Annotated in this window: 42 protein-coding genes and 1 tRNA gene (1 of these 43 running past the window's edge); 33 read left to right on the top strand and 10 right to left on the bottom strand. The window is 65.2% G+C overall.

Features of this window, described 5'->3' with window-relative positions; all coding sequences use genetic code 11:
* The 4 genes from Q7O19_RS01580 to Q7O19_RS01565 all read left to right on the top strand — a co-directional run.
* Positions 1 to 313, top strand: partial view of a S8 family peptidase gene (locus Q7O19_RS01580; RefSeq protein ID WP_303808251.1) — the 3' end only. It extends 1913 nt beyond the left edge of the window; 313 of the gene's 2226 nt are visible here — the last part of the coding sequence; its start codon lies beyond the left edge, outside the window; its stop codon occupies positions 311 to 313.
* Positions 314 to 393: 80 nt separating this feature from the next.
* Positions 394 to 2022 carry a CTP synthase gene (locus Q7O19_RS01575; protein WP_303808249.1) on the top strand — a complete coding sequence of 543 codons (1629 nt, stop codon included), beginning with the start codon at positions 394 to 396 and terminating at the stop codon, positions 2020 to 2022.
* Positions 2019 to 2714 (top strand): hypothetical protein, encoded by a 696-nt coding sequence (locus Q7O19_RS01570; RefSeq protein WP_303808247.1) that lies wholly within the window; start codon positions 2019 to 2021, stop codon positions 2712 to 2714. The genes Q7O19_RS01575 and Q7O19_RS01570 overlap by 4 nt, the downstream gene beginning before the upstream one ends.
* Before the next feature lie 113 nt (positions 2715 to 2827).
* Positions 2828 to 5644, top strand: a complete 2817-nt coding sequence (locus Q7O19_RS01565) for a TonB-dependent receptor domain-containing protein (protein ID WP_303808246.1) — start codon at positions 2828 to 2830, stop codon at positions 5642 to 5644.
* Here Q7O19_RS01565 and Q7O19_RS01560 read toward each other — a convergent pair.
* Both Q7O19_RS01560 and Q7O19_RS01555 read right to left on the bottom strand, forming a co-directional pair.
* Positions 5641 to 6243, bottom strand: a complete 603-nt coding sequence (locus tag Q7O19_RS01560) for a glutathione S-transferase family protein (protein WP_303794484.1) — start codon at positions 6241 to 6243, stop codon at positions 5641 to 5643. The two genes, Q7O19_RS01565 and Q7O19_RS01560, sit on opposite strands and share 4 nt — an antisense overlap.
* 216 nt (positions 6244 to 6459) lie before the next feature.
* Entirely contained in the window at positions 6460 to 7236 is a 777-nt protein-coding gene (locus Q7O19_RS01555; RefSeq protein ID WP_303808244.1) for an IclR family transcriptional regulator C-terminal domain-containing protein, read from the bottom strand.
* A gap of 244 nt (positions 7237 to 7480) precedes the next feature.
* On the opposite strand from Q7O19_RS01555, the gene Q7O19_RS01550 reads away from it, so the two are divergent.
* Complete coding sequence (locus tag Q7O19_RS01550; RefSeq protein ID WP_303808242.1) at positions 7481 to 8872, top strand: aminotransferase; 1392 nt, start codon at positions 7481 to 7483, stop codon at positions 8870 to 8872.
* Here the strand turns inward: Q7O19_RS01550 and gcvPB are convergent.
* A complete protein-coding gene (gene gcvPB / locus Q7O19_RS01545; RefSeq protein ID WP_303808240.1) occupies positions 8869 to 10368 on the bottom strand; it encodes an aminomethyl-transferring glycine dehydrogenase subunit GcvPB in 1500 nt (499 codons plus the stop codon). The two genes, Q7O19_RS01550 and gcvPB, sit on opposite strands and share 4 nt — an antisense overlap.
* Positions 10365 to 11747, bottom strand: coding sequence for a hypothetical protein (locus Q7O19_RS01540; protein ID WP_303808238.1), 1383 nt, complete (start codon positions 11745 to 11747; stop codon positions 10365 to 10367). Before Q7O19_RS01540 ends, gcvPB begins: the two co-directional genes overlap by 4 nt.
* A 100-nt stretch (positions 11748 to 11847) precedes the next feature.
* On the opposite strand from Q7O19_RS01540, the gene Q7O19_RS01535 reads away from it, so the two are divergent.
* From Q7O19_RS01535 to ald, 16 genes are all read left to right on the top strand, one after another.
* Positions 11848 to 12900, top strand: coding sequence for an ATP-NAD kinase family protein (locus Q7O19_RS01535; protein ID WP_303808237.1), 1053 nt, complete (start codon positions 11848 to 11850; stop codon positions 12898 to 12900).
* A 90-nt stretch (positions 12901 to 12990) separates the two neighbouring features.
* Positions 12991 to 14664 carry an FAD-dependent oxidoreductase gene (locus Q7O19_RS01530; RefSeq protein WP_303808236.1) on the top strand — a complete coding sequence of 558 codons (1674 nt, stop codon included), beginning with the start codon at positions 12991 to 12993 and terminating at the stop codon, positions 14662 to 14664.
* Positions 14661 to 15812 carry an FAD-binding oxidoreductase gene (locus Q7O19_RS01525; protein WP_303808234.1) on the top strand — a complete coding sequence of 384 codons (1152 nt, stop codon included), beginning with the start codon at positions 14661 to 14663 and terminating at the stop codon, positions 15810 to 15812. Before Q7O19_RS01530 ends, Q7O19_RS01525 begins: the two co-directional genes overlap by 4 nt.
* Before the next feature lie 96 nt (positions 15813 to 15908).
* Positions 15909 to 17249 carry an ABC transporter substrate-binding protein gene (locus Q7O19_RS01520; protein ID WP_303808233.1) on the top strand — a complete coding sequence of 447 codons (1341 nt, stop codon included), beginning with the start codon at positions 15909 to 15911 and terminating at the stop codon, positions 17247 to 17249.
* A complete protein-coding gene (locus tag Q7O19_RS01515; protein ID WP_303808231.1) occupies positions 17242 to 18150 on the top strand; it encodes a carbohydrate ABC transporter permease in 909 nt (302 codons plus the stop codon). Before Q7O19_RS01520 ends, Q7O19_RS01515 begins: the two co-directional genes overlap by 8 nt.
* The gene (locus tag Q7O19_RS01510) at positions 18147 to 18974 is read left to right on the top strand and encodes a carbohydrate ABC transporter permease (protein WP_303808229.1); all 828 of its coding nucleotides are present in this window, start codon (positions 18147 to 18149) and stop codon (positions 18972 to 18974) included. Before Q7O19_RS01515 ends, Q7O19_RS01510 begins: the two co-directional genes overlap by 4 nt.
* A gap of 1 nt (position 18975) precedes the next feature.
* Positions 18976 to 20049 carry an ABC transporter ATP-binding protein gene (locus Q7O19_RS01505; protein WP_303808227.1) on the top strand — a complete coding sequence of 358 codons (1074 nt, stop codon included), beginning with the start codon at positions 18976 to 18978 and terminating at the stop codon, positions 20047 to 20049.
* Between the two features lie 18 nt (positions 20050 to 20067).
* Positions 20068 to 20973: a dihydrodipicolinate synthase family protein gene (locus Q7O19_RS01500; RefSeq protein ID WP_303808226.1), complete on the top strand. Its 906-nt coding sequence runs from the start codon at positions 20068 to 20070 to the stop codon at positions 20971 to 20973.
* Positions 20974 to 20987: 14 nt separating this feature from the next.
* Positions 20988 to 22415, top strand: coding sequence for an alanine racemase (locus Q7O19_RS01495; protein ID WP_303808225.1), 1428 nt, complete (start codon positions 20988 to 20990; stop codon positions 22413 to 22415).
* Between the two features lie 5 nt (positions 22416 to 22420).
* Positions 22421 to 23203, top strand: a complete 783-nt coding sequence (locus tag Q7O19_RS01490; RefSeq protein ID WP_303808224.1) for an SDR family oxidoreductase — start codon at positions 22421 to 22423, stop codon at positions 23201 to 23203.
* Entirely contained in the window at positions 23203 to 23940 is a 738-nt protein-coding gene (locus Q7O19_RS01485; protein WP_303808223.1) for an SDR family NAD(P)-dependent oxidoreductase, read from the top strand. The genes Q7O19_RS01490 and Q7O19_RS01485 overlap by 1 nt, the downstream gene beginning before the upstream one ends.
* Before the next feature lie 479 nt (positions 23941 to 24419).
* Complete coding sequence (locus Q7O19_RS01480) at positions 24420 to 27554, top strand: TonB-dependent receptor domain-containing protein (RefSeq protein WP_303808222.1); 3135 nt, start codon at positions 24420 to 24422, stop codon at positions 27552 to 27554.
* 184 nt (positions 27555 to 27738) lie between these two features.
* Positions 27739 to 30876 carry a sialidase family protein gene (locus Q7O19_RS01475; RefSeq protein ID WP_303808221.1) on the top strand — a complete coding sequence of 1046 codons (3138 nt, stop codon included), beginning with the start codon at positions 27739 to 27741 and terminating at the stop codon, positions 30874 to 30876.
* Complete coding sequence (locus tag Q7O19_RS01470) at positions 30873 to 32303, top strand: M24 family metallopeptidase (protein WP_303808219.1); 1431 nt, start codon at positions 30873 to 30875, stop codon at positions 32301 to 32303. The genes Q7O19_RS01475 and Q7O19_RS01470 overlap by 4 nt, the downstream gene beginning before the upstream one ends.
* A 42-nt stretch (positions 32304 to 32345) precedes the next feature.
* Positions 32346 to 33815 (top strand): class I adenylate-forming enzyme family protein, encoded by a 1470-nt coding sequence (locus Q7O19_RS01465; RefSeq protein ID WP_303808217.1) that lies wholly within the window; start codon positions 32346 to 32348, stop codon positions 33813 to 33815.
* A 12-nt stretch (positions 33816 to 33827) separates the two neighbouring features.
* Complete coding sequence (gene ald / locus Q7O19_RS01460; protein ID WP_303808215.1) at positions 33828 to 34940, top strand: alanine dehydrogenase; 1113 nt, start codon at positions 33828 to 33830, stop codon at positions 34938 to 34940.
* Here ald and Q7O19_RS01455 read toward each other — a convergent pair whose 3' ends face one another.
* Positions 34941 to 36569, bottom strand: coding sequence for a DUF885 family protein (locus Q7O19_RS01455; protein WP_303808214.1), 1629 nt, complete (start codon positions 36567 to 36569; stop codon positions 34941 to 34943).
* 120 nt (positions 36570 to 36689) lie between these two features.
* On the opposite strand from Q7O19_RS01455, the gene Q7O19_RS01450 reads away from it, so the two are divergent.
* The 6 genes from Q7O19_RS01450 to Q7O19_RS01425 are packed head-to-tail and all read left to right on the top strand — an operon-like array spanning position 36690 to position 42789.
* Positions 36690 to 37466 carry an SDR family NAD(P)-dependent oxidoreductase gene (locus Q7O19_RS01450; RefSeq protein ID WP_303808213.1) on the top strand — a complete coding sequence of 259 codons (777 nt, stop codon included), beginning with the start codon at positions 36690 to 36692 and terminating at the stop codon, positions 37464 to 37466.
* Complete coding sequence (locus Q7O19_RS01445; RefSeq protein ID WP_303808212.1) at positions 37466 to 39178, top strand: FAD-dependent oxidoreductase; 1713 nt, start codon at positions 37466 to 37468, stop codon at positions 39176 to 39178. The genes Q7O19_RS01450 and Q7O19_RS01445 overlap by 1 nt, the downstream gene beginning before the upstream one ends.
* Positions 39175 to 40656, top strand: a complete 1482-nt coding sequence (locus Q7O19_RS01440; protein WP_303808211.1) for an ABC transporter substrate-binding protein/permease — start codon at positions 39175 to 39177, stop codon at positions 40654 to 40656. Before Q7O19_RS01445 ends, Q7O19_RS01440 begins: the two co-directional genes overlap by 4 nt.
* Positions 40653 to 41321, top strand: coding sequence for an amino acid ABC transporter permease (locus Q7O19_RS01435; protein ID WP_303808210.1), 669 nt, complete (start codon positions 40653 to 40655; stop codon positions 41319 to 41321). Before Q7O19_RS01440 ends, Q7O19_RS01435 begins: the two co-directional genes overlap by 4 nt.
* Positions 41299 to 42036 (top strand): amino acid ABC transporter ATP-binding protein, encoded by a 738-nt coding sequence (locus tag Q7O19_RS01430; RefSeq protein WP_303808209.1) that lies wholly within the window; start codon positions 41299 to 41301, stop codon positions 42034 to 42036. The genes Q7O19_RS01435 and Q7O19_RS01430 overlap by 23 nt, the downstream gene beginning before the upstream one ends.
* Before the next feature lie 15 nt (positions 42037 to 42051).
* Positions 42052 to 42789 carry an SDR family oxidoreductase gene (locus Q7O19_RS01425; protein ID WP_303808208.1) on the top strand — a complete coding sequence of 246 codons (738 nt, stop codon included), beginning with the start codon at positions 42052 to 42054 and terminating at the stop codon, positions 42787 to 42789.
* Here Q7O19_RS01425 and Q7O19_RS01420 read toward each other — a convergent pair.
* Positions 42786 to 43919, bottom strand: coding sequence for an FAD-binding oxidoreductase (locus tag Q7O19_RS01420; protein ID WP_303808207.1), 1134 nt, complete (start codon positions 43917 to 43919; stop codon positions 42786 to 42788). The two genes, Q7O19_RS01425 and Q7O19_RS01420, sit on opposite strands and share 4 nt — an antisense overlap.
* Positions 43920 to 44069: 150 nt before the next feature.
* On the opposite strand from Q7O19_RS01420, the gene Q7O19_RS01415 reads away from it, so the two are divergent.
* Both Q7O19_RS01415 and Q7O19_RS01410 read left to right on the top strand, forming a co-directional pair.
* Positions 44070 to 45032, top strand: coding sequence for a dihydrodipicolinate synthase family protein (locus Q7O19_RS01415; protein ID WP_303808205.1), 963 nt, complete (start codon positions 44070 to 44072; stop codon positions 45030 to 45032).
* A gap of 2 nt (positions 45033 to 45034) precedes the next feature.
* The gene (locus tag Q7O19_RS01410) at positions 45035 to 46147 is read left to right on the top strand and encodes an NADH:flavin oxidoreductase/NADH oxidase (RefSeq protein ID WP_303808204.1); all 1113 of its coding nucleotides are present in this window, start codon (positions 45035 to 45037) and stop codon (positions 46145 to 46147) included.
* A gap of 3 nt (positions 46148 to 46150) precedes the next feature.
* Here Q7O19_RS01410 and Q7O19_RS01405 read toward each other — a convergent pair whose 3' ends face one another.
* Positions 46151 to 47782: a DUF885 family protein gene (locus Q7O19_RS01405; RefSeq protein ID WP_303808202.1), complete on the bottom strand. Its 1632-nt coding sequence runs from the start codon at positions 47780 to 47782 to the stop codon at positions 46151 to 46153.
* A 78-nt stretch (positions 47783 to 47860) separates the two neighbouring features.
* Here Q7O19_RS01405 and Q7O19_RS01400 point away from each other — a divergent pair, with 78 nt between their 5' ends.
* Entirely contained in the window at positions 47861 to 48751 is an 891-nt protein-coding gene (locus tag Q7O19_RS01400; protein WP_303808201.1) for a polysaccharide deacetylase, read from the top strand.
* Here the strand turns inward: Q7O19_RS01400 and Q7O19_RS01395 are convergent.
* Both Q7O19_RS01395 and Q7O19_RS01390 read right to left on the bottom strand, forming a co-directional pair.
* On the bottom strand, positions 48741 to 50360 hold the full coding sequence (locus Q7O19_RS01395) for a DUF885 family protein (protein WP_303808200.1): 1620 nt from the start codon (positions 50358 to 50360) through the stop codon (positions 48741 to 48743). The genes Q7O19_RS01400 and Q7O19_RS01395 overlap by 11 nt on opposite strands.
* Positions 50361 to 50374: 14 nt before the next feature.
* Entirely contained in the window at positions 50375 to 51256 is an 882-nt protein-coding gene (locus tag Q7O19_RS01390; protein ID WP_303808199.1) for a class I SAM-dependent methyltransferase, read from the bottom strand.
* 247 nt (positions 51257 to 51503) lie between these two features.
* Between Q7O19_RS01390 and Q7O19_RS01385 the strand changes: the two genes are divergently transcribed.
* The gene (locus Q7O19_RS01385) at positions 51504 to 54455 is read left to right on the top strand and encodes a TonB-dependent siderophore receptor (protein WP_303808198.1); all 2952 of its coding nucleotides are present in this window, start codon (positions 51504 to 51506) and stop codon (positions 54453 to 54455) included.
* Between the two features lie 23 nt (positions 54456 to 54478).
* Positions 54479 to 56143 (top strand): DUF885 family protein, encoded by a 1665-nt coding sequence (locus Q7O19_RS01380; RefSeq protein WP_303808197.1) that lies wholly within the window; start codon positions 54479 to 54481, stop codon positions 56141 to 56143.
* Here the strand turns inward: Q7O19_RS01380 and Q7O19_RS01375 are convergent, their stop codons facing one another.
* Positions 56144 to 57472 (bottom strand): MFS transporter, encoded by a 1329-nt coding sequence (locus Q7O19_RS01375; RefSeq protein ID WP_303808196.1) that lies wholly within the window; start codon positions 57470 to 57472, stop codon positions 56144 to 56146.
* 121 nt (positions 57473 to 57593) lie between these two features.
* Here Q7O19_RS01375 and Q7O19_RS01370 point away from each other — a divergent pair.
* Positions 57594 to 57670 (top strand) — tRNA-Pro (locus Q7O19_RS01370).
* Position 57671: the final 1 nt, after the last annotated feature.

The following is a 57671-nucleotide window of genomic DNA, read 5'->3' as shown; positions in this document are numbered from 1 at the left end:
GGCTGCGGGTCGCTTCAGCGGTAACGCCGCCAGCGCCGCGCTGGCGCTCGATGACGTTGTAGCGCCCGGCGACACACTCACGCTCGCCATCACCCGGCCGCTGGCGCTGGCTGGCCCCCTGTGGCTGCTCGGCGCTGCCGATCCAGTGCGCGCCGGTCCATCTGTGCGCGAAACCGCAGCCGAGGCACTCTACGCCCTCCCGCTCGGCCCTGGCCAGTTGCAGTTCAGCCTGTTCCACCGCACCCAGCCCGGCCACATCGCTGCCAGCCCTGATGACGATGGTGCCGCGGTGCGGTTTCACTGGCGCTGGTAGCTTCGTCCACAGCGAAATTGCCTTGCAGGCCACGCGGGGGCTGGCGCGCTGCTGCAATATGGGCTTAAGGCTCTTCTCCCATGACGCGGTATATTTTCATCACCGGCGGCGTGGTCTCCTCGCTCGGCAAAGGGCTCATGGGCGCCTCTCTGGCGGCCCTCTTGCAGGCGCGCGGCTACAAGGTGCGCATCCGCAAGTTCGATCCCTATCTCAACGTCGATCCGGGCACGATGAGCCCCTACCAGCACGGCGAAGTCTATGTGACCGACGACGGGGCAGAGACCGATCTCGATCTTGGCCATTATGAACGCTTCACCGGCGTACCGTCGCGCAAGACCGACAATATCACTTCAGGCCGGGTCTATTCCGATATCATCGCCCGCGAACGCCGCGGCGAATTCCTGGGTGCCACCGTGCAGGTGATCCCGCATGTGACGGATGCCATCAAGGCCTTTGCCAAGGCCGAAACCGAGGCCCTGGATTTCGTTCTGTGCGAAATCGGCGGCACCGTGGGCGACATCGAAAGCTTGCCCTTTCTGGAGGCCATCCGCCAGATGGCTGCCGACGTGGGCAAGGCGAACGTGTGCTACATCCACGTCACGCTGGTGCCGTTCATCGCGGCGGCAGGCGAGCTGAAAACCAAGCCGACCCAGCACAGCGTCGCCGAACTGCGCGGCATCGGGATTCAGCCGGATGTGCTGGTCTGCCGCTCCGAACACCCGTTGCCCGAAAGCGACCGCGCCAAGATCGCCCTGTTCTGCAACGTGCGCAAGGAAGCGGTGATTTCGGCGCTGGATGCGGAAAGCATCTATGAAGTGCCGCTGCAATATCATGCTGAAGGGCTGGACGACGAAGTGCTGAACGCCTTCGGCATCACTGATGCGCCGCGCCCCGATCTTACCCGCTGGCAGGATATTGCCGAGCGGATTGACAACCCTGAAGGCGAAGTGACGATCGGCGTTGTCGGCAAATATACCGGCATGAAGGACGCCTATAAATCGCTCACCGAAGCGCTGGTGCACGGCGGGCTGGCCAACCGGGTGAAGGTCAACATCAAGTGGCTGGATGCGGAGGAATTCGAAGGCGCCGATGCGGCGGCCCGGTTGGAACCGATGCACGGCATTTTGGTGCCCGGCGGCTTTGGCGAACGTGGCAGCGAAGGCAAGATCGCCAGCGTGCGTTTTGCCCGTGAACGGCGCGTGCCCTTCTTCGGGATCTGCCTTGGGATGCAGATGGCCTGCATCGAGGCGGCGCGGAATCAGGCCGGCATTCAGGCTGCTTCCACCACCGAATTCGGCCCCACTGCGGAACCGATCGTGGGCCTGATCACCGAATGGATGAGCGCGGAAGGCTTGCAGACGCGGCAGGAAGGCGGCGATCTGGGCGGCACCATGCGGCTGGGTGCCTATCCGGCTGAACTGGGGGCCAATAGCGTGGTGGCCGGCGTCTATGGCAGTGCCCGTATCGAGGAACGCCATCGCCACCGCTATGAAGTCAACGGCGCCTACCGTCCGGCCTTGGAGAAGGAAGGCCTGATCTTCTCCGGCATGTCGCCCGACGGCTTGCTACCCGAAGTGGTTGAGCGACCCGACCATCCGTGGTTCATCGGCGTGCAGTTCCACCCGGAACTGAAATCTAAGCCGTTCGATCCGCATCCGCTGTTCGCCGGGTTCATCGAAGCGGCGATCGCGCAAAGCCGGCTGGTGTGACGCCGGTTTCGCCCGCCGACCTGGCGGCGCGCATCGCTGCCCGGCATCGCCTCGGCGAGACGCTGGTGGTGGGCATCACGGGATCGGTGGCGGTGGGCAAGACAACCCTGGCCCGCCAGATTGCCGAGGCGCTGCCAACGGATCTGCAGGTGGAGATCGTCTCCACCGATGGCTTTCTGAAACCCAATGCCGTGCTGGAAGCGCAAGGCCTTTCCATGCGCAAGGGCTTTCCCGAAAGCTATGACCGTGCCGCCATGGCCGCCGCGCTGGCCGGGTTGAAGCACGGTGCAGTGACGGTGCCGGCCTATAGTCACACCAGTTATGACGTCGATCCGGCGGCGGCCCGCACCATTTCAGGCGCCTATGTCGTGCTGGTCGAAGGCCTCGGCCTTGCCCCCGATGCCAGCGGCCAGCGCCCGCCGCTTGATCTGCTGATCTACATCGATGCCGCCGAGGACGACATCATCGCCTGGTTCCTCGCCCGCTTCATGGGCCTGTGGGACGCGGCGGCGAACGACCCCAGCAGCTTCTACGCCCGCTTCCGCCACATGAGCGAGGATGAAGCCCGCCAGTTCGCACTGTCCGTTTGGAACGGCATCAACCGCCCCAACTGGCTGGAGCATATCGCGCTGGCCAGGCCAATGGCCGATATCGTCGTGGTTAAGGCGCTGGATCACCGCTTGTCGATCTGACCGGGGGAAACCCCCGGGGCAGCCGTAGTCATTGCCGCACGGGATTTTCCTTGGCCGCTTATGCGGTTAGGGGCAGCCCCAATCAATCTGCCCCCGATTTCAGGAATGCCCCCGTGATCCTTCGTTTTGTCCCGTTGCTGGCGGCTGCCCCGGCTGCGCTGGTCTCTGCCCAGCAAGCGCCTGCGCCCGCCGCGCCGCGAACGGCTCAGGCCATGCCGGAAGACGAAGACACCATCACCGTTTCCACCCAGCGCCTGCCCGGCCAGGTGGTGGGCGATATCAAGCCGGAATTGACCCTGGGCACGCAGGAACTGCGCGCGCTGGGCGCGGGTTCGATCACCGAAATCCTCGCCCAGATCGCACCGCAAACCCAATCGGGGCGGGGCAGGGGTGGCGGCCCGCCGGCGGTGCTGCTCAACGGCAAGCGCACGTCTGGCTTTCAGGAAATCCGCAACATCCCGCCCGAAGCAATTGCCCGCGTGGAGGTGCTGCCCGAGGAAGTGGCGCTGAAATACGGCTTCCGCGCCGATCAGCGGGTGATCAACTTCGTGCTGCGTCCACGTTTCCAGGCGTGGACCGGCGAGTTCGACATCGGCGGCCCCACCGATGGTGGGCGTTTTTCCAGCGAGTTGGAAGTCAACCTGCTGCGTCTGCGCAATGGCACCCGCACCAGCATCGAAGCCGAAGTTGAAATCAACACGATGCTGACGGAAGCCGAGCGCCGCATCACCACGCCGCCTCAAAGCCGGCCGTTTGCGCTCGATGGCAATGTCTCGGCGCTGCTGTCAGGAGCAGAGGTTGTCCCCGGACGCACCGTGCTTGGCGTGCCGGCCGGCGTCGCCAGCCCGACGCTGGCCCAGTTCGCCGCAGCGCCGATCAATAGCACCGATATCCGTCCGTTCCGCAGCCTGTTGCCCGACAGCCGCACCACCAGCCTGAATGGCACCATCGCCGGCTCGCTTGGCACGGTGGGCGCCACGCTGACCGGCGGTATCGAGCGCACGCTGACCGAGTCCATGCAGGGTCTTCCTGCCGCCAGTTTCAATCTGCCGGCCGGTGGCGCCTTCTCGCCGTTCAGCGGCCCGGTGCTGGTCAATCGCTACGCCCCTGATCCGCTTGGACGTTTTGGTGATAACTGGAACAGCCGGTTGGGCACAGTGCTCGATGGCACTATCGGCAAGTGGCGCTGGAATCTCACCAGCAATTGGAACCACGCCGAAAATCGCAGCCGCATCGAACGCGGCAGCGATGTAAGTGCCGTGCAGAGCCAGATCACAGCCGGCACGCTTTCGCCTTATGGTGCATTCAGCGGCTCCACGCTCACCGACAGTGCCACCAGCATTTCCGACAATCTCAGCGCCGATCTGTTGCTGAACGGCAGCCCGCTGCAGTTGCCGGCGGGGCCGCTGGCGCTGGCGCTGAAGGCGCAGGTGCAGCATCTGGCGCTCGATGCCTCGGCCACCCGGGCCGGCCTGGTCAGCGCCGCGAACCTGTCGCGCACGCAGGGCAATTTCCAGGCGAATTTCGATCTGCCGATCGCGTCTGCGCGCGATAGCGTACTGGCATTCCTTGGAAAGTTCACGCTCAACGGCAATATCGCGGCTGATACGCTGTCGGATTTCGGCACGCTGATCACTTGGGGTGCCGGCGCCAATTGGGAGCCTTCTCCCGGCTGGAGCTTCATCGCCAGCTTCACCCGCGAACAGGGCGCGCCCAGCGTGGGCCAGTTGGGCGATCCCACCATCATCACGCCCAACGTGCGCGTGTTCGATTTTCTGCGCGGCGAGACAGTGGACATCAATCGGCTGGACGGCGGCAACCGCGCCCTTCTGAACGACACGCGCCAGGTCTGGAAGCTGGGTTTCAACCTGAAACCCTTTGAAAAGACTGATATTGTTCTCAACGCCAACTATATCCACTCGTGCATCGATGATCCGATCGCGTCTTTCCCCACTGCCACGGCGGAACTGGAAGCCGCCTTCCCGGATCGCTTCACCCGCGATGCCGGCGGGCGCTTGTTGCAGATCGACAACCGTCCGGTGAATTTCGATTATTCGGAGCGGCAGGAACTGCGCTGGGGCTTCACGCTCACTCAGCAGCTCAAGCCCGGCAAGGCCGAGCGCGCCGCCGCTGAAAAGCGCATTGCCGAAACCCGCGCCAAAGCGGTCGAGGCGTTCCGCACCGGCCAGCCGCTGCCGCCGGAAATCCGCACCTTCGCCCGCAATCCCTATGGTTTCACGCCGGGCCAGCGCCCGCCCGGTGCCGCCGGTGGGCCGCCTGCTGCCGGCGCGACCCCGCCCGCTGCCGCCGGTGGTCCGCCCGCTGCCGGAACGTCGCCGCCTGCTGCCGGCGCGGCACCGCCCCCCAGTGGCGGCTTTGGCGGCGGCTTCCGCGGCGGCGGTGGTGGTGGCGGCCCGCCGCGCGGCTTCCTCGATGGCCGCCTGCAGCTCACCGTGTTTCACACCTGGACCTTTCGCAACGAAATCGGCATCCGCCCTGGCGTACCGGTGCTCGATCTGTTGAACGGTTCAGCGGTTGGTTCCGCCGGCGGGGCGCCGCGTCACCAGATTGAAACCCGGCTGGGCGGCGGCCGGCGCGGGATTGGCGGCAGCGTCGGCGTCAACTGGCAATCGGGTACATCGGTGCTGGTCGATCCGTCAGGCGCGTCGCAATCGCCGGACGATCTGTTCTTCTCACCGCGCGCCGTCGCCAATCTGCGGCTGTTCGTCGATTTGGGCCAGCGCCAGGATGTGCTGCTGAAGATGCCGTGGCTACGTGGCAGCCGGGTATCCTTGCGGGTCGACAATCTGTTCAACGACCGCGTCAACGTGAAGAACCGCCTTGGCGCCGAACCCATCGGCTTCCAGCGCGACCAGCTTGATCCGCTCGGCCGCACGGTAACGCTGAGCTTGCGGAAATTGTTCTTCTAAGCGGTTTGCGCCGTTGCCCGCTGGTGCCAGTCCTGCAGATGGCTAGCATCGGCGGGCAGGCTGATCCCGATCCAGCCGGCAAAATCCACGATCGACAGCAGTGCGATATCGGCCAGCGTGAACCGCTCCCCGGCCAGCCAGTCGCTTGCCGCCAACTGCCCATCAAACCAGCCCAGCATCGCCGCAGCCTGCACCTTGGCCGCTTCGCCCATGGCCGGAATCTGGTTGATCAGCTTGGCCGTGTAGGGATGGCCATGTTGCCAGAACAGGCTGACCGGCGTACCCAACCCGGTTTCCACCCGCCGGATCCACATGTCTGTCTCTGCCCGTTCGAACGGGGTCGAGCCGATCAGCGGCGGCTGCGGGTGGAGCTCATCCAGATAGCGGCAGATGCTGATCGTTTCGGCGATCACCCGGCCATCGTCTAGTTCCAGGAACGGCACCTGCCCGCGCGGGTTCAGCGCGACCACTTCATCCGATTTGTGCTCGCGCGCCATGAGGGAGACCATGCGCTCCTCCACGCTGATCCCCTTCGCCTTCAGGAACAGCCGCACCCGGCGCGGATTGGGCGCCGGATCAGGCGCGGACCAGAGCAGCATCTGTAGTCTCCCCAACAAGATTGGCCAACGTTGCATGGCTGGGGCGTTCGCAGCAAGGGCAGCCTAGGTTGCCAGCAACGCCCGAAAACATCGCCCACCTCAGAGCCCTCGACACCCGCCTAGGCCGGATGGCTGTGATTTCTAGGGGTGAAGTGGGGCTGGGGGACGCTGTTGTTTTGCCTGCTGCACAATCTCGGCAATTCGCTGCTGGTCTGGTCAGAGCCCGCGCGTGATGGCCTGCGATGCCTGCAGCAATTCCGGCAGGATCTTGGTGCGCATGCCGTCCAGATCGGTGCGGGACGAAGGGCAGCACACGTTCAGCGCCGCCAGCACCCGGCCATCGGCACTGCGGATCGGCACCGAAATCGAACCCAGGCCGATTTCCAGTTCCTGATCGACCATCGAATAACCGGTGAGCCGTGCATTCTCGATTTCGGCGCGCAGCTTGACCTTCGAGATGACGGTGTAGGGCGTGATGGGTTGCAGTGTCACCCGATCAAGATAGCGGTGCATCGAGTCCACTGGCTCGGCGGCCAGCAGCACCCGGCCGGTTGAAACCGCATGCGCCGGTGCTCTGTCGCCCACGGAAATGCTGACATTGACCAGCCGATCCGACGTGGTGCGGGCAATGTAGGTCACATCATCGCCGGTCAACACCGCGCAGAACACCGATTCCTGCAGCGCCTTGGACAGATCGTTCATGATCGGCTGCGCGACTTCCAGGATGCCCATCGACGACAGCGCCGAATAGCCCAACTCAAGCACCTTGGGCTTGAGGCTGAACACATTGTCGTCCTTTTCGGCATAACCTTCGCGCACCAGCGTCAGCAGGAAACGCCGCACGGTGGCGCGCGTCATACCGGTGGCGCGGGCGATCTGGCTCAAGGTCATGCGCGGACGCGTGCGGGTGAAGGCGCAGATCACCTCGAGACCGCGCGCCAGCGAGTTCACATAGTCACGGTCGCTGATGTCGTTGGTGTCGGCTGCGGTCATTACTGTCCCGTCTTTTACCTCTTGGTTGCGCCGCACCCTAGCGATGAAACGCCGCCGATGCACAGAAATTTCGTATCCGGAAGCTGCCGTTGGTTCCACCACGACCAAGCCCCCCGGCTTATTATGGCACGAACCAGCCCGGTTTCCGAGCGTACATGCGGTCGCCTTGCGAACAAACTTGCCATGGTTTTGGAGATAGGCAACAGATTGGCGTATCAGCGGCGCAAGCAATCACGGAGTCGACATGAGTATCCGCAACACCCCCGAAGACGTGCACGACCTGGATCGCCGTTATGTCTTCCATCCTTTCACCTCGCTGGCGGATCACCAGCGCGATGGCGCTGCGTTCGTGCTCACCCATGGAGCCGGCGCCCGTCTGACCGACACGACAGGCCGCGAATATGTCGATGCGATGGCTGGCCTGTGGTGCGTGAATGTCGGCTATGGCCGCACCGAGATTGGCGAGGCGATGGCCGCACAATCTGCCCGCCTCAGCTATTGCCATGCGTTTTCGGGCATGACCAGCGACACGCCGGCCATCCTGTCCCAGCGCCTGATCGAGATGGCGCCCCCCGGCATGGCGCGTGTGTTCTATGGCAACAGCGGGTCCGACGCCAACGACACGCAGGTCAAACTGGCCTGGTATTACAACAACATCCTGGGCCGGCCGCAGAAGAAGAAGATCATCGCCCGCCAGCGCGGCTATCATGGTGTCACCATCATGACAGCGGGCATGACCGGCCTGCCCGGCCTGCATGCAGGGTTCGATCTGCCGCTGCCGATGATCCGCCACGCCATGGCGCCGCGCCGGCTGTGGGAAGGCCATGGCCTGACCGATGCCGAATTCACCGCCAAGCTGGTGGCCGATCTGGAAGCACTGATCGCGGCCGAAGGCGCCGACACGATTGCCGCGATGATTATGGAGCCGTTGATGGGCGCGGGCGGCGTGATCGCGCCGCCAGCGGGCTATTACGAGGCCGTGCAGGCGATCCTGCGCCAGCACGACATCCTGCTCATCGCCGATGAAGTGATCTGCGGGTTCGGCCGCCTGGGCCAGATGTTCGGCTCGACGGTCTTTGGCATCGCGCCCGACATGATGACGGTCGCCAAGGGGCTGACTTCGGCCTATTTCCCCTTGTCGGCCTGCATCGTTTCGCAGCGCGTGTGGGATGTGCTTGTGGCCGGCGGCGAGCAATATGGCGCCTTCGGCCACGGCTATACCTATTCCAGCCACCCGGTTGGTGCCGCGGCCGCGCTGGCCAACCTCGACATCATCGAATCCGAAGGACTGGTCGCAAAGGCGGCTGAGACGGGCACCTATCTTCAGGCGCGGCTGCGCGAGGCGTTCGTTGGTCACAGCCTCGTGGGCGAAGTGCGTGGGCAGGCGTTGATCGCCGCTGTTGAATTCGTTGATCGCATTGAAGACAGCGGCCCGGTGGCGTTCGATCCGGCGCTGAAGGTGGCACCGCGGATCGTCAAGGGCGCGCTGGCCCGCGGCGTCATCGGCCGTGCCTTGCCGTCATCCGACGCCGTTGCCTTCTCGCCGCCGTTCGTCATCTCGCGCGCCGAGATCGACAAGGCGGTCATGGCCTTCCGTGATGCGGCCGACGAAGTGGCGAAAGAGTTGGGCCGCTAGCCCTGTTTCCGTTGCCACGCAGCCCAGGTTGTGGCCCAGTTGGCTGGGTCGTTGATGTCCCGGTCAGACAGCTTGGCGACAACCTGGTTGTGGGGGGCTGAACGCACGCGTTCGGGATCGCGATAGGCTTCGTCGATCACGTGGGCGAGGACATCGATCCAGTAATCAATGTCCTCGCGTGACCACATCTCGCCAGCTTCGGGCGTGAAGGGCTGCGGCACAATCCACGGCTCGTGGCTCAGCCAGAAGGCGTCGATGCCGAAATCCGCCATGCGGTTCTGCACGTCGACGGCGCTCACGCCCGTGTCCTCGAACAATATGCCAAGGCTGTAGCGGGTCATTTCAAGCCGTGGGCTGGTCTGCTCGGGGTGGGAGCGGGTGACGCCGCGCAGGGTGAGCAGCCGCTTTTCCATATAATTGTTGAGCAGCACCGACAGATCGCTGGCTTCGGCCAGCCCCTCGGCCCCCATCGCCTGCGTCCAGGCATAGGCCTTGAACACCTGCTGCAGATTGCCGAGATACTCGCGCACCTTGGCGGCCTGTTGCGGCGGTGTTTCCAGCCGGTAAGTACCGCTGTCCTCCACCACCAGCGGGCCGGGCATGAACGGCGCCAGTTCGGCGGTGCAGCCATAGGCGCCCACCGCCGGGCCGCCGCCGCCCTTTGAGACTCCGAACGTCTTGTGCAGCATGAACATGCAGGCATCGAAACCCAGATCGCGGGCGCGGATCTTGGTCATCACGCCGTTGAAATTGGCATGATCATAAAAGGCCAATGCGCCGGCCTGCTTGACCAGGCGCACCCACTCCATGATCTCTGGGTTGTACACCCCCATGTCGTCGGGATTGTTGATCATCAGCGCGGCGGTGTCGGGGCCAAGCGCGGCTTTCAGCATATCGAGCGACGGGTAACCGTTTTCGCCCAGTGGCAGGGTGATCACCTCGAAACCGGCGGTCGCGGCCGTCGCGGGGTTGCAGGGGTGGCTTTGCAGGCTGGTGATGATCTTCGTGCGCTGCTGCCTTTGCCCACGCGCCGCATGAAAGGCCCGGGTGATCACGGCCTGCGTCCACGCCGCGTCGGCGCCGCCGGCGGCCTGGAAGGTGAAGCGGTCCATGCCCGACAGGCTGCGCAGCATCAGATCAAGCCCGTGCACGGCGGCCAGCATCCCCTGCATCGTCTCTGCCGGCTGGGCCGGATGCACGCCCGCCAGCCGCCGCGCCGCCTGTTCGCCAACGCGCGGATTATATTTCATCGTGCAGGTGCCAAACAGGCTGACGCCGATCATGCCCATGGTTTCCTGGCTGAGCCGCAGGAAATGGTTGAGCACTTCGGGCTCGCTCAGTTCGGGCAGGTCGGGCGGGGATGTTCGCTGCAGCCCGGCCGGCACCAGGCCAGTGCTGTCGGCCAGCGGGAAATGCTGGCCGCGCCGGCCGGGCGCGCCGATCTGGTGGATGAGCGGCTCGTCCCAGCGGGCCGCATGATAACGCCGCAAGCTCATGACAACACCTCCCGCAGGGCATCAGCGAGGGCCATTATGTCAGCCTCGCTGTGGCATTCGGTGAACGCGAACAGCGCGCGGTTCAGGGTGATCTCGATGCCGCCGAAGATCCCGTGCCGATCGAGCAGCGCCCGGTTGATGGCGTCAACGCGGCGCCCGCTGGCGGAAAAATCCAACAGAAGCTCGCGGAACTGTCCGCCCGTTCCAGCGACCTTCACACCATTCACACCGGCCAGCGTTTCCGCGGCAAATCGGGTGCGGGCCAGGATCAGATGGCCGATCTCGGCAAAGCCGGCCGGGCCCAGCAACGCCATGTAAGTGGCGGCGGCAACGGCCCACAGATAGGTGCTGTTGCCGGTCCAGTCCTTGCCCAGCTCGCGGCTGCCATAGCTGGATTGGTGGAACAGCATCAGGCCAAAGGCCAGCTGGCCGTCCACGGTGGTGGTCAGGCTGTTCAGAAGGGTGGGATACTCGGCGGCATAACGGGCCTCGTCGCGGGTGGCGATGAAGCCGCCCAGGCCGCCGCCGGCGTGCATGTGCACGCCCAGCGTCTGGATGGTGCCCACCGCGATATCCACGCCCAGTTCGCCCGGCGGCGCAATCACCCCAAGGCTGATGGGATCGACGCCGGCGATGGTTTCAGCGCCAACGCGGGCGGCAATGGCAGCCAGTTCGGCCGCACCTGTTTCAAGGCCACCCAGATAGGCCGGGTTTTCATAATAGATGGCGGCGGTGTTCGCGTCGGCCAGCGCTGCCACGGCGGCAAGATCGAGGCGCCCAGTGGCATCGCACGGCGCCGGCACCAGTTCCAATCGCATCGCCGGATCGGCGCTGCGGGCATAGCCCTCAATCACTGCCAGCCGTTCCGGGCTGATCGCTGCCGGCAAGATGATGCGGGTACGCCCCGTCAGCCGCGCCGCCATCCGGAAAGCGTGGCCGGCAGCCGCCCCCCAGCTGTAAACCGGCAGGCCCACCAGCTCCAAGCCCAGCAGCGCGCCCAGCTGGCTCGTGAATTCCCACCACACCTGGTTGCGGCCGAAATCGCTGCTCGGCGTGCCCCACACCGGGGTCAGGAATTCGGCTCGGCCCACGATCTCGTCCACCACGGCGGGCACATGATGCTGCCAGATGCCGCCGCCCAGGAACGACAGGTCGTCGCCCGCCGGGCGATTGCGGTCGAGCAGGGCATTGAGGTGCCGGGAAAGTTCCACCTCGCTGGTCATCGCCGGCGGCAGATCGGGCAAGGCCTGCAGGCGGTGCGCGGCGGGGATCTGGGCAAACAAGGGCTCGGTGCCGGTCAGCCCCAGTTCGCCAAGCAGAGCCGCTTTGCCGGCCGCTGCCGAATTGGGCATGAACGGATGCGCACGCGATTGAGCCATCGGAAAACCTTCAAGAAATGTTCGGCGGATCGTGAAACCGCTTGCCAGATTGTGCTGACAGCGCACACCATATCGCCCTTGCGAACAACAGGAACACTGCGTGCGCCTTGGCTTTATTGTCAACCCGTTGGCCGGTGCCGGCGGCCCGCTGGCCCTGAAGGGCAGCGACGGGCTGGGCCTGAATGCCGCAGTTGGCTGGGCGGCGGCGCGGGCGGCATTGGCGCTGAAGGGGCTGGCCGGCACAGGCGCACGCCTGCTTACGGGCAGCGGCGCCATGGGGGAGGCTATCGCCATCGCAGCGGGCTTTGCGCCCACAGTCGTGCAAAAGCCGAAAGGCTATCCCACCGGCGCCGATACAACCGCTTGCGTGGAGGCCTGCCTGGCGGCCGGCGCGCAACTGATCATCTTCGTGGGCGGCGATGGCACTGCGCGGGACGTGCTGGCCGCCCAGCCGGATGTGCCGGTGCTGGGTGTGCCCGCTGGTGTGAAGATGCATTCCAGCGTGTTTGCCACCTCGCCGGGCGCGGCGGCGGCGATGCTGGGCAAGGCCATGTGCGGCCCCCTGATCGACATGGTGGACGCAGAGGTGATCGATCGCGACGCGGCCGGCGATATCCGCCTCTATGGCACATTGAAGGTGCTGGACCTTGCTTCCCGTCAGGCCGCCAAGGCGGCCCGCGCTGATGCCGATGCGGCGCTGGCGGGCGCGATTGCCGAGGTTGCGGCCATGGTGCGCGCAGCGCCCTTGTGCCTGATCGGCCCCGGCCTCACCATGCACAGCCTGAAAATGGCGCTGGCGGGCAAAGGCACAATGCTGGGCGTTGACGTGTTTGCCGGTGGCGCGTTGCTGATCGAAAACGCCACGCAGGCGCAATTGCTGGAGCAGCCCGGTGGGGCGCTGCTGGTGCTGGGCGTGGTGGGCGGGCAGGGCTTTCTGTTGGGGCGCGGCAACCAGCAATTAGGGCCGGACGTGCTTGCCCGCGTGCAGTGGCCGCCCATTATCATCGCGTCGGCCGCCAAGCTGGCAGCATTGCCGCGGCCGGCGCTGCTGGTGGACACGGGCGATGCAGCGCTCGATGCCCGGCTGGCGGGTTATGTGCAGGTGCGCACCGGGTCGCGCCAGGCCATGATGATGCGCATTGATGCCGCATGAGCTGGCAAAGCTTGCCACAGCGGCCGCCGGCTGTAGCGTGCGCTTCGGCCACGGCGATGCGCCGGGTTCGGGCCTGACAGAAGAGCGGTGATGAGCGGTTTTGTGATCAACTTTGAAGGCGAACAGGTCGCAGCACGCGCTGGCGAAAGCGTGGCGGCGGCGCTGACCGCGCACGGCATCCGGGGCTTTAGGGTCACGCGCAGCACGGCCGAACGCGGCGTTTTTTGCGGCATGGGCGTGTGCCAGGATTGCCTGGTTGAAGTGGATGGCGTGCCGGGCAAGCGGGCCTGCATGACCGTGGTTGATCGGCCCTTGTCGATCCGGCGGCAGCGCCACGGCGCGGCACTGGCGCCGGTGAGCGACGCGCTGCCGCCAGCCACCATCGAGGAACTGGCTGTCGAGCGCCCCGAACTGCTGGTGATCGGCGCCGGGCCGGGCGGGCTTTCGGCGGCGATCGCCGCGCGCAAGGCCGGCGCCGAGGTGGTGGTGCTGGATGAGCGGCGTTCACCCGGCGGCCAGTATTTCAAGCCGGTTGCCGTTGCCGGCGACGATATCGCGCCGCCCGATGCCCAGCATCGCGAAGGCCTGGCGCTGGTGGCACAGGCGCGCGCCGCCGGTGTGGTGATCCGCAGCGGGGTGAGCGTGTGGGGCGCGTTCCAACGGCTCGAATTTGCCGCCACGTCTGACACCGGCGAGACCAGGCGTTACCTGCCGCGCGCTGTCGTGGTCGCGACCGGGGCCTATGAACGCGCCTGGCCGGTGCCAGGCTGGGAACTGCCCGGCGTGATGACCACGGGTGCTGCACAGACCTTGTGGCGCACCGCCCGCCGCCTGCCTGGCCAGCGCGTGCTGATCGCCGGCAATGGCCCGCTCAATCTGCAGCTGGCGGCTGAACTGCGCGGCGGCGGGGCGGAGGTCGTGGCGGTTGTCGAAGCCGCTGGCCCCGCCACGCGTGCGCCGGCGGCCGTGGCGGCGATGGCGATGGCATCGCCAGGGCTGGTGGCGCAGGGACTTGCCTATCAGTGGCGCTGCATGACGGGCGGGGTGCCGATGCTGCACGATATGGTGGTCTCCGCCGTCGAGCAGGGGCCATCGGGGTTGCGGGTCACGTTGGCCGGCGATGGCGCGACGCGCGTGCTGGAAGCCGATGTGCTGTGCCTGGGCTATGGCTTTGAACCCTCGAATGAATTGCTCCGCGCGCTGGGGTGCCGCCATGAACATGATGGCACGCGGCTGGTGACGGTTCGGGGCAGTGACGGCCAGACCAGCGTGGCCGGTGTTTATGCGCTGGGTGATTGTACCGGGCTGGGCGGCGCGCGGGTGGCGGCGGCGGATGGCACGCTGGCCGGCCTGGCGGCGGCGGCCGGGCTTGGCCATGCCATCGGTAAGGAACTGGCACGGGATCGACAGCGGGCCGCGTCGGCGGCGCAGCGCCACCGTCGGTTCCAGCAGGCGCTGTGGAACGTGTATCGCGCGCCGGCGCTGGCCATCGCGCAGGTGCCCGACGACACGATGATCTGCCGCTGCGAAGAGGTGCGGTTCGGCGCGGCGCGGGCCGCGCTAGCCGAGGGGCTGAACGACGCCGGGTCGGTCAAGCGCGCCACGCGGATCGGCATGGGTCCTTGCCAGGGCCGTTATTGCCGGCCGCTGCTGGAGGCGCTGATCCAGGAAGCCACGGGCAAGGCGCCCGATGAAACGTCCGGCTTTGCCCCGCGCCCGCCGTTCCGGCCGGTGACCATTCGCGATCTGGCGGGCAAGTCTTGAGCGACGCTCTGCCAACCGCGATTGGCACGGTCGTGATCGGCGGCGGTGTCGTCGGCGCCTGCGTCGCGGGCTTTCTGGCCGATGAAGGCCAGGACGTGCTGGTGGTGGATGAAGGGCGTGGCGCCGGATCGTCCGCCAACGCCGGCAGCCTGCACGTGCAGATGCAGAGCCGCTTCATGCGCCTCTACCCGGAAAACGTGCCCAACATGGAACTGCAGCTGCCGCTCTACCCCAAAGCGGTGGCGTTCTGGCGTGAACTGGCCAGCAGCCTGAACGCCGATTTCGATCTGAAGATGACCGGCGGCCTGATGGTGGCGGAAAGCCAGGCCCAGCTGGATTTCCTGGCCCTGAAGGCAGCGCGCGAACGCCGGCTGGGCCTGGATGTGGAGATTCTCGATCGGGCGCAGCTGGATGCGATTGCGCCCTATTTCGGGCCGGGAATCGTGGGGGCGGAACTGTGCGCCAATGAAGGCAAGCTCAATCCGCTGTTGTGCAATGCCGCCATCCGCGCCTGGATATTGGCGCGCGGTGTCGTGCTGGCCGAGGGGGTGAGCGTTGCCGCCATCGCCCGGTCAGGCACCGGCTTTGCCGTCACCACCACGCGCGGCACCGTGACGGCAGGCCGGGTGGTGCTGGCCGCCGGGTCTGGCACCCGCCTGCTGGCGGCCGCCCTTTATCCGCCGATAAGCATCCCGGCCGTGGCGGAACCGCTGCACATGAACATCACCGAAGCGACCGCGCCGCTGATCGGCCACCTGGTCCAGCACGCAGACCGCATGATCACCCTGAAGCAGTTCGGCACCGGCCAGATCGTCATCGGCGGCGGTTGGCCGGCGCGGCAGGATGTGCCCGGCGGCCATGCCGAGGTGGAGCTTGCCAGCCTGATCGCCAATGCCAGCCTGGCGCAGCATATCGTGCCAAGCATCGGAAATTTGCGGATCATCCGCACTTGGGCCGGCCTCAACACATCGGTGGACGGGATGGGCGTGTTGGGCGCGGTGCCGGCCATTCCGGGGTTGTTTGTCGCCATTCCGGGCGATGCCGGCTATACGCTGGGGCCGTTGTCGGCGCGGCTGGTGGCCGATGTCATGCTGGGCCGCAAACCCGGCGAAGACATATCGCCCTTCCGGCCAGAGCGCTTTGAATGACGGCGAGATTGGACCTTGCGAAGCCCGAGTCACCTGCTCATAGTGAACACATGGGCGCATTGCGAACAACTTTGGGGGGCCATCTTGGGTGATTTGATGGAGCCTGAGCGCGGCCACTTGCCCTCAAAAATCACGCGCCGCACCGCGCTGGGCGTGCTGGCCGGCACCGGTGCGGCCGCGGTCTTGAGCGGTTGCGGCGCCAGCGACAACCGTACCACCTTGCGCTGGTGGTCCCCGCAGGCCGCGCCCGATCAGCTGAAAAGCTACAAGGCGCGCATCGCCGCTTTTGAAGCGGCCAATCCTGCCATCAGGGTGGTGTTCGAGCCAACATCCGATGAAGGCTATCCCGCCCAGTTTGCGGCGGCCTTTGCCGCCAAGCAACTGCCCAACATCGTCACCCACCTGCCGTCGTTTGCAGCGCAGAATTACTATGCCGAAGGCCTGCTGGAGCCGGTTGACGACGTGATCAAGGCCATTGGCAGCGCGCAGTTCCTGGATGGAACCAACGACATTTATCGCACCGCCGACAATCAGCATTGCGCGCTCGCCATCGGCAATACCGCGGTGGACATGCTGTGGTACCGCAAGGACCTGTTGCAGGCGGCCGGCATTGCAGCACCGCCGAAAACCTGGGACGAACTGCGCCGCGCCTGCCAGCTGATGCAGAAGCCGGGCCTCTATGGTGCGGCGCTGCCCTATGGCATGAACGCGATGACCTCGCTGATCTTCATCGGTTTCATCCACCGCGCCGGCGGCCAGATCTTCACCCCCGATCTTGGCGTGGCGATCAACAGCCAGCCCACCTATGATGCGCTGGAATTCTACCGTTCGATGCGGGAATTTTGCCCGGCGGGGGCGTCCAACTTCAGCTGGGGCGAAAGCCTGACGGCGTTCGTTTCGGGGGCGACCGCCACTGGCATCTATGGCGGGCGGGTGCTGGCCAATGTGGCGGCGCAGAATCCGGCCATTGCCGATGCCATCAGCTGCATGGTCTATCCCACCATGTCGGCGGCGATTCCGGCGTGGACGTTCAACGATTTCCCCTGCCTGATGATCCCCAAGGGCGCGCCGCACCTGGCCGAGACCAAGGCCTTTGCCGCGGCCCTGTATCGGCCCGAATTCTACATCCAGCAGCTGCACGCCGCCCCCGGCCATGTGCTGCCGGTGCTGAAATCGGTGCCGACCGATCCGCGTTATCAGGCCAACACGCTCATCGCCCGCTATCCCGCCGAAATCGATCTGATGACGCGAACGGCGGCAACCGGCCACAATCTGGGCCAGGAAACGACGGCGCACCGGCCCAACCTGAAGGCCAACGAGATCATCGCCAGCAACGCCATTGCCGAGCTGGTGCAGCGCGTGGTGCTGAACAACGAAGCGCCCAAGCCGGCCGTGGCCGCCACGGCCAAGCGGCTGGCGGAGCTGATGCGTGCCTGACATCGCGTTGCAACGTTCAGGCCTGTCGCGGGAACGGCGGGACGCCTTGCTGGGCCTGTTGTTGATTGCGCCAACGGTGTTGGTGCTCGGTGCGGTCATCGTCTATCCGCTGCTCTCCGCCGTCGCGCTGTCGTTCCAGTCGGTCTACACGCCCACGCTGGAAGGCCATTGGGTGGGCCTGGCCAATTATCGCGAATTGTTGACCGGCGGCGGTTTCTGGGCGGCTTTGCTGACAACCGCGATCTGGACGGCGGGTACGCTCACGCTGCAGATCGTGATCGGCGTCGCGATGGCGCTGCTGCTGCACCAGAATATCCTCTTCCGGTCGCTGGCGCGCAGCCTGGTGCTGTTTCCCTATTTCCTGTCCACCGTGGTCGCTGTGCTGGTATGGCGCTGGCTGTTCAACGATCTCTACGGCATCGTGAACCACGCCCTGATGGCGGCCGGCGTGATCGATGCGCCGGTCAACTGGCTGGGCGCCATGCCCAACGCCATGCTCAGCATCATGGTGGTGGGCGCGTGGAAATTCTTCCCCTTCGTGGTGATCGCCGTGCTGGCGCGCCTGCAAACCATTCCTGAAGCGCTGTACGAGGCCGCCCGCATCGACGGCGCCGGGCCGATCAGCCGCTTTTTCGACGTGACGCTGCCGCAGCTGCGCGACGTGCTGACCATCGTGATTCTGCTGAGGACCGTGTGGGATTTCAAGGAATTCGATCTCATCTATTTGATGACCGGCGGTGGGCCGGTGAACGGCACACGCACCTTGCCGCTGATCGTCTACCAGCAGGCGTTCGGCTTGAACCAGATGGGCATGGCGGCGGCCTATGCCGTGTCGATGATGCTGGTGATGCTGGTGTTCATGCTGGCCTATCTGCAGCGCGCGCGGAAAGCGGCGGCATGAAGAAGCGTCCGGCCTGGATCGCCAGCCTCATCACCTGGCCGATCGTGTTGCTGATCGCCTTTCCGCTGCTGTGGATGTTGATCACCTCGGTCAAGCCGGCGGCAGAGCTGTTCTCAACGTCGCCCACTCTGCTGCCCAATTCCATCACCTTCGAACATTATGCCCGCGTCCTCCAGGACACGCCGTTCCTGCAATATTTCGCCAATTCGATGATCCTGGCGACATCGACGACGGTGGTGGTGATCAGCATATCCGTGCTGGGCGCCTACAGCCTGGTGCGCTTTGCCTATCCGGGCCGCGAAACGCTGGCGAGCCTGGTGCTGCTCACCTATCTGTTGCCGTCGGTTGTGCTGATCTCGCCGCTCTATCTGATGCTGGTCAGCATTGGGCTCGCCAACACGCTGGCCAGCCTGGTGATCGCCTACACGACCTTTGCCTTGCCCTATGCGCTGTGGCTGCTGCGCTCGTTCATGGCCGGCATTCCGCAGGATCTGGAATCCGCGGCCATGGTCGATGGTGCCAGCCGCATGGGGGCGTTTGTGGATGTGGTGCTGCCGCAGGCGCTGCCGGGGATCATTTCGACGGCGCTGTTCACCTTCATCCTGGCCTGGAACGAATATCTTTATGCGCTGGTGCTGGTGAATTCGGACGAGGCCCGGCCGCTCACCACGGGCGTGATGACCATGCTGATTTCCGCCTTCAACATCGAATGGTCCTTGCTGATGGCGGCTTCGGTGCTGATGAGCGTGCCGCTGATCATCATCTTCGCCTTCTTCCAGCGCCATCTCACCAGCGGCTTTGGCGCTGGTGGTGTAAAGGGCTGATATGGTGCAGGTTGTTTTTGAGAAGGTCAGCAAGGCCTATGGCGATACGGTCGCCATTCCCGGCCTTGATCTGGTGATTGAATCGGGCGAATTCGTCTCGCTGCTCGGGCCTTCGGGGTGCGGGAAAAGCACCACGCTCAGGATGCTGGCCGGGCTTGAGCAACCGAGCAGTGGCAGCATCCGGATCGGCGACCGCGACGTGGTGAACCTGGCCCCGGCGGCGCGGGACACTGCCATGGTGTTCCAGTCCTATGCCCTCTACCCGCACATGACGGTGGCGGAGAATATCTGTTATCCGCTGAAGAAGCGCGGCGTCGCCAAGGCTGATCGGGCCATCAAGCTGGCCGAAGTGGCGGCGCTGCTGCAACTGGAACCGTTGCTGGCCCGCAGGCCGGGGCAATTGTCGGGCGGGCAACAGCAACGGGTCGCGCTGGGCCGGGCGCTGGTGCGTGAACCCAGCGTGTTCCTGCTCGATGAACCGCTGTCCAATCTTGATGCGTCGCTGCGCGCCCACATGCGCGCCGAACTGATCGAGCTGCACCGGCGGCTGGGCAAGACCATGGTCTATGTCACCCACGATCAGCTGGAGGCGATGACCATGTCGTCGCGCATCGCGGTGATGCGCGCCGGCGAGTTGCAGCAGTTTGCGCCGCCGGATGAAATCTACAACCGCCCGGCCAATGTCTTTGTTGCCGGGTTCATCGGCACGCCGGCCATGGAGTTGGCCGATGGCAGCCTGGCTGATGGGGGCGGGCATCTGGTGGTGCATGTCGGCCCGCTGGCCGTCGCGCTGCCCTATGCCGCCGCAGCCCGGCCCGCTGCCGTGACGGTCGGCATTCGGCCCGAAGACGTGTTGGTGGGGGAGGGGCCTTGGCAAGCGCAGGTGCGCCTGGTCGAACCGACCGGTTACGAAACCATCGTGGCGCTCGATGCCGGCGGGCTGGCGCTCACCGCGCGCGTGCCGGGTTCGAACGCGCTGCGCGTGGGCGAAACCGTCGCCTTCGATCTGCGGCGCGAGCGCATTCATCTGTTTGACAAGAGCGACGGTCGCCGGTGGGAACCGGCTGGCCGCTGACGCAAAAGGAAGCACGACATGGACAGAAACAGCGTCAACTGGTCAGGGCCGATGCCCGCGGTCACCACGCCCTTTCACGATGATGGCCGCATCGATGAAGCATCGTTTGCTGCCAATCTGGAAGGGCTGATCGCCGCCGGCGCCACCGGCTTCGTGGTGGGCGGCTGTACGGGTGAATTCTGGGCGCTGAGCCACGAGGAGCGCAAGCGCTTGTTCGACGTGGCATACGAGGCGATTGCCGGCCGCGTGACGCTGATCGCCGGCACTGGCGCCGTTTCGGTGGAGGAAACCGTGGCGCTGACCCGCCATGCTGAAGCCGCCGGCTGCGATGGTGCGCTGATCCTTCCGCCCTATTTCGTGAAATTGTCGGACGACGAGATTTACGCCCATTTCGCCGATGTGACGGGCGAAATTGGCCTGCCGGTGGTGCTCTACAATATCCCCGGCAACGCGGTGAACGCGATCACGCCCGCGCTGGCCGCACGGCTGGCCGATCTGGAACGCGTGGTGGCGATTAAGGAAAGTTCGGGCGACTGGAACAATTATTACGGCACTCATCTGGCGGTGCACGAACGGCTGCGGGTGTTCTGCGGGCCATCATCGGTGTTCGGCGTGCCGGCGGTGCAGCTGGGGGCGGATGGCACCATCGATTGCTTCCCCAACGTCTGGCAGCGCGGCGGGCTCGATCTCTATTTTGCCGCCAAGGCCGGCGAGACCGAGAAAGCGGCCGACCTGCAGGCGATGGGCCGCCGGCTCACCGATCTGTTCACCAGCGAGGGCCGCACGCTGTATCCGGCCACCAAGGCGGCGATGGACATGCTGGGCCTGCCCGGTGGCGGCACGCCGCGCCGGCCGCTGCGCAAGCTCGCCGGGGAGCCATTGAAGGGCCTGGAGGCCGGGCTGAAAACGCTGGGACTTTTGTGATCAGGAGAGGCACGATGACCATTCAGGAAAAGATTCAGAAGCCGCTCACCCCGCCCGAATACCAGGTGACGTTCGGCGAATTCATCGGGATCGGCCCCAACGGCAATCTGTGGGTGGATGGCTGCGACGTGGCCGATCTGGCCAATCGCTATGGCACGCCGCTCTACATCATCTCCGAAAACCAGCTGCGCCAGAATTATCGCGCCTTCCGCGATGCGTTCCGCGCCCATTATCCGGATGTGGAGATCCTGTTCGCCAACAAGTCCAACAACGGCCTGGCAATCCGCCACATCATGAACAGCGAAGGCGCCGGCGGTGACTGTTTCGGCGCCCAGGAAATGTACATGGCGCTTCTGGCCGGCACCAACGGGCGCACGCTGGTGCTCAATGGCTCCAACAAGCAGACGGAGGAGCTGGAACTGGCCATTGCCAATGGGCTGTGCGTCAACATCGATGCCATGGACGAGCTGGACCGCATCGATGAGGTCGCGCGGCGGCTGGGCGTGGTCGCCGATATCGGCATCCGCCTGAAGCTTGATCTGGAGCCGCTAACCGGCCGCATGGGTGTTGCCATGCACGGCCCCGGCACGCTGAAGCAGCAGAGCGATTCCACCAAATGGGGCATGACGCGCGAGCAGACCGCCGAGATCGTGAAGCGGGCGCAGACGATGCCCAATGTGCGGCTGAAGGAAACGCATTTCCACCTGTCGCGCATGTCGAATGATCCGGCCGATTTTGCAGTGATGGCGCGGGAGATGATCACCTGGTCCGGCTATCTGCGCGATCACACCGGCTGGATTCCGCCCTGCATCGATATCGGCGGCGGCTGGACGTTTGGCAAATGGTACGGCACCGGCCCCAACAGCCAGATGGATGATCAGAACGCACCCACGGCCGAGGATTATGCCCGCCTGTGCTGCGCGGCGATCAAGGACGAAGCGGCGAAACTGGGTCTGCCGTTGCCCAGGCTGCGGCTGGAACCGGGGCGGGCATTGTCGGGCCCGGCCGGTGTTGCGGTGGGGCGCGTGGGCGCCATCAAGGAAGGCGCGACCCGCAAGTGGGTGAACATGGATCTTTCCACCAATCACCTCAGCTGGGCGGCGGTGCTGGACTGGTATTATCACGCCGTTCCGGTGGTCGATGCCGCCGCCTCGCCCACCGAGACGGTCGATCTGGTGGGGCCGCTGTGCAATTCGGACGAAGTGGGCCAGCACCGCCGCATGCCGGCGCTGGCCCGCGGTGATCTCGTCGCCTTCCTCGATACCGGCGGCTACACGGAATCGTCGGCCGCGCGCTACAATGCGCAATTGCTGCCGGCAACCGTTCTGGTGACGGGCAGCCACGCCGAAGTCACCACCGAACGCGAACAGTTGAAGGATGCAATCGGCCGCTTCCGGGTGCCGGCCCATCTGCTCGCCACCTCCTTTGCGCCGCAGGATTGAGACCGATGGATCTGGGACTCTCAGGGCGCCGGGCGCTGATCTGCGGTGGCAGCAAGGGGCTGGGCTTTGCCGCCGCGCAGGCGCTGGCCCGCGAAGGCGTTGATCTTGTGCTGGTATCGCGCACGGCCGAAGCGCTGGAGCAGGCTGCGCGCCAGATTGTCGATGAAACCGGCGTGACGGTCACCACCGTGGCGGCCGATCTGTCGCTGGCCGACGCGCCGGCGTTGGTGCTGGCGGCCTGCCCCGATCCCGATATATTGGTGTGCAATCCCGGCGTGCGGCAAACGCCGGATGATTTCCGCACCATGAGCCGCGCCGACTGGGATTTCTGGATGGAGGCGCATTATTTCGGGCCCCTGGAACTGATCCGCGCCATCGTGCCCGGCATGTGCGAGCGCAAGTTTGGCCGTGTCGTCAACATCTCGGTGAGCAACATCAAGTTCCCGCAGGTCAATTTTGCCCACAGCCATAGTGCGCGGGTGGGCCTGGCTGGTGCCATTGCCTCGATGGTGCGGGAACTGGTGCCGCACAATGTCGTGATCAACAGCGTGCTGCCCGGCTTCATCGATACCGATGCCCTGCGCACCAACCTGCACGCGCACGCCAAACGCGGCAACACCACCTATGAAGCCATCGTGGCCGACCGCATCAAGATGACTCCGGCCAACCGCTTTGCCGCGCCGTCCGAATGCGGCGATCTGATTGCCTATCTGTGCAGCGCGCAGGTCGGCTTCATGACCGGGCAGAACATCGTCATCGATGGCGGCGTTTATCAGGGATTGTTCTGATGGAAGACGCCGCGCCCGCCCAGATGCTCACCCCGGCTGACCGGGTGGTGATGATCTCCGGTGCGTCGCGCGGCATCGGCCTTGCCATTGCGCGCCGGCTGGCGGGCGAGGGTTATCGCCTGTCGCTGGGGGTGCGCTTGTCCGCCCGGTTCGATGCGACGGGCTTCGATCCGGAGCGCATCCTTGTCCACCGCTTCGACGCGCTCGAAGCGGAGTCAGCCGCCGATTGGGTGGCCGCCACGGCGGCGCGGTTCGGGCGTATCGACGCGCTGATCAACAATGCCGGCATCTTGCGCGCCATCGATTTCGAGACCGGGGACGAGGCCGTTCTTGACGAGGTGTGGGCCGTCAACGTGAAGGCGCCGTTCCGGCTCATCCGCCACGCGCTGCCGCATCTGGCTGAGGCGGGCAACGGCCGCATCATCAATATCGCGTCGACCGATGGCAAGCGCTACCGCCCCGGCGTTTCGATTGGCTACACGATGAGCAAGCATGCCGTGATGGCCCTGACCCAGGCGGCGAAATTTGCCGGCTGGGAACGCGGCGTGCGCGCGACGGCGCTGTGCCCGGGGGCCGTCGATACAGACCTGATTGCCGGCATTCCCGGGGTCACGCCGCGCCAGGACCGGATCGCGCCGGAAACCCTTGCCGAAACCGTGTCGTTCCTGCTGCGTTTGCCCAATAGTTCCTCTGTTGCAGAGCTGGTGATGAACACGCGGCTGGAGACGTGGATCTAGGGCCTGGCAGGCCCTGTTTTCAGGCTGTTGGCGGTAACAGACCTGAAAGCAGCAAGCCATTGCTTGCCCATTTTATGTTCGTATTTTAGTAATATGTTCGCTATACGAACGTGATATTGAGCGGCGATCGCCCGATAATCGGTCCCAGATCGCATGTGCAATCGCGCATTTGGGGCAGTGGTGGCAGCATCTCCAGCAAACGGCTTCATAATAAAAAAAATTTATAAATCAATATTTTAAGAAACGAAACTCTTGTCGCTGCAGCGTTGTGCCCGGTTCCATTGGCGCTGACCTCACTGCGCCGCCATGTGTTCGCATTGTCCCTGTTCTGTAACACTCTTGACATATCAGCGCGTTCGCATTGATATAGCGAACACGGTTTCGCGTATGGGAATTTGCGGGCCTGACGGACGATCATTGTGCGGCATCAACGGGTTGAACCCTGTGCCGGGTTCGGCCCTGAAGAGGGGAACAGGCAAATGTCGGAACGTAATTCGCGTCGCACTCTGCTGTCGTCGACAGTCATTTCGGCAATGATGCTGGTGTCCGCCAGCTCGGCCCTGGCGCAGCAAGCGGAATCGAAGGACGTGGCCGCCGTTGCTGCGGAAGAGGCCCCCGAGACCATCACGGTGACAGGCTCTCGGCTGATATCGAAGAACGTGGTTTCTTCCAGCCCGGTGCAGACCATCACCGAACAGGCGTTCGACGTGGTTGGCGCGGTTGATACCATCGATCTGCTCAACACCCTGCCGGCCTTCACCCGCGCGCAGGATACCAGCTTTGCCAACGGCGCCAACGGCACCTCCACGCTCGATCTGCGCGGCCTGGGTTCGATCCGCACGCTGGTGCTGATGAACGGCAAGCGCCTGCCGCCCGGCTCGCCCACGCCCGGCGGCTATCCTTCGGATATCAACCTGATCCCGGCCCAGCTGATCCAGCGGGTTGAAGTCGTCACCGGCGGCGCATCGGCCGTGTACGGCTCCGACGCGGTTTCCGGCGTGGCCAACTTCATCATGAAGCGGGATTTCACCGGCTTTGAAATCGATGGCCTGTTCGGCTTCAACCAGTCCAACAACAACAGCCTCGACGCGCAGCAGCGCCTGATTGCGGCCGGCATCACGCCCAGGACGGGCAGTGACACCGGCAACCCGACGTTCGATGTCTCCGCCGTGTTTGGCGCTTCGCTCGACGAGGGTCGCGGCAACGTGACGGGCTATATCCGGTACATGCGCAACGATGGCCTGAACCAGTCGGAGCGTGATTTTTCCCAGTGCGCGCTCAGCCTGGGGGCAAACCCCAGCCCGACCTGCCTGGGCGCCCCCACCGGGCCGTTCCCGACCAACTTCATCCTGACGCCGGTGTTCGCGCCGGGCGCCACCACGGCCATACCGCTGCGCAACCCCGATGGCAGCATCCTGCTGGATGCCAACGGCAATCCGCGCACGTCGGCTGCGCTGGCGCTGCAGCCCGATGGATCTGTGCGGGACGGCACCAACAGCTTCAACTTCAACCCGTTCAACCCGCTGCGCCGCCAGGTGACGCGCATCAACGCCGGCTTCAGCGGCTATTACAAGTTGACTGACAGCATCGAAGCCTATGCCGAATTCGGCTTCACCAAATCGACCTCGCCGCAGATCATCGCGCCGTCGGGCGGCTTTGGTTCGGAAATCACCCGCGTCAACTGCGATAACCCGGTGCTGACGGTGCAGATGCGCCAGCTGTTCTGCGGCAGCGCCTCGCTCACCGGCCCATGGCCGCGCGATGTGGACAATGATCGTTATGTGCAGGCGCAGGTGCAGCGCCGCTTTGTCGAAGGCGGCCCGCGTACCGATGACCGCACGCTTACCAACTTCCGCACGGTTTATGGCGTGAAGGGCGACATCGCCGAGAATGTGAAGTTCGACGTGTTCGGCCAGTGGGCGGAAACCAGCCTGGATCGTCTGCAAACCAACAATGTCACCCGCACGCCGCTGCTGAACGCGCTCGATATCATCACCGATCCGGCCACCGGCCAGCCCGCCTGCCGCGTGGCGGTGGCGGGAACGGATCGCAACTGCGTGCCGTTCATCACCAACTATAATCCCAACGGTACCAACGATCCGCGCCTCAGGGCGTATCTCGACACGCCAACGCTGACCCGAGGCAAGACCAGCCAGGTCATGTTCGGCGGCACGCTGCAATCCGATCTGGGTGCCTTCGGCATTGCCAGCCCCTGGGCGGAAGATGGCATCTCGCTGCTGATCGGCGCGGAATATCGCAAGGAAACCCTCGTGACCCGCCCGGATGCCACCGCATCGTCAGGCCAGCTGCTGGCCGGTGCCGGCGCGCTGCTGCCGGGCGATGGCGAGACGCAGATCACCGAATTCTTTGCGGAAACCTCGATCCCGCTGGTGCAGGGCCGGCCGTTCTTTGAATCGCTGGCGCTCACCGGCGCCGTGCGGCGTTCGGAATACAAGTCACGCAACAATCTCACTGGCGTGCGCGGCGGCGAATTCGCGCCGGTCAGCTATGCACTCGGGATCAGCTGGGCTCCGGTGAAGGAACTGCGGCTGCGCGGCCAGTATCAGCGCGCCATCCGCGCGCCAAACATCCTGGAATTGTTCCTGCCGGTCAACACGGGCCTGGCCAACGTGGCCGATCCCTGCTCCGGTTTCACCGGCACTAACCAGGCGCCAACCCGGCCGCTCAGCGCCTGCCAGCGCACCGGCGTGACGGCGGCACAATATGGCGCCATCCCGCCATCGGGTGCGCAGGTCAACATCCGCACCGGCGGCAATCCCAATCTGCAGCCGGAAGTGGCCGATACGGTGACGCTGGGTGCGGTGCTCCAGCCCAGCTTTGTCAGCAATCTTTCGATTAGCCTCGATTATTTCAACATCCGCGTGAAGGGAGCGGTCGGGACGGTGCCGGCGGTGTTCACCATAGAACGCTGTCTCGATTCCGGCGCGCCCGAATTCTGCAGCCTGATCAACCGCGGTCCCGATGGTTCGCTCACTTTCCGGGGTGAACCGCCGTCGTTCGTGGACCAGCGCACGCAGAACAGGGCCGGCCTGTCTACATCGGGCATCGACGCCCAGATCAGCTATGCCCACGATATTGGCGGGCTTGGCCGGCTGAACTGGAATTATGCCGCCACCTACTTGTTCGCCTTCAAGACGACGCCGATTGCCGGCGGCTTCACTGCCAACTGCGTGGGCAAATATGATCTGCAGTGCGAACTGCCGCGCTTCCGTTATCGCCACTCGCTCACCACTACGTGGCGCACGCCGTGGACGGTCGATATTGCCCTGAACTGGCGTTACCAGTCGGCGGTGGACCGCATCCTCTCGATCAACCCCACCACCGGCGTTCCGGTGACCTGGACGGAAGGTGGCCGCGGCAACTTCACCGGCGCGCGGCTGAATGCCGAAAGCTACATCGATCTCACGGCCTTCTGGAACATCACCAAGAAGGTGCAGATGCGGGCCGGTGTGCGCAACCTGCTGGACAATGATCCGCCGGTGGTGCCGCAGTTCAACCCGGCGCCGTCGTTCACCGTGGAAGGCAATACGGTTTCGGGCGTGTACGAAGCCGTGGGTCGCTTCATCTTCGTTGGGGCCAAAGTCAGCTTCTGACGCCTGGCCTGACGCTGCTTGCAGCATGGTCAGGATGCCGGTTCCGGCGGCGTTCGCCGGGGCGAAACGGAAAGACCAATGGCTGCCCATGGGGCCTGTCTCTCATCCCCGAGACGGCCCCATGCTCTGTTGACTGGTTGCCGACCGCCTGAAGACTGCCTGCATCGCATTGAGGAGAGCCGAAATGTCCGCTTCCGCTGATCGATTGAAGGCCGCCTTTTGGCTGGCCCGCGCTGCAACGGCGGCCGTAATGCTCGGCTCCGCTGCGTTTGCCGCTGCTCCTGATGGCCTGGTGCCCGATGATCTGAAGGCACTGGAATGGCGCGAGGTGGGCACGGCCATGCCGAGCGGGCGCATCGCGCGCTTTGCCGTGCATCCCACCGATCAGCGTATCATCTATGCCGCCAGCGCGTCGGGCGGGCTGTGGAAAACGGTGAACGCCGGGGCGACCTGGACGCCGATTTTCGAACGCCAGGGCAGCGTCTCGATGGGCGCGGTGACGCTCGACCCGAAGGATCCCAACACCGTCTGGCTCGGTACCGGCGAGCAGAACAATGTGCGTAGCTCGCTCTATGGCGATGGCGTTTATCGGTCCAAGGACGGCGGCGCGACCTGGGAGCATATGGGGCTGCGTGACAGCCGGCACATCGGCCGCATACTCGTGCACCCCGATGATTCCAACACCGTCTATGTGGCTGCACTCGGCTCGCTGTGGGGGCCGGGCGAGGAGCGCGGCCTGTACCGCACCCGCGATGGCGGCAAGACGTGGACGCGGCTGCTGCGGCCCAGCCAGTTCACCGGCGTCGTGGAAGTGGCCATGCATCCCACGAACCCCAACATCCTCTATGCCGCCACCTTCCAGCGCGAACGGCGCCAGTGGAGCATGATCGGCGGCGGCACCGAAGGCGGCCTGTGGCGCAGCACTGACGGCGGCGATACGTGGGCGCGGGTGGGCAATGGCTTTCCCACCACCGCTGCTGGCCGGGTGGGCGTCACCTTCTGCCCCGGCAAGCCCGACATGCTGTATGCGACCGCCGTTGGCCCCGATGGCGGCACCTTCAGGTCAACCGATGGCGGCACTTCGTGGGAACGGCGCAACAAGGACGTGCAGAGCCATTGGTATTATGGCGAAGTCTTCTGCGATCCGATGAATCCGGAGCGGATCTATGTGCCAACAACGCCGCTGTCGCGATCGGATGATGGCGGCAAGACCTTCACCAATGTGCTCAAGGGCCAGGTCCACGCCGACAATCACACGATGTGGATCAACCCGAAGGACAGCAATCACCTGATCCTGGGCAATGATGGGGGCATGTACACATCACGCGATGGCGGCCAGCGCTGGACGTGGCAGTCCAACCTGCCGCTGATGCAGTTGTACACCGTTGCGGCCGACATGCAGGAGCCGTTCTATCACGTCTATGGCGGCACCCAGGACAATGGCAGTTGGGGCGGGCCCATCGGCACCCGTTTTGATGACGGGATCGCCAACGAGGATTTCTTGTTCCTGTCGGGCGGCGATGGCTTCTACGCCGTGGCCGATCCCACTGATTCCGACATCATCTATTCCCAGTCGCAATATGGCGGGCTGGTGCGCACCAACCGCAAGAGCATGGCGCAGAAGCGCATCCAGCCATGGCAACCGCAGAAGGGCGAGTTCCCGCCCTATCGCTGGAACTGGAGCGCGCCGTTCGTCATCTCCCCGCACGATCCCAAGACGCTGTATTTCGGCGCCAACGTGGTGTTCCGCAGCCGTGATCGCGGCGATACGTGGGAACGCATCAGCCCGGATCTGACCCGCCAGTTGAGCCGCGACGCGCTGCCGCTGCAGGGCAAGATCCAGCCGGCAAACGCCATCGATCTCCATTCCAGCACCGCGCTGTATGGCAACACCCACTCGCTTTCGGTTTCCACCATGCGGCCTGGCTTGCTGGCCGCCGGCACCGACGATGGCCTGATCCAGGTGAGCCGCGATGATGGGCGGACGTGGGTCAAATCTTCCGTCTTCCCCGGCGTGGCCAACCAGAAAAAGGTCGGCATGGTAGCTTGGTCGTCCACCAACGAAGGCACGCTGGTGGCGGTGTTCGATGGCCATCAGGACAATGATTTTGCCCCGCACGTGGTGCGCAGCGACGATTTTGGCGCAACGTGGCGCAACATCACCGCCGATCTGCCGGCCTTCGGCCCCACCAAGAGCATCGCCGTGCACTCGAAGAATGGCGAACTGCTGTTCGTTGGCACCGATATGGGCGTCTATTTCAGCCGCGATGGCGGCGGGCATTGGTTGCCGTTGCGGTCCGGCCTGCCCACCAACAGCGTGCAGGGCCTGATGGTTCACCCGCGCGAGAATGATCTGGTGATCGGCACCCACGGCCGCGGTTTCTGGGTGCTGGACGATATCAACCTGGTGGAAAAACTGACGCCCGAAGTTGTCGCCTCGCACTCCTATCTGGCGCCGCTGCGCCGGGGCACGCAGATCCGCGATGTGCCGCGCGGCCGCAAGAACGCCGGCAACAGCTATTTCACCACCAAGAACCCGCCCCGCGGCGCGATCATTGATTATTGGCTCGGCAGCGCTGCGGTGGGCCAGAAGGTGTCGATCGAGATCATGGACGGCAACGGCAGGCTGGTGCGCAGCCTGGCCCAACCGGCAGCGGCGCGTGGGGCGCAGCGCGCAGTGTGGGACCTGCGGTTCGAAGCGCCGCCCAATGCCTCCATGTCGGAATATCGCCGCATGCCCGGCCGCTTCGTGATGCCGGGCACCTATCAGGTGAAGCTTACGGTGGGTGAAGAGGTGCACATGCAGCCTTTGGCGGTGCGTCTCGATCCGGCGATCAGCCTATCTGCGGCGGACAGCGCCGCGCTGGACGCGGTGGGCGCCACGCAGGCCCGGCTGGTGGCGGCGACCTATCATGCGAACAAGACGCTGGCTCCCGGCCTGTCGCAACTGACCGCGACGGTGAAGGCCCTGAAGGACGCCAAGGCTGACCGCAAACTGGTGGCCCAGGCCGAAGCAGCGCTGAAGGAAGCCGAGCGGCTCAATGTCATCCTCAACGGCCGGGAAGAGGGCATTGCCCAGCAGGAAACCTTCCTGCCGCTGGCCGAACTGACCCAGCGGCTTTACACTTCCACGCAGGACTATTCGGCCGCCCCCGATCCGGCCCAGCGCCAGTTGACGGCATCGGCGGAGGCTGACGTGAAGACATTCTACAAGGATCTGGGCGTGCTGGTTTCCGATACGCTGCCAGCCGTGCAAAATTCAGTCACGGCGGCCGGTATGGCATGGCCGGGCGAACTTCCCCGCATGCCGGTCCAGCCGTGAACGAGGTGATGATGTTGAAATCGGTTCTGGGTGCCCTGATGGTGGCGGCGATGGCCTCCCCGCTGCTCGCTCACGGCACCACGTTGCTGCCGATTGAAACGGTGAAGATGCGCGAAGGCCATCGCGAGGCCGCCATCGCCCGCCGTGCCGAGTTCATGAAGCGCATGAAGGGCGGCCTGGCCGTCATCACCAGTGCCGATCGCACACAGCACAATTTGTATGAATCATACACCGACGACATGGAAAACAAGGACTTTGTGTTCCTGACCGGCATCTATGGTTCACTGCCGCCCGGCCATGTGCTTGTGCTGAATCCGGGCGGCGGCACCTACAAGGAAGTGCTTTACACCGACATGAGCCCCTATGAGGCCGCGCGACTCTCGGGTGTCAAATATGTGTTCCCGCGCGCCAAGTTCCTTGAACATATGAGCAGCGCGCTGACCGATTATCGCAACCTGCGCATCACGCAGCTGCGCTTCAAGGAAGTCGCCTCCGATCTGTCGCGCGGCTGGGGCGACGGCGAGAAATTGCTGTATGTGAACTATCCGCACATCGACAATCTGAACGAGCCGCCACCGCCGCGCCTGGCGTTCATGGGTCGCATCCGCGCCACAACCAGCGAAGTGGTGTTCAAGGATGCGGGCGACATCATCGATCCGCTGCGCATGGTGCTCGATCCCTTTGCCCGCGCCAACATGGAGCGCAGCATCGCCATCACCCGGATGGGCCTGATGGAAGGCATGAAGTTCGCCAAGCCCGGCCTGAGCACCCTGCAGGTGATGCAGACGGTGGATTATGTCTATCGCTTCCACGGTGCGACCCTGGGCTTTGCCACCGGCGTGGCGCTGGCCAGCAACATGAACGAGGAGCTGAAGTGGGAATCGGCCGCGGCCGAAGAAGCGGCGCGCAAGGGCGATGCCATGATCAAGCCCGGCATGCTGGTGCATTTCGATACCGGTGCGGCGATGAACCATTATTCGTCGGACGTGCAGCGCACGGTGCCGGTGGATGGCAAGTTCACCCCCGAACAGCGGCGCATCTATCAGGGCGTGCTGGATGTGCAGAAGGCGGTGATTGCCGCCGTGAAGCCCGGCGTGACCTGGGCCCAGCTGCAGAAACTGGCCGAGGACGAGCTGCGCAAGAAAGGCGGCTGGGACAAGAGCTATACCTATGGCATCGGCCATTTCATCGGCATGGAGACCCACGAGCATGGCGATTATGTCGGCCCGCTGAAGCCCGGCATGATCATCGCCATCGAGCAGGGCGCCGTGGTAAACGGCACCCGCGTTGCCTTTGAAGACGACGTGCTGGTGACGGCGACCGGGCATGAGTGGCTGACCCGTTCCATCCCGATCGAGATCGACGAGGTGGAGGCGCTGCTGCGTCAGCCTTCCATGGTGGTGCCCAAGGCAGTAGGCTCGCCGTAATTGTTGCTGCGGGCCACATGGCCCAGGACGAGTTTTCTTTTCATGCTGCCCGATCAGTTTACCCCCATCACCGATCTGCTGCGGTTGCACGCCCGTGCCGGCGACAAGCCGGCGATCATCGATGGTGACACCATCATCACCTGGGCCGCGCTTGATGCGCTGGTGGACCGGGCTGCGGTGGCGCTGCTGAACCGGGGCCATGGGAACAGTCAATTTGGGGGCCAGTGCATCGCCATCGCTGCGGGCATGTCGTGGGCCTATCTGGTGCTGTGGCTTGGGGCCTTGCGCGCCGGCCTGTCGGTAGCGCCGCTGCCGCAATCGGCGACCGAAGACACGATCAGCATGATGGCGGCCGATGCCGATGCGGTGCAGCTGTTTCGCGATGCCGAACTGGCTTCCATCGACACTTGGCTGGCACCTGTTGGCACGCGCGCACCGGATGTGGCGATCGGGCCCGATGACTCGTTCAACCTCATCTATTCCAGCGGCACCACCGGTCGGCCCAAGGGCATTGTCCAGCCGCACCGCCAGCGCTGGGCGCATGTGCAGCGCGGGGTGACGCAAGGCTATGGCCCGGATGCCGTCACGCTGGTGGCGACCCCGCTCTACAGCAACACCACATTGGTCAGCCTGTTTCCCACCATCGGGCTGGGCGGCACCTTGGTGTTGCTGCCGAAATTTTCGGCCGAGGCCTTTCTGCAGCTGAGCGAGCGGTACCATGTCACTCACGTGATGCTGGTGCCGGTGCAGTATCGCCGCCTGATGGAATTTCCCGATTTCGACCGGTTCGACCTGTCATCCTACCGGCGCAAATTCTGCACCTCCGCACCGTTTCCGGCCGCGTTGAAGGCGCAGGTGCTGGCGCGCTGGCCTGGCGGGCTGACCGAATATTATGGCATGACCGAAGGCGGCGGCACCTGCATCCTGCAGTGCCATGATCATCCCGACAAACTGGCCACCGTTGGCCAGCCGGCGGCCGGCAGCGACATCAGGATCATCAACGAGGCCGGCGAACAATTGCCGGCCGGTGCAACTGGCGAGGTCGTCGGGCGTTCACCCGCCATGATGACGGGTTATCACAAGCTGCCGGACGCAACGCGCGGCGTCGAATGGTTCAGCCCACAAGGCGAGCGCTTCATCCGCACTGGCGACATCGGCCGCTTTGACGAGGATGGCTTCCTGACGTTGCTCGATCGCGCCAAGGATGTGATCATTTCGGGCGGGTTCAACATCTATCCCATTGATATCGAACAGGTGCTGCAAACCCATCCCGCCATCGAAGATTGCGCGGTGGTGGGCGTACCTTCGGAGCAATGGGGGGAAACGCCCGTCGCCTTCGTGGTCGCCGCCACGCCGCTGGATGGTGTCGCCGTGAAGCAATGGCTGAACGACCGGCTGGGCAAGAACCAGCGCGTGCTGGACGTGATCCAGATCGACCAATTGCCGCGCAGTGAAATCGGCAAGGTGCTGAAACGCGATCTGCGTGATCGTTATGTCGCCGGTCAGGCGTAACAGGAGAAGACCATGCGTGTTGGCGTTCCCAAGGAAATCAAGCGGCAGGAAGGCCGCGTCGGCCTGACCCCGGAAGCCGTCCGCGAATATGTCGGCCACGGCCACGCGGTGCTGGTCGAGACCGGCGCCGGTGCCGGCATTGGCGCGCCTGATGCCGCCTATGTGGCGGCCGGCGCGCAGATCGCGGCCGCAGCGGCGGAGGTGTTTGCCGCTGCCGAGATGATCGTGAAGGTGAAGGAACCGCAGCCATCCGAATGGGTGCAATTGCGCGAAGGCCAGATATTGTTCACCTATCTGCATCTCGCTCCCGATCCGGAACAGACGAAGGGCCTTCTGGCCAGCGGGGTGACCTCGGTCGCCTATGAAACGGTCACGGATGGCCATGGCTTGCCGCTGCTGATCCCGATGAGCGAGGTGGCCGGCCGGCTATCGATCGAGGCCGCCGCCCTGGCCTCGCGCCATTACAACGGCGGCAATGGCCTGCTGATGGGCGGCGTGCCGGGCGTGGCGCCGGCGCGCATCATGGTGCTGGGCGGCGGCGTGGTCGGCACCCAGGCGGCCCGCATGGCGGTGGGGCTGGGGGCGGATGTGTGCATTTTCGATCGCTCGCTGCCGCGGCTGCGGCAACTGGATGATCTGTTCCAGGGCCGGGTGCGGACGCTCTATTCCAACCGGGCCGCCATCGAAGCCGAGCTTGCAGGGGCCGATGTGGTGATCGGCGCCGTGCTGGTGCCGGGCGCCAGTGCGCCGCGCCTGATCACCCGCGACATGCTGGGGCTGATGAAGCCCAAGGCGGTGCTGGTGGATGTCGCCATCGATCAGGGTGGCTGCTTCGAAACCAGCCACGCGACGACGCACGAGGAGCCGACCTATGTGGTGGACGGCATCATCCATTATTGCGTCGCCAACATGCCCGGCAGCGTGCCGCGCACCTCCAGCTATGCGCTGAACAATGCCACATTGCCCTACGGGCTGGCACTGGCTGGCGGCGGCGTTGAGGCCATTCGCAACAGCCCGGCGCTGCTCGCCGGCCTGTCAACGCATCAGGGCAAGCTGACCAGCCAGCCGGTGGCCGATGCGCTGGGATTGGCGTTCACCGCGCCCGAGGCGGCGCTGGCCGGCTGATCACTCCGGAATCGGGGGGCGGGCGAACAGCGCGGGTTCCATCGCGTCGTCCCCCAGCATTTCATAGCGGATCAGCGCCATCGGGATGCGGCCGCGCCGGATGAAATCATCATGGAAGGCGCGCAGGTTGAAGCGCTCACCCTGCTTGTGCCGCGCCGCGGCCAGCAGTTCCCACATCTGCACATTGCCGATCGTGTATTCCAGCCCATGCCCCGGCAGGGTGCGGATATGGGCATATTTGCGGGCAACATCGGCATCCAGGAATGGCGTCACCTTGCGCCACCACTGCGCCACCTCGGCGGCCGTCTTCTCGTTGCGCTGGTTCTCGATGTCCCCCACCGTGCGCGCCGCGCGCCACAGGCCGAAATGGTAGATCAGCTCCTTCACCCGCGGCCGATCATCGAAGAACCCAGACTGCAACGCCGCTTCCTCCAGATACACCGCCCAGCCCTGCCAGCGCGCGCCGTCGAGGAAGGCGCGGCGGATGGGATCGGGGTGGGCATTGGACAGCATCAGATCCATGCGGTGCCCGGGGATGACGGCGTGGAGATGATCTGGGGAAGGGTCGCGATACTGGATCTGTTCCCAGTAATTGGGCGGCGTCGCGCGGCGGATGAACGGCACGTTATAGGGTTCAAGATAGGTCGGCGGCACGGCCATCCGGCTCAGCGTCGGCGGGATGCTGGCCGGGATGGTCATGAACTCGCTGCTCACCAGGAATTTGCGGATGCGGGCATCGGTATCGGCCACGCGCTGGCGATAATCACCGTCATTGCCCGCCATGGTGATCGCCGGCACCGCCCGGTTCTTGTGCTCGGCAATGGCCAGGAACGACCACATGCGCTCCAGTTCGCGCTGGCCCAATGTGCGCGCGGCATCGCTATCATAGGGCATTTGCAGGGCGTGGCGCAGATACCAATCGAGCCGCGCCTTGCCGACGCCGGCCCGTGCCGTGACGCCGCGCCGCGCCGATTTCAGCCAGTCGCGATAGTCGGTGAGCGCCGCGATCGCCCGGTCGATATCGGGCACCAGTTCCGGCTGCTCGCGCACCGCCCGGCCGCGCAGATCACGATACCAGCCGATCACGCCGGCCGGCGGCACGGCGCGCTGCGGAAAGCCATCTTCCACGCCGTCTGACTGGTCCAGCGAGCGGATCGCCAGATCGACATGATCGGTCGCCATCGCGTCCAGTGTGAAGCGCGCGGCTTGCAATTGCGCCGGGATCGCCCGCACGCGGCCAGCGAGGCTGGCATTGGGCAGCGGCGTGAAGGCCAGGCGCTGCAACGGCTCAAGGTAGAAACCGGGATCGCGCGCCCATGGCCGCGTTACCTTAAGTGTGAATTCAGCGCGATCCATCTCCGATCGAACCACCAGCCAATCCACCTTGGCCTCGCGTGACCAGCCGGCAACCTTGATGCCCGCCAGCCGCTGTTGCAGGGCGGCCAGCGCCGCCGTCTGCCGGGCCATGGCGGCCGGGCCATAATCGCCGGCCATGCCACGCTGCCAGGCCTGATAATCGCTGAAAACCTGGGTCAGGGCAGGGTCTGGTGGTGATTGGGCCATGCTTATGCTGGCGGCCATCAGGCCCACCGTTGCTGCCGTGAGTGCACGCACGATACCACGCATCATCGGTCCTCCCCTGCTGGACGCCGGGGCAGCATAGCCGCATTTAACCACAAAGCGAACGCTTGTTCGCTAGGCGGCGTTTTTCGACTTTGCGATGGCCGGGCAATATGCCAGACCATCGCCATGGCGATTGCGATTGATCTTTCCGGCAAGACCATCCTGCTCACCGGCGCGTCCAAGGGCATTGGCGCGGCCACCGCTGCCATATTGGGGGAGGCCGGCGCGCATGTGGTGGCGCATTATGGCAGCGATCGCGCCGGCGCCGAAGCCGCCACCGCCGCCATCCCGCCCGAACGGCTTTTGCTGGTACAGGCGGATCTGGCCGATCTGGATGCGGTGGAGCGTTTGTGGAGCGAGGCGCTGGCCTGGCGTGGCCGCATCGATGTGCTGGTCAACAATGCCGCCGTGATGGATTTTTCCGGCAGTTTCGCCGCCCCGCTGGAAACCTGGGACCTTGTGTGGGACCAGGCGCTGGATGTGAACGTGAAGGCGCCGGCCCGGCTGATGCGCAACGCGGTGAACCATTATCTCGAGGTGGGCGGCGGCGCGATCATCACCATCAGCAGCTGGGCCGCCCAGCGCGGCGTGACCAACCCGGCGACCATTGCCTATGGCGCGTCCAAGGCCGCTGTGCGCTCCGCCACCCAGTCCATCGCGCGGGCGTATGCGCGAGACAACATCCTGGCCTATATCGTGACGCCCGGCGTGGTGCGCACCCGGCTTTCGGAACAGTTCGCGGCCACCCAGGGCGGCGAGGAACAGATTTCGGCGACGCTGGCCAATGGCAAGTGGGTTTCGCCTGTGGAACTGGGCAATCTGGTGGCATTTCTGGCATCCGGCGCCGTGCCCCAGATGTCGGGCGCCACGATCGACGTGAATGGCGCAAGCTACGTCCGCTGATGCGCGTTTCCCTGCCCGGCATCGCGCGGAGCGGCCCCGGCTTCCGCTTCCGCTTTGCCGGCCACGAACTCGCGGGCTGGCCCGGTGAAACGCTCGCCGCCGCCCTGACCAGCGCTGGCCAACTGGCGCTTTCCACCAATGGCCCTGACGAGCGGCGAGGCGTTTTCTGCGGCATGGGCGCCTGCGGAGAGTGCACGGTGCTGGTGGATGGCCGCAGCCAGCGCGCCTGCATGGTGGCCGCCGCGCCCGGCATGGTGGTGGAGCCGATGCCGCGCCGGGTGGTGGCGACGCCTGATGCGCCCGCCGCCGCGCCGGCACAGGTGCTGGCCTGCGATCTGCTGATCATTGGTGCTGGGCCGGCCGGGCTTGCTGCCGCCGAGGCTGCCGCTGGCCTGTCGGTGATCATCATCGATGAACGCAGCAAGCCCGGTGGCCAATATTTCAAGCAGCCCGGCAAGGGATTCACGATCACGCCGGCCGCGCTGGATGTCCAGTTCAGCGAAGGCGCAGCGCTGATCGCCGATGTGGTGGCATCGCCCGCGCAGCTGATGGCGGGCCGCAGCGCCTGGTCGGCTCGGCGGGATGGCGAACAGATCGTGGTGGAAACGTCGGGACCGAAAGGGCCGGCGCGGATCACGGCAGCGCGCCTGATCATCGCCACCGGCGCCACCGCAAAGCCCTGGCCGATGCCGGGCTGGACCCTGCCGGGCGTGATGACCACAGGCGCGGCACAAACGCTGCTGCGGTCGGGCGCGGTGTCGCCGGGGAAACGCGTTCTGGTGGCGGGCAATGGCCCTCTCAACATCCAGCTTGCCAATGAATTGCTGAATGCGGGCGTCACGGTGGCCGCCGTCGTTGGACAGGCGCCGCGGCCTGGCCTTGCCCGGGCGGCGAGTGCGCTGGCGATGGCGCGGCACGGCGCCGGGCTGGCCGTGCAGGGTGTGCGCCAACTGGCGCGGCTGCGCCGTGCGGGCGTGCCGTTGCTGTTCGGCCATGTTGTCTGCCGCGCCGAGGGCGAGGGCCAGGTGGAGCGTGCCTTCGTTGCCGCCACGCGCCCTGAGGGCACGCTGGGGCCAGAGCGCGGCTTTGACATTGATGCCCTGTGCATCGGTGCCGGCTTTCAGCCGCAGGCCGAACTCGCCCGCGCGCTGGGCTGCCGGCTGGCGTGGGCTGATGGTGCCATGGCGGTTGTGCGCGAAGATGATGGGCGCACGTCGCTGGGCAATGTGTTTGTCGCTGGCGATGGCGGCGGGCTCGGTGGAGCAAGGGCGGCGCTGGCGCAGGGCACGCTGGCTGGTCTGGCGGTGGTTGCCGATGTGAAAGGCAGCCTCACCGCCGCGCAATTGGCCCAGAACCAGGCGCAACGCCGAGCGTTGGCCACGGCGCGGGGCTTTCAGGCCGGCCTGTGGCAGCTGTTTGCCCCGGCGCACCCCACGCCCACCGTCCACACGCCGGAAACCCTGCTGTGCCGCTGCGAAGGCGTGCGCTTTGGCGATGTGGATGCGCTGCTGACGGCGGGCACGAACGATCCCGGCAGCATCAAGCGCGCGACGCGGCTGGGCATGGGCCGCTGCCAGGGGCGCTATTGCGGGCCGTTGCTGGCGACGCGGCTGGCGGGCGACCGCGCGGCAGGGGAGGACGATCTGTTTGCACCGCGGCCGCCGTTCAAGCCGCTGAGCATCGCCGAACTGGCAGCGGGCGCAGAGCCATGATGCTGCTGCGCCTTCTCCTTGCCGTGCTGCTGCTGTGGGCTGGCCCTGTGGTGGCACGCGACCTCGACGCCATCCGCCAATCCGGTGTGCTGCGCGTGGGCGTGAACCCCAATTTCCCGCCGATGAGCAGCTATGGCGATGGCGGCACGCTGCAGGGCTTTGATGTGAACATCGCCCGCGAACTCGGGCGGCGGCTGGGCGTGCGGGTTGAACTCGTGCCCACCGAAGCCGCCAGCCGCGTGCCCTTCCTGGTGTCGGGCCGGATCGATCTGTCGTTGGGCGCACTCACCATCACGCCGGAACGCCGGGCGCTGATCGATTTTTCGGTGCCGCTGCATTCGGAAGCCATGGGCGTCATCACCACCAGCCGGCTGCCGGTGCGTGACTGGCGCGAACTGAACCGGGCAGACATCACGCTGGTCAACATGCGCGGCAACCAATCGGTGAGCGTGCTCGCCGAAAAACTGCCGTTGCCGCAGCGGCTGCTGGTGGATGGCAATGCCGATACCATTCGCGCCATCGCGCAAGGGCGCGCCGATGCGCTGGTGGAGAATGTCGATTTCTTCATCGGCTTCACCAAGAATTATCCCGATGTGCGGTGGCGCGTGCTGCCGGAACCGATCTTCACGGCCTGGTGCGGCATTGGCCTGGCCAAGGGCAACGAGCCGCTGCGCGTCGCTGTCGATGCCGCGCTGAGCGCCATGCACCGCGATGGCAGTGTCGATCGGCTGTGGCGCGATGCCTATGGCGCCTCCATGACGGTGCCGGTGAGCGAGGACCAGCTCAAGCGCACCGCCGCCAGCACGCAGACCGGCTATCGCTTCGATTGGCAGCCGGTGATCACGGCGCTGCCCTATCTGGCCGGCGGTGCGGTGATCAGCCTGCAGATTGCCCTGATCGCCTTCTGGGCCGGCGCCGTGATTGGCCTCGCCAGCGCACTCGCCCGCCTGAACGGTTCGCCGATCGCCCGGCGGGTGGCCGGTGCTTATGTCTCTGCCGTCACCAACACGCCGGCCTTGGTGCAGATCTTCCTGCTCTATTACGCGCTGCCTGAAATCGGTGTGATGCTGCCGGCGTTCGTGGCGGTCACACTGGGGCTGACGCTCAATGCCGGGGCCTATCTGTCGGACATCTTGCGCGGCGGCATCACCTCTGTCCGCCAGGCCGAACTGGATGCCGCCGAAGTGCTGGGCCTGTCACGGCTGGACAAGCTCCGCCACGTCATGCTCCCCCACATCGTGCGCACCGTCTATCGGCCGCTTGCCAATTTCTTCATCGTGCTGGTGCTGGGCAGTTCGATGGCGGCGCTGTTCGGGGTGGAGGAATTGACGGGGCGGGCCATCAACATTTCCACCGCCAATCTGCGCACCATCGAGACATTTGCGGTCACCGGCCTGATCTACATCGGGCTTACCCTGATTGCTTCGGCGCTGCTGGCCCTGGCCGGGCGCGCCTTGTTCGGGGTGCGGCGCGCATGAACGGCGATCTGTTCAGCCCGGAAACGCTGGCCTTTCTGGCCGCTGCGCTGGGACGCACCTTGTGGATGACGTTCATCGGCTGCACGATTGGCTTCGTGATCGGCATGGGGCTGGCCATTCTGCGGCGCACACGGGCACCGCTGCCGGCACCGCTGCGCTGGGCGGCCGCGCTTTATGTTGAAACCTTCCGGCGCATCCCCTTCCTCGTCATCCTCATCCTCGTGCTGTTCTCCGTGCAGGCCTTTGCCCCTGATCTGTCGCTGCTGGGCATCGCCACCATTGCCGTGACGCTGGCGGCCACCGCCTATCTCACCGAAATCGTCGGCGCTGGCCTGGATGCCGTACCGCGCCCGCAGATCGAAAGCGCCGAAGTGCTGGGGCTTTCGTGGTTCGACACGCTGCGCCATGTCGTGCTGCCGCAGGCCTGGAGCGTGATCCTGCCGCCGGCCGCCGCCTTCATGGTGATGTTCGTGAAGGATACCGCACTCGCCAGCCATCTTGGCGTTGTCGAACTCGCCTTCGCCGGCAAGATCCTTGTCAACAAGGGCTTCTCGCCGCTGGCGGGCTTTGGCGCCGTCCTTGTGCTCTACGCCCTGATCAGCTGGCCCTTGGGCCGCATCGCCTCATCACTGGAGAGCCGCCTTGCCGCTTCTCGAAATCGCTGATCTGTCCGCCGGTTATGGCGGCAAGACCATCCTCGACGGGCTGAGCCTCACTGCCGAACGCGGTGACGTGGTCAGCCTGATCGGGCCATCGGGCTCCGGCAAATCCACCCTGTTGCGCGTGCTGATCGGCCTGACTCCGCCCACCGGCGGCAGCGTGCGCATTGGCGGCGAGGCCATCAACTATGCTGACAAGGCTGGGCTGAAGGCGCTGCGCCGGCGCATGAGCATCGTGTTCCAGCAGTTCAACCTGTTCCAGAACATGAGCGTGCTGGACAATCTGACACTCGCGCCGGTGCACACCCTGGGTGTCGCCCGGGCCGAGGCCGAGGCCCGCGCCCTCGATCTGCTGGCCAATGTGGGCCTGGCCGACAAGGCCGGCAACTATCCCGATCAACTGTCGGGCGGGCAGCAGCAGCGCGTGGCTATCGCCCGCGCGCTGGCCATGCAGCCGGAGATTTTGCTGCTCGATGAAGTCACCTCCGCGCTCGATCCGGAACGGGTGGGGGAGGTGCTGGAAACGATCCGCAGCCTCGCCAGCACTGGGATCACCATGTTGTTGGTCAGCCACGAAATGGCCTTCGTGCGCGAGATTTCCACCAAGGTGGTGATGATGGATGAAGGCCGGGTGGTGGAGCAGGGCAGCCCGAGCGCCATCTTCGAAACGCCGACGCAAGCGCGCACGAGAAGCTTCATGCAGGCGATCATCCGCCATTAGGGGAGAGCAGCAATCATGGACCGATTGGCAGGCAAGCAGGCCTTCATCACCGCCGCCGGCGCCGGGATCGGGCGGGCCACCGCGCTGGCCTTTGCCCGCGAAGGTGCCGTGGTGACGGCCACCGATATCGACATGGACGCGCTGGCCTTGCTGAAGGCCGAAGTGCCGTCGATCACCATTGCCCGGCTGGACGTGCGCGACGCGGCGGCGGTGACGGCGGCGCTGGCCGGCGCCGCGCCCGATGTGCTGTTCAACTGTGCCGGCTTTGTTCACCAGGGCAATATCCTCGAAATCAGCGACGCCGATTGGGACTTCACCTGGGATCTGAATGTCACGTCGATGATGCGCACCATCCGCGCCGCGCTGCCCGGGATGCTGGCGCGCGGCAGCGGCAATATCATCAACATCGCCTCGGTGGCCTCCTCCATCCGCGCCTGGCCCAACCGCTGCGCCTATGGCGTCACCAAGGCGGCGGTGATCGGCCTCACCAAATCGGTGGCCGCCGATTTTGCCGACCGCGGCATCAGGGTGAACGCCATCTGCCCCGGCCCGATCGAAACGCCCTCGTTGGGCAGGCGGATTGCCGGCCAGACCGATCCTGATGCGGTGCGGGCGCGTTTCCTCGCCAACCAGCCGACCGGCCGGCTGGGCCGGGCCGAGGAAGTGGCGGCGCTGGCCGTCTATCTCGCTTCGGATGAGGCCAGCTACACCACCGGCCAGACCCACATCATCGATGGTGGGTTGATCGGTTAGGCTGGCGCAAACGGGGCCATCGGGACGTCAAACGACGGCGGCCGGCCCAGCACGAGATCGGCGGTGAGCCTCGCTGCCGCCGGGCTGCCGGTAAAGCCGACCCACGGCACAAAACAGACATGGGCATGTGCGTGGCCGGGCAGAGGCCCGATGATCGGCAGCCAATCATCGGTGCCGTTCACGAACGCCGCCCAACTGCGCACGATATTGAGGCCGCCGATGGCCGGCACCATGGCGAGCGCCACGCGCAGATTGGCGGCCAGATTGGCGGCATCGACCTGCGGGCGGCCCTCATCGTCGAGCGCCGCATCCCAACCGCCGCCGATCAGCAGGCTGCCGTGCCGGCTTTGCTTGAGGGTGAGCTTCTGGCCGGCGCAATAGACGAGGTGCGACACCAAAGGCGCGGCCGGTTCCGTCACGCTGACCTGGATGGGCACCGCCTCGATGGCCAGCGGCGTGCCCAGCTGCGCCGCCAGTTCGCCGCTGCGCGATCCGGCGGCGATCACGATGCGCGGCGCGCGCCACTGCGTGGCTCCGGCTTCCACGACATAGGCTTCCCCATCCCGCCGCACGCTGGCCGGGCCGGTGTTGGCGTGGATCACCACGCCCGCCGCCCGCGCCGCCCGTGCGTAAGCTGGTGCCACCAACAGCGGATTGGCCTTGCCTTCGGCCGGCGCAAAGGCCCCGCCAATGGCCTGTTCGGCCAGATAGGGTGCGCGCTCCCGAATGGCGTTGCGGCCGATCACCTCCACCGCCAGGCCGGCTTCTCGTTCGATGGCGGCCTTTACTTCGATTTCGGCCATTTCGGCTTCGGTGGTGGCGACCAGCAAGCCGCCGCCAAAGCCGATCTCGAGATCGGCGCCCAGATCGGCTTCCAGCCCCTTCCAGATGCCGAGCGAGGCGATCAGCAGGCGGATGGCCGGTTGATAGTTAAGGGCCCAGGCTTCGCCCAGATTGCGGAACGGATCGTGCGGGATTTGGGCGTGCAGGCTGCCGGCATTGGCGGAGGAAGCCTGCGCCCCCACCGGGCCGGCCTCCACGATGGTGACCGCCATGCCGGCGCGCGCCAGTTCCAGCGCAGTGGCGCAGCCGGCGATCCCGCCGCCGATGACAATCACATCAGGCTGCAAAACGACTCCTCACAACGCGAACGGCCCCACTTGCTCAGGCAAATGTGGGCGCTATGCTGACATTTGTTCGCACATCGCATAAGTTCGATGCTATCAACAGGGGCGACATTTGGCCTTCAAGAAAAGCGGGCAAGAATCAAGGGCAGAATGATGACAAAAGATTTCCGGGGCAGCCACACCGTTACCGTCACACCGTTCAACGATGACGGCAGCAGCATCGACATTGGCCGGCTGAACGCCTTTCTGGATTGGCAGGTGGAATCGGGCGTGCCCGGCGTCATCGTGCTGGGCACCACCGGCGAGTTCCTGACCATCAGCGATGAAGAACGCCGCCTGCTGGTTGATGCGACCGTCCGCCATTCAGGTGGCCGTTATCAGGTGATGGTCGGCACGATGAACGCCTACACGCCCAACGCGGTGCGCTACAGCCGCGAGGCGCAGGATCTGGGCGCCGATGGCCTGATGATCATCCCGCCTTATTATTACACCCCCACGGATGACGAGATTTTCGACTATTACCGGGCGATCTGCGACGCCGTCACCATTCCGATCATGCTCTACAACAATCCGGTCACGTCCAATCGCGACATGTCGGCAGCGCTGGTGGCGCGGCTCACGGCCGCATTCGATCAGGTCCGCTACATCAAGGAAGCGAGCATGGACGTGGCCCGGGTATATGACATCGTGGAGGCCACGGGCGGCGTGATGAACGTGTTTGCCGGCGAACGCCCGGTGGAAAGCTTCCTGCTCGGCGCCGTTGGTTACGTGAACCCCTATGGCAATTATCTGCCCTATGCCACGAGGCGGATGTGGGATCTGCTGGTTGAAGGCCGCATCAACGACGCGGCGCACATCCAGGCGCTTGTGCACAAGTTCGACAAGATCATCGCCGAAGGCCACCCCACCTATGGCCACCAATGCTATTCCAAGGCGCTGGCCGGCGCGCGCGGCTATCCGGTGGGCGACGTGCGGGCACCGCTGACCAAGTTTGCCAGCCTGGGCGATGAAGGCCGCACCAAGCTGAAGGCGATCCTGACGGTGTTCGACGAGATTGACGCGGCCGTGGCGGAAATTGACAGCCGCACGGCCGACAGCCGCAAGCACGCGGCCTGATCATGGCCGACATTCCGCTCTTTACCCCGCTGACCATTCGCGGGCTGACCTTCCGCAACCGCGTGATGCTGTCGCCCATGTGCCAGTATCGGGCGGTGGATGGCTTTGTTGGCCGCTGGCATCGCAGCCATCACGGCCGGCTGGCGCTGGGCGGCCTGGGCGGTGCCATGCTGGAAGCCACGGCCGTGCTGCGGGAAGGCCGTATCACGCCGGGCTGCCTTGGCATCTGGTCTGATGATCATATTGCCGGCTTGGCTGAACTCACCGCTGTCTATCACGAGGAAGGCACGCCGGTTGGCATCCAGCTGGCCCACGCCGGGCGCAAGGCCTCTGCCGCCACGCCGTTCGAAGGTGCGCAGCCTCTGGCCGTTGACGATCCGCGCGCCTGGACCAGCGTCGCCCCCAGCGCCATCGCCTTTGGTGCTGGTTGGCAGACCCCGCAGGCGCTGGACGCCGATGGCATTGCCCGCACCATCAAGGGCTTTGCCGATGCCGCGCGGCGCGCGGTGGCGGCGGGCTTTGATTTTGTCGAGATCCACGGCGCCCACGGCTATCTGGTGAACAGCTTCGTCTCGCCGATCAGCAACACTCGGGACGATGATTGGGGCGGCGAGCATCGCTTCCGCTTCGCCGTCGAGGTGGCAAAGGCCATCCGTGCCGCCGTGCCGGAAACCATGCCCGTCTTCTACCGCCTGTCGTCCATTGATGGCGTGCCCGGCGGGATAGAGGTGGCCGACAATGTGGCGCTGGCCCGCCAGTTGCACGCAGCCGGCGTCGATATCGTCGATTGCTCCACCGGCGGCGTTTCTGGCCCGTCCGGCGTGGCGTCGCGGCCGCCGTCGCCCGGCTATCTGGTGCCTTATGCCGAAACGATCGGCCGTGAAGCCGGCATCAAGGCCATGGCGGTTGGCCTCATCATGGATGGGACACTGGCCAACGCCATCATTGCGAATGGGCAGGCCGATCTGGTCGCCGTTGGCCGGCAGCTGCTGGCCGATGCCAATTTCGTCTACCGCGCCGCGATTGAACTGGGCCATCCCGATCCGAACGCCACGCTGCCGCAAGGCCTGGGCTTCTGGCTGCAACGCCGCAAGTTCGAACCGGCGGCGCGCTAGCCCTCACGGGATCGGCGGCGCCTGCCACATCCCGCGCACCTGATCGTCATTGCCGGTCATCTCCCAGCGGGTCAGCGTGATCGGCACGATGCCGCTGGCAATGAAGCGATCGTGGAAGCGCATCAGGTCGAAACTGCGGCCTTCCTTCAACGCCACTTCGGCCAGCAGCTGTTCCAGCCGGATCTTGCCGAAATAGTAATTCAGCCCCAGCCCCGGCTGCCGCAGATACAGCGCCATGTCGTACAGTGCGGTGTCGTCGGTCTTTTCCATCCAGTAGGGCGTGCGGGTGGTGAGCGAAGTCAGCGCCTGATCGAAATCCCATTCATTGGCGTGCAGCTTCAGTTCCGGCAGCAACCGCGCCGCGCGGTTGGCCATCAGGATGTAATGGATCTCGCGGGCCTTGGGCTTGTCGTCGAGCCAGCCGGCCTGCACCACCATCTCTTCCAGATAGAAGGCCCAGCCTTCAAACCGCTGTGAATCGGTGAAGTTCAGCCGGACGTCGCGGCGGATGGGGCGGGTGTCGCGGCGGCGCCAGGCGGAATCAAAGATATGGCCGGGCAGATTGTGGGCGCGCAGCGTGCGCGGATCGCGGTCTTCGGCTTCACGGAAGAAATTGCGCCCTTCCGGCGTGAACAGGCCCGGCGCCGCTGGATCACGGTTCATCGGCATCACATATGGTCCTTCGGGCGACGGCACAGTCAGCCATTCCGGCACCGTCATGATGCGGCGGTCCTTCAGGAAGGCGAGCAGTTCGACATCGGATTGGCGGCGCAGCGCCTCGAAACCGGCGAGATCGGTGACGGTGGGCAGCATCGGCGTCTCCCGATGCTCATGCTCCTCCATCTTCAGGAACGACATGGTGCGTTCCCATTCCCGTTCCCCGATCGCCTTCATGTCGGCAAAGCTGAACGGATAGAGCAGCACATAGCGCAGATACCATTCATAGGCCGGCTGCCCGATGCCCGATGGCGCGGTCACCGGTTGGGCCGCCAGCCAGGTGCCGAAATTGCGGCTGGCAGCGGCGGCGGTGTCGGCCTGCCGAGCCAGGCTGCGCTCGCCGGCCTTGGCGAGGTCTGCCGCCATGCGGGCGTAAAGCCGCTCTTCAATGGCGTGATGCGCCACGCCCAGCGTCTGCAGATCGCGGCGCAGATCGGTGAGGCTGGCGCGGGCGGCGGCCAGCGTGGCCGGCACCGTGGCCAGCCGGGCGGCCAGCGCGGTGCGGTCGGCGGGCGACTTCAAGGGCAGTTCCGGCAGTTCGAAGGCGGTGTTGATCTTCGGGCCCCAGCCGATGTCGAGCGTGGCCCACCAGCTGGGATCGCGCTGCCATTGGCGCAGCACCTTGTGCTGGAATTGCACGCTGCGCGCTTCCGACAGCACCAGCAGGTGATCGGCGCGTTCCGCCACTGGCCAGGCGCTGCTGTCGATGGCCAGCAGATCGGCCACCATCTTGTCTGCCGTGGCGGCCCGTACTGCCATGGCGGCGTCGCCATGATCCGGTACGCCGTTCTTCACCGGCATTTCGGCGGCCGTGCGGAAGCCATCGTAGAGGCGGACGAGATCGGCGTGGGTGGCGGCCATCGCCGGTGCCGCCGCCACGATCGCCGCCACCGCCAGTGCGCCCATCCAGTGTCGCATGTCATCCCCCTATGCTGTTTTGCGAACAAGCGTATAACAGGCGAACATCTTGTACCAGAGCGGAAGCAGGGGGATTTGATGGCGGAACAGCCCTGGATGATGGCGGAAGACGAGGTGCGCGCGCTTCTGGGCCGGGTGCGCGCCGGGCGGTCGCTGTCACCGCCGCACTGGCCCGGCGGCGCCCGCGCAGCCGTGGCGCTGTCGTTCGATTGTGATCATGAAACGTTCGAACTGGGCGGCGGCGGCCGTGCCATCGGCCGGCTGGCCTGGGGGGAATATGGCCGGCGGGTGGGCGTGCCGCGCATCCTGGATGTGCTGGGGCGCCATGATGTGCCCGCCAGTTTTTTCATGCCTGCCATGTGCGCCCGCCTTGATCCCGACGAGACAAGGCGGATCGTTGCGGCCGGGCATGAAGTGGGCGTGCATGGCTGGCTGCACGAAAACAACAGCCTGCTCGATGAAGCTACGGAGCGGGAGCTTGTGCAGCGCTCCATCGACACGCTGACGCCGTTGATCGGGGAGCGGCCTGTCGGCTTCCGCTCGGCCAATTGGGATCTGTCAGCGCACACCTGCCGCATCGTCGCCGATCTCGGCTTCACCTACGACAGCTCGCTGATGGCCGATGAAGCGCCCTATGAACTGCTGCTCGATGGGCAGCCCAGCGGCGTGGTGGAAATCCCGGTCGAATGGCTGCGCGATGATGCGGTCTACCTGATGTTCAACCGCAATCCGGCGACGCGGCCCTATGCAACGCCCGACGAGGTGTTTGCCATCTTCGCGCGCGAACTGGATGCCGCCATCGCGGAAGGCGGCCTGTTCCAGCTGGTCATGCACCCGTTCGTGATCGGTTATCGCAGCCGCATCTGGCTGCTGGAGGCGTTGATCGAGCGCGCCAAGAACCAGGTGTGGTTTGCCACCCACGCGCAGGTCGCGCAGTGGGTGGCGCAACAGGCTGGCCTTACATCCTGAGGCCCATGGCCTTGGCTTCATCGTCGGCGCCCAGCCATTCCCAGCGGATCAGCGGCACCGGGATCATGCCGAAGCGGTTGAATTCATCGTAGAAGTCCTTCACCCGGAAATCCTTGCCAAGCTTCTCGGCCAGTTCGGCGAACAATTTGTCCACCATGGCCTTGCCGGTGATGTAGCTGGGGCCATAGCCGGGCAGGCGCAGATAGGTTTGCTGTTCCCCCGCCAGCAGCGGCAGCGTGGGCGACATGTAGCCGTTGGGCGTGCGTTCCACCTGCATCTTCATGGCGGCATCCAGATCGATCATGTTGGCCTGGGCATAGAGCGAGGCGAGGCCGCGCGCGGCGCGCTGGGCCTGCATGATCCAGACGATTTCGCGCGCCCGCGGTTCATCATCGAACAGCCCGGCGTGCAGCATGGCTTCTTCAAAGGCGGTGGCCTGGCCTTCGGCGCGGCTCAGCCAGATATTGTAGAGCAGGGGTTCACGCCGGATCGGGGAGGCATTGGGGCGCTTCGCCTCGCGGGCCAGATCCCACCAGTGATAGAAATGCGTGTAGAGCGTCTTGGGTGCACGGGTCTTCACGATCTGGAAGAAATCCTGTTGCTCCGGCGGCTTGTAGGTGCCGGCCTGCTCCATGAGGGCTGGGATCATGTAATCCTCGACGGTCAGCACCTCCTTGTTGCCGACAAACGCCACGAACTCATCGACACTGCGTTTCTGCAAGGCGTCATATTCGGCCACCGATTGCGCCCCCACCAGTGGCGGCAGCGCCCGGTTGCGATGCTCCTCCAGCCGCAGCGCGGCATGGGCGCGGCCCAGTTCGCGGTGCAATATGGCGACTTCATCTTCCCAGCTGTTGGGCGACATCTGCACGTTCTTCAGGAACCAGCTGTAGGCTTGCCTGCCCACGCCCGATGGACCGGTCTTGGTCGGCGCCTGGGCATCAACCCAGGCCAGATAGTCGATGGTGGCACTGCGGGCGGCAGTGATGGCGGCCTGCAACTTGCGGTCCCCCGGCTGCACCTTGGCAGCCAGCGCCGTCAACTTCGTCACCTGGCCCTGAATGTTGCGCCGGCTGGCCTTCCACAAATCACGGGCATTGCCGGTGAGGTTCTCGAGCGCCTGGCTCAACAGGCCGGGAATATGGGCCAGCTCGCCGGCCAGCTTCACGCTCTGGGCGGCATCCAGCGGGAAGCGATAGGTCCACAGGTCCACCGGTAGCGGATGCACCGGGCCTTCACGCGCCGGCGTATCGGCCTGCGAGTCCCACACCGAAACATACCAGGCCGGATCGCGCTGCCAGGGCTTTGCCACCCGCAGATCAAAATCCAGTCCGTTCATCTCGGCGCGGACGAGGTTGTAATCCACCTTCTGCGCGATGCTCCACCCGGCGATGTCGAGCGCGGCCAGACGGGCCTGGAACTGCTTCAGGCCGTCGGCCCGGTTCTGGTTGGCGGCGGCGGTGAAATCCGGCACGCCCTCGGTCATCGGCCCGGCCTGAAAGGCCCGCCATTCCTTGTGCAGGCCGGCCAGCTGGGCATAGTCGCTGGCGTGAGCGGGCGCAGCCAGCACAATGGCGCTGGCGATCACGGCGTATGGGAAGCGGTTCATCTCGGTCTCCTTGTTCAGCGGCGCGTGGCCAACAACCAGCGCGCCACCGGCTGCTGGCCTTCGCCTCGGATCTCCACCTGCCAGCCCTGGTCTTCCAGGCGGGCGCGCAGCTGCTGCGTCTCGTCGGCCGTGGGTGCCGCTGCGGCCATCGTGCTCAGGCGGGTTGCATAGGCTTCCAGCTCGCTGACCATGCCCGCCGCCCGGCTGGCGTCGCCGTTCAGCATGTCGCCGATATTATGCCACAGGCCTTCGAGCAGCGTGGTGTTCTCCGCGGTTTCCGCCCGTGCCACCAGCCGGACGCGCAGGGTCTGCAGGCGGGCAGAGGCGGACGCGTCGGGGGCGCTGGCGTGCGCGCGGATCAACGCGAATGCGCCTTCCTCGTCGCGCAGCCAGCCCAGTTGTTCCAGTTGCTCGCGGGCCTGGGCGGCGATCGGGCCTTCGACGGCATGCAGCAGCAGCCACAGGTGGTGGCGCGCCACCCGGGCAGCCTCCAGCCCGGCCGCAACCAGGCCGGCATATTCGATGCCGAACTGGCTCGTCACGATGTCGAAGCTTTGATCGGCAAACGGCAAATGCGCCGCATCAACACCGCCGGTGATCGCCGGATCGGCGGTGTCAATTGCCACCAGGTCAACGCCGCAGACTTCGGTGAAGCCCTGCGCCCGCGCCAGTGCCAGGATGGCGCCGCGACCGCAGGCAACATCCAGCAGCCGCATGGCAGGCGGCACGCAGGACAGCAGGGCCTGCCAGCCGCCGGATATGCTGGCCGCCACCGCCGGCGGCAGCGTTGCCGTGCAACCATCGATGCCGGCATCCTGCCAGAAACGCTGCCAATCCTGCAGGGCGCGTCTGTCTGGCGGATTGGGGTCTGGAGGAGGGGTGGCTGGCGGTGTCACAGCGCCACGATAGCAAATTCGCCACACCTGCCAAGATCTGTTCGCATAGCGTGCCAACGTGCGCTTGGCGCGCATTCACGATTGACAGGGCGCGCGGATCGCGCTGTTATGTGCCTGTCACACAGGGGAGGGCGCGGGAAAAGGCGGCCTTCCCCATTGGCAATGGAGTGACCGCTGCATTCTTCAGGTCTCTGATAAACTTGAAAATTATCGACCCGGAGGCTGCAACAGCAAGGGAGTATTGATCATGGTTCGGGCAAATTCCGGTTCGCTGTGCGCACTGCGTTCGATTGCAACGAAACTGCGGCTGGCGACAGCGCTGACGGCCCTGGTCGTCGCCCCGTCGGTTGCCGCGCAGGAGCAGGCCACCGCCAGTGGCGCCGCCGAGGATCAGGCCATCATCGTCACCGGTTCGCGCCTGTCCCGCCGCGATCTTGAATCGAGCAGCCCCGTCGTCACCCTCAGCGCCGATATCCTCACTGCGCAGGCCGTTCCCACGCTGGAAACCGCGTTGAACCAGTTGCCGCAACTGCAGCCGAACAGCACCTCCAGCTCCAACCAGTCCGGCGGCTCGGGCGTGCTCACCGCCGATCTTCGTGGCTTGGGCCCGGAACGCACGCTGGTGCTGGTTGATGGGCGGCGCTTCAACCCGGCCAATTTCTCCGGCCTCACCGATCTGGCCACCATTCCCGATCTGATGCTGGAAAAGGTGGAAGTGATCACCGGCGGCGCTTCGGCCATTTATGGATCGGATGCGATTGCCGGTGCGGTCAACTTCACGCTCAAGCGGCGTTTTGAAGGCGTGCAGGCGCAATATACCTTTGGTGAAACCGATCGCGGCGATGGCCGCAGCCACAAGCTTGACGTGATGATGGGCGTGAACGCGCCGGATGATCGCGGCAACATCACCGCCTATTTCAGCTACACCAAGCGCGACCAGGTGCTGATGGGCGATCGCGATTTCAGCCGCCTACCGCTACTGGCCGATGCCGCCGGCAAGTTCCAGCCCTTTGGTTCGGGCAATATCCCCGGCGGCGCCATCGCCTTGAATGCGGCACAGTTGGCGCAGATCAATGGCGTGCCTGATCTGAACAACGCGTCGGGCGCCTGCAACGTGGGCAATGCCGGTATCCGCTTCACCCAGCCCGGCGGCCGGCCGGTACCGTTCTGCCGTCTGCGTGACCAGTTCAACTATGCCGCGCCCAATTTCCTGTTGCGCCCGATGGAGCGCTATCAGGCCGCAGTGACGGCCAATTATGAACTGACCAGCGGCATCGAAGCCTATGGCCAGTTCTTCTTCACCAAAAAGGAAAACAGCTTCCAGCAGGCGGCCGAAGCGGTGAACCCGTCCTCGTCAGGGCAGGCCGCCGGTACCGTGCTGATCCCCAATGCGCTGACCAACCCGGTGCTGACCGCAGCGCAGCGCGCCTTCTTTGCGGCAAATGCCGGCTTCTTTGATTCAGATGGTGACGGCACCTACACCGTTCGCGGCTATGGCCGCCGCTTTGAAGAATTTGGCCCGCGCACCGTGCGTTTCGCCACCGACAGCTTCAACGCCACTGCCGGCCTGCGCGGCAAGTTCGATGTAGGCGGCAACCAGTGGCGCTGGGACAGTTTCTTCCAGTATCAACAGGTGGATGAAGACAGTGAGCGGCAGAATCTGCTGTCGCGCTCGCGCACGACCGCCGGTCTTGATGTCGTTGTGAACGCCAATGGCACGGCCGCGTGCCGCAACGCGATCATCCCGGGCTGCATCCCGGTCAACATCTTCGGCAACGATACGCTCACCCCGCAGATGGCCGATTTCCTTAGCGTCGACACCACCACGGCCAGCACCTTCAAGCGCACAGTGGCGGGCGGCAGCCTTGCCGGGGATCTGATCAAGCTGCCGGCTGGCATGGTCGCCACAGCCTTCGGTGTCGAATATCGCAGGGACAGCTTCACCATCCGCCCGGACGAAGTGGCGCTGTCCAACGATCTGGCCGCCGTGCAGGTGCCGCCGATCCGCAACGCCGGTTCGTTCAACCTGTTTGAAGTGTTCGGCGAAGTCCGGGTGCCGATCCTGGCCGACAAGCCCTTCTTCAAGATGTTGGCCCTTGAAGGTGCCGCCCGTTATGCTGATTACAACACCATCGGCGGTGTCTTCACGTGGCGCGGTGCGGTGGATTGGGAAGTGAACGACTGGCTGCGCCTGCGCGGCAATTACAGCCGCGCCATTCGCGCGCCGAACCTTGCCGAACTTTTCGCGCCGACTGGCCAAGGTTTCATCGGCGGCCGCGATCCCTGCCTCGCCGTGAACCGGCCCAGCGCCGCGCAAAAGACACTCTGCGTGGCTCAAGGCGTGCCGGCGGCGTTCATCGACACGCTGACCGTGGGCGCCAGCCAGGGCTTTGGCACCGAAAGCGGCGGCAACCGCAATCTGCAGGAAGAAAAGGCCGATACGCTCACCCTGGGCGCCGTCATCCGCCCGCTGCGCAGCCTGGCGTTCACCATCGATTATTATGACATCAAGGTGCGCGACGCGATTGCCCAGGTGGGGGCGCAGGTGCTGATCGATACCTGCTTCTCCACGCTGGAGGGCAGCTCAGTGCCGTGCCAGTCCATCGTGCGCGACACCTTCTCGGGCAATATCAACTTCGTGCGGGCCCCGCTGCTCAACGTCGCCGAACGGCGGGTGCGCGGCCTCGACGTCGGCGCCAATTACACCACGGCGCTGCCGGCCTTCTTCAACATCGGGGACAGCAGCAAGCTCGACCTGTCGGCCAATCTGTCGTGGCAGTTCGCCAATACCACCGTGCCGATCACCGGCCTGCCCACCATCGATTGCGCCGGCTTTTACGGCGGCGCCTGCTCGTCGGATTCAACCCGCATCTCGCCTGGCTTCCGCGCCTTCTTCGGCGCCGATTACAAGAGCGGGCCGCTCTCGGTCCGCAACCAGGTCCGCATGGTCGGCAGCCTTGATCTGCTGCCGGGAGCGCCGCCGTCTGAATCCGGCACGCTGCGCACCGAAACCTATTGGGACATCTCGGCCCGCTTCGAGGTTACCAAGAATATCGCGATCTTTGGCGGCATCAACAACGTGCTGGATAACCAGCCGCCGGTGATGGGCTTTGCCGCGGGTGGCGATTCCAACACCAACCCGCAGTTGTATGACGTGATCGGTCGCCAATATTTCATTGGGATCGGCACGCGCTTCTGAACAGACGCGAGGGGAGAGGCAAGATGAACACGAAACTGTTGCTGGCTGTGGCCATGGCGGCGCTGGCCGTGCCTCTCTCCATCGCGCCGGCGGCCGCACAAAGTGCCAGCATGGCCCATGCCGGGCCAGCACGCGGCAGCGGCAGCTATCAGGATCTGCTCGGCGTGTGGGCCGAATTCCGCACCTGGCGCGGCGGCTGGCAGGCGCGCACGCCGGACTGGTCCGCCGCCGGCATGGCTGCCGAACGCGCTGCCATGGCCGGTTACCTCACGCGCATCGAGAACATGAACGTGGCCGCCATGGATCGCGGCCAGCGCGCCGAGTGGCTGGCGGCACGCGCCAAGATGCTGGAACATCATTTCCTGATCGAGGCAGCCAAACCGTGGGAACGCGATCCCGGTTTCTATGTCGATGAAATGCTTGATGTCGGCTTTGCCGAATTGCCGGCCAAGGGCGAAGCGTTGGCCAAGCTGACGACGGGCCTTGCCAATGTGTCGCGACTGGCGGCGGTTGCCAAAACCAATCTGAAGAACGTGCCCGGCGATTATGCCGATCTGGCCCTGCACAATATCGATACCGCCGATGGCGTGGGCCATGGCCATCCGTATCGGCCGGTGCCGCCCCCCGGCGTGCTGGGCTGGCTGGATGATCTGGCCGGGCGCGCCGCCAAGCAACAGCCGGAATTGCTGCCCGAAATCCGCAAGGCACGCGCCGCAGCCGTCGAGTTTCAGGCCTGGCTGAAGGCGGGCCGTCCGGCGATGACGGCCAAGGCCGGTGTCGGCAAGGCGCGCTTTGATTGGTATCTGAAAAACGTCAAACTGCTGCCTTACAACTCCGATCAGTTGATGGTGCTGGGCGCCCGCGAAACCCAGCGGCTGTGGTCGGTGCACGCGCTGGAGGAGCATCGCAACCGCAAGGCGGCGCCGCTGAACCTGCCGACGACCGCCGAAGATTATGCCGGCCGCAAGGATCGCACGCTGAAGCTGATCCGCGAGTGGATTGCGCGCGAAGAGATCATCTCCGTGCCCGAAGATATCGGCGATCTCTATATCAACGTGCCGTGGATCGTGCGCCCCGATGGCCCCAATTTCTGGGAACAGGTGCAATATCGCGATCCCACGCCCGATCTGCTGCATGCGACGCTGCCCGGCCATGCCTTTGATGGCCAGATGGCCCGGCGGGACAAACGGCCCATTCGCGGCGCCATTGGCGATGGCGTGCGCGGCGAAGGCTGGGGCGTCTATCTGGAAGAATCCGCCCAGCGCCTTGGTTTCATGGAAGATCGGCCGCGGGTTCGCGAGCTGATCGATATCTTCGGCATTTTCCGCGCCGTGCGCGTGGCCGGCGATATCGAGCTGCAATTGAACCAGAAGACCGTTCCCGAAGTGGTGGCCGATTGGCAGAAATGGACGCCCTGGCTCGACAAGAACGTGGCCCGGGTTGACGCCGAAATCTATCTGCGCCGCCCGCCGGGCTATGGCCTGGGCTATACCGTCGGCATGATCGAGATGCAGAAGCTGCTCGCGGATCGTCGCCATCAGCTGGGCGAAAAGTTCGTGCTCAAGCAGTTCCACGACGAGTTCATGGCGGCCGGGCGCCTGCCCATGTCGGTCATCCGCTATGACATGACCGGTTTCGACGATGAGGTACGGCACTTCTGGCAGCGGGATCCGCTGCCGGCGCAGTAATCAACCCGGCGCAAGCCGCTTCACCAAAGGCCGCAGCGCCAGGGCCACCACGCCGCCGCCGGCGCCCACGGCGGCGAGCAGCCACCAGAAGCCGGCTGGCCCCAGCGGTTCCTCGAACCGGCCCAGCCAACCGGACGCGATGTTGGCCGCGCCGAACGCTGCGATGTTCAGGCTCATCAGGGTGCTGGCCAGCCGCGCCGGGGCATGCACCGAAACAAAGCTGTTGGCCGGCGGATCGAGCCAGCCATAGGACAGATCGAGCAGCGCAAAGAAGGCGAGCACCAAAAGCATCGACACCGGCCCGCCGGCCGACGCAGTTGTGATGAGCGCCAGCATTACCCAGGCCGCCGCCACCACCAGCCCCGCGACCGCCAGCTTGATCATCGCATCCGGCTCTCGCGCGCCGAGCCGCTGCCACAACTGCAGCGCCAGGAAAATGCCGACGATGGTCATCAAGCCATCATAGGTGAGCAGCCAGGTCACCGGCACCTCGAACCCGGCGACGTCGCGGTCCATCACGTCCTGCGCCCACACCAGCAGCAGGTTATAGGCCTGCATGGCCGCGGCATAGACGATGGTGAAGGGCAGCAGCATCAGGACGATGGCGGCGATCGCAGCGGAGTCTGCGCCTTGGGGCACATCCGCTGTGCCGCGCAGGCGCCGGATGCTGTCGGGCGGCAATTGGCGCGTGCCGGCGACATAGATGCTAAGGCCGAGCAGCATGCCGATCCCGGCCGCGGCAAAGCCCCAGTGCCAGCCCACCCGCTCCCCCAACGTGCCGCAGACCAGCGGCGCCACGATGGAGCCGACGTTCAACGCCATCAGATGGATGGCATACGCCCGGGTGCGCCGGCCATCACCACTGGCATAGAGCATGCCGACCTGCGCATAGAGATTGCCCTTCAGGCAGCCACCACCCAGCAGCAGCAACAGCAGCGCCGGCAGGAACAGGGCTTCCACGGCCATGGCGAGATGCCCGGCCGCCATGAACACCAATCCGGCCTGCACCAGCCGCCGTTGGCCGAATACGCCATCGGCCAGCCAGCCCAGCGCCAGCGGCGCAATGTTGAACAGGCCGATGTAAAGCCCGAACAACTGGGCAGCAAACGCCGTCGTGCTCAGCGGGCCGGTCAGAAACTCCACCCCGGCCCGCAGGCCGTCCAGCCCCGTCACCCCGGCCGCCACCTCAGGTTTGAGCAGATGATCGACCAGGTAGAGCGGCAACAGGGCCTGCATGCCATAGAAGGAAAAGCGCTCCCACGCCTGGGTAGAGGCCAGAAAACCCAAGCCCTTCGGGTGGCCAAAAAACGCCGTGTCTGGAGATCGCATTTACCTTGCCTAGCCGAGGCCCATCCCGTGGGCAATCACTGGCGCGGCCAGCCGTCCTTTCTTGTCCTCGCGTCTGTCAGCCTTGCGCTTTGCAAGGGCTTCACCTAGGGCAAGGCCAAGTCGGGGAGTGGCGCAGTCTGGTAGCGCATCTGCTTTGGGAGCAGAGGGTCGCAGGTTCGAATCCTGTCTCCCCGACCAA

Origin of the sequence: Sandarakinorhabdus limnophila DSM 17366 (genome assembly GCF_945882885.1) — a bacterium.
GTDB classification, from domain to species: Bacteria; Pseudomonadota; Alphaproteobacteria; order Sphingomonadales; family Sphingomonadaceae; genus Sandarakinorhabdus; species Sandarakinorhabdus limnophila_A.
The sequence above is the reverse complement of the archived record's forward strand: the minus strand, read 5'-3'. Positions and strand labels throughout refer to the sequence as shown.

Bases quoted from the DNA above. Each gene is read 5' to 3' on its own strand.
- Q7O19_RS01575 (WP_303808249.1), top strand. From the start codon at position 394: ATGACGCGGTATATTTTCATCACCGGCGGCGTGGTCTCCTCGCTCGGC.
- Q7O19_RS01560 (WP_303794484.1), bottom strand. From the start codon at position 6,243: ATGCTGCTCTGGTCCGCGCCTGATCCGGCGCCCAATCCGCGCCGGGTG.
- Q7O19_RS01555 (WP_303808244.1), bottom strand. From the start codon at position 7,236: ATGACCGCAGCCGACACCAACGACATCAGCGACCGTGACTATGTGAAC.
- Q7O19_RS01550 (WP_303808242.1), top strand. From the start codon at position 7,481: ATGAGTATCCGCAACACCCCCGAAGACGTGCACGACCTGGATCGCCGT.
- gcvPB (WP_303808240.1), bottom strand. From the start codon at position 10,368: ATGAGCTTGCGGCGTTATCATGCGGCCCGCTGGGACGAGCCGCTCATC.
- Q7O19_RS01540 (WP_303808238.1), bottom strand. From the start codon at position 11,747: ATGGCTCAATCGCGTGCGCATCCGTTCATGCCCAATTCGGCAGCGGCC.
- Q7O19_RS01530 (WP_303808236.1), top strand. From the start codon at position 12,991: ATGAGCGGTTTTGTGATCAACTTTGAAGGCGAACAGGTCGCAGCACGC.
- Q7O19_RS01520 (WP_303808233.1), top strand. From the start codon at position 15,909: ATGGAGCCTGAGCGCGGCCACTTGCCCTCAAAAATCACGCGCCGCACC.
- Q7O19_RS01510 (WP_303808229.1), top strand. From the start codon at position 18,147: ATGAAGAAGCGTCCGGCCTGGATCGCCAGCCTCATCACCTGGCCGATC.
- Q7O19_RS01505 (WP_303808227.1), top strand. From the start codon at position 18,976: ATGGTGCAGGTTGTTTTTGAGAAGGTCAGCAAGGCCTATGGCGATACG.
- Q7O19_RS01500 (WP_303808226.1), top strand. From the start codon at position 20,068: ATGGACAGAAACAGCGTCAACTGGTCAGGGCCGATGCCCGCGGTCACC.
- Q7O19_RS01495 (WP_303808225.1), top strand. From the start codon at position 20,988: ATGACCATTCAGGAAAAGATTCAGAAGCCGCTCACCCCGCCCGAATAC.
- Q7O19_RS01490 (WP_303808224.1), top strand. From the start codon at position 22,421: ATGGATCTGGGACTCTCAGGGCGCCGGGCGCTGATCTGCGGTGGCAGC.
- Q7O19_RS01485 (WP_303808223.1), top strand. From the start codon at position 23,203: ATGGAAGACGCCGCGCCCGCCCAGATGCTCACCCCGGCTGACCGGGTG.
- Q7O19_RS01480 (WP_303808222.1), top strand. From the start codon at position 24,420: ATGTCGGAACGTAATTCGCGTCGCACTCTGCTGTCGTCGACAGTCATT.
- Q7O19_RS01475 (WP_303808221.1), top strand. From the start codon at position 27,739: ATGTCCGCTTCCGCTGATCGATTGAAGGCCGCCTTTTGGCTGGCCCGC.
- Q7O19_RS01465 (WP_303808217.1), top strand. From the start codon at position 32,346: ATGCTGCCCGATCAGTTTACCCCCATCACCGATCTGCTGCGGTTGCAC.
- ald (WP_303808215.1), top strand. From the start codon at position 33,828: ATGCGTGTTGGCGTTCCCAAGGAAATCAAGCGGCAGGAAGGCCGCGTC.
- Q7O19_RS01455 (WP_303808214.1), bottom strand. From the start codon at position 36,569: ATGATGCGTGGTATCGTGCGTGCACTCACGGCAGCAACGGTGGGCCTG.
- Q7O19_RS01450 (WP_303808213.1), top strand. From the start codon at position 36,690: ATGGCGATTGCGATTGATCTTTCCGGCAAGACCATCCTGCTCACCGGC.
- Q7O19_RS01445 (WP_303808212.1), top strand. From the start codon at position 37,466: ATGCGCGTTTCCCTGCCCGGCATCGCGCGGAGCGGCCCCGGCTTCCGC.
- Q7O19_RS01440 (WP_303808211.1), top strand. From the start codon at position 39,175: ATGATGCTGCTGCGCCTTCTCCTTGCCGTGCTGCTGCTGTGGGCTGGC.
- Q7O19_RS01435 (WP_303808210.1), top strand. From the start codon at position 40,653: ATGAACGGCGATCTGTTCAGCCCGGAAACGCTGGCCTTTCTGGCCGCT.
- Q7O19_RS01425 (WP_303808208.1), top strand. From the start codon at position 42,052: ATGGACCGATTGGCAGGCAAGCAGGCCTTCATCACCGCCGCCGGCGCC.
- Q7O19_RS01415 (WP_303808205.1), top strand. From the start codon at position 44,070: ATGACAAAAGATTTCCGGGGCAGCCACACCGTTACCGTCACACCGTTC.
- Q7O19_RS01410 (WP_303808204.1), top strand. From the start codon at position 45,035: ATGGCCGACATTCCGCTCTTTACCCCGCTGACCATTCGCGGGCTGACC.
- Q7O19_RS01405 (WP_303808202.1), bottom strand. From the start codon at position 47,782: ATGCGACACTGGATGGGCGCACTGGCGGTGGCGGCGATCGTGGCGGCG.
- Q7O19_RS01400 (WP_303808201.1), top strand. From the start codon at position 47,861: ATGGCGGAACAGCCCTGGATGATGGCGGAAGACGAGGTGCGCGCGCTT.
- Q7O19_RS01395 (WP_303808200.1), bottom strand. From the start codon at position 50,360: ATGAACCGCTTCCCATACGCCGTGATCGCCAGCGCCATTGTGCTGGCT.
- Q7O19_RS01385 (WP_303808198.1), top strand. From the start codon at position 51,504: ATGGTTCGGGCAAATTCCGGTTCGCTGTGCGCACTGCGTTCGATTGCA.
- Q7O19_RS01380 (WP_303808197.1), top strand. From the start codon at position 54,479: ATGAACACGAAACTGTTGCTGGCTGTGGCCATGGCGGCGCTGGCCGTG.
- Q7O19_RS01375 (WP_303808196.1), bottom strand. From the start codon at position 57,472: ATGCGATCTCCAGACACGGCGTTTTTTGGCCACCCGAAGGGCTTGGGT.